The 57,671-nt window shown below is 43.4% G+C and carries 45 protein-coding genes, 1 tRNA gene and 1 rRNA gene (1 of these 47 running past the window's edge); 20 read left to right on the top strand and 27 right to left on the bottom strand.

Annotated elements, in window-relative coordinates; all coding sequences use genetic code 11:
- From secD to queA, 4 genes are all read right to left on the bottom strand, one after another.
- On the bottom strand, positions 1-1,503 hold the 5' portion of the coding sequence (secD, locus tag G511_RS0110595; RefSeq protein ID WP_028469596.1) for a protein translocase subunit SecD. 351 nt of this gene lie to the left of the window's left edge; the window shows 1,503 of its 1,854 coding nt (coding positions 1-1,503); its start codon is at positions 1,501-1,503; its stop codon lies off the left edge, out of view.
- Between the two features lie 68 nt (positions 1,504-1,571).
- Positions 1,572-1,907 (bottom strand): preprotein translocase subunit YajC, encoded by a 336-nt coding sequence (gene yajC, locus G511_RS0110590; RefSeq protein ID WP_028469595.1) that lies wholly within the window; start codon positions 1,905-1,907, stop codon positions 1,572-1,574.
- Between the two features lie 28 nt (positions 1,908-1,935).
- Positions 1,936-3,057, bottom strand: a complete 1,122-nt coding sequence (gene tgt, locus G511_RS0110585) for a tRNA guanosine(34) transglycosylase Tgt (RefSeq protein ID WP_036551889.1) — start codon at positions 3,055-3,057, stop codon at positions 1,936-1,938.
- Positions 3,058-3,071: 14 nt separating this feature from the next.
- Entirely contained in the window at positions 3,072-4,118 is a 1,047-nt protein-coding gene (gene queA / locus G511_RS0110580) for a tRNA preQ1(34) S-adenosylmethionine ribosyltransferase-isomerase QueA (RefSeq protein WP_028469593.1), read from the bottom strand.
- Between the two features lie 199 nt (positions 4,119-4,317).
- Between queA and G511_RS0110575 the strand changes: the two genes are divergently transcribed.
- Both G511_RS0110575 and lnt read left to right on the top strand, forming a co-directional pair.
- Positions 4,318-4,402: transfer RNA gene (locus tag G511_RS0110575), tRNA-Leu, on the top strand.
- A 367-nt stretch (positions 4,403-4,769) separates the two neighbouring features.
- Entirely contained in the window at positions 4,770-6,323 is a 1,554-nt protein-coding gene (gene lnt, locus G511_RS0110570; protein WP_028469592.1) for an apolipoprotein N-acyltransferase, read from the top strand.
- On the opposite strand, the gene G511_RS23845 is transcribed toward lnt, so the two are convergent.
- Complete coding sequence (locus G511_RS23845) at positions 6,291-6,848, bottom strand: type II secretion system protein (protein ID WP_051221880.1); 558 nt, start codon at positions 6,846-6,848, stop codon at positions 6,291-6,293. The genes lnt and G511_RS23845 overlap by 33 nt on opposite strands.
- Positions 6,849-7,067: 219 nt before the next feature.
- The gene (locus G511_RS24370) at positions 7,068-7,250 is read right to left on the bottom strand and encodes a hypothetical protein (protein WP_156905199.1); all 183 of its coding nucleotides are present in this window, start codon (positions 7,248-7,250) and stop codon (positions 7,068-7,070) included.
- A 119-nt stretch (positions 7,251-7,369) separates the two neighbouring features.
- On the opposite strand from G511_RS24370, the gene G511_RS0110555 reads away from it, so the two are divergent.
- On the top strand, positions 7,370-8,527 hold the full coding sequence (locus G511_RS0110555; protein ID WP_169565761.1) for a VanZ family protein: 1,158 nt from the start codon (positions 7,370-7,372) through the stop codon (positions 8,525-8,527).
- 300 nt (positions 8,528-8,827) lie between these two features.
- Here the strand turns inward: G511_RS0110555 and G511_RS0110550 are convergent, their stop codons facing one another.
- Positions 8,828-10,066 carry a serine hydrolase domain-containing protein gene (locus G511_RS0110550; protein WP_028469590.1) on the bottom strand — a complete coding sequence of 413 codons (1,239 nt, stop codon included), beginning with the start codon at positions 10,064-10,066 and terminating at the stop codon, positions 8,828-8,830.
- Positions 10,067-10,829: 763 nt separating this feature from the next.
- Here G511_RS0110550 and G511_RS0110545 point away from each other — a divergent pair.
- Together G511_RS0110545 and G511_RS0110540 are read left to right on the top strand one after the other, a co-directional pair.
- Complete coding sequence (locus G511_RS0110545; RefSeq protein WP_028469589.1) at positions 10,830-11,300, top strand: VOC family protein; 471 nt, start codon at positions 10,830-10,832, stop codon at positions 11,298-11,300.
- 232 nt (positions 11,301-11,532) lie between these two features.
- Complete coding sequence (locus G511_RS0110540) at positions 11,533-12,945, top strand: MFS transporter (RefSeq protein ID WP_028469588.1); 1,413 nt, start codon at positions 11,533-11,535, stop codon at positions 12,943-12,945.
- Positions 12,946-13,125: 180 nt separating this feature from the next.
- Here the strand turns inward: G511_RS0110540 and G511_RS22565 are convergent, their stop codons facing one another.
- Positions 13,126-14,508: an aminotransferase family protein gene (locus G511_RS22565; protein ID WP_036551868.1), complete on the bottom strand. Its 1,383-nt coding sequence runs from the start codon at positions 14,506-14,508 to the stop codon at positions 13,126-13,128.
- A 255-nt stretch (positions 14,509-14,763) separates the two neighbouring features.
- A complete protein-coding gene (locus tag G511_RS0110525; protein ID WP_169565759.1) occupies positions 14,764-16,191 on the bottom strand; it encodes an APC family permease in 1,428 nt (475 codons plus the stop codon).
- Positions 16,192-16,544: 353 nt separating this feature from the next.
- Between G511_RS0110525 and G511_RS22560 the strand changes: the two genes are divergently transcribed.
- Positions 16,545-17,876 carry a tetratricopeptide repeat protein gene (locus G511_RS22560; RefSeq protein WP_051221878.1) on the top strand — a complete coding sequence of 444 codons (1,332 nt, stop codon included), beginning with the start codon at positions 16,545-16,547 and terminating at the stop codon, positions 17,874-17,876.
- Between the two features lie 423 nt (positions 17,877-18,299).
- Entirely contained in the window at positions 18,300-19,766 is a 1,467-nt protein-coding gene (pdxR, locus tag G511_RS0110510; protein WP_028469585.1) for a MocR-like pyridoxine biosynthesis transcription factor PdxR, read from the top strand.
- A gap of 98 nt (positions 19,767-19,864) precedes the next feature.
- On the opposite strand, the gene G511_RS0110505 is transcribed toward pdxR, so the two are convergent.
- The 5 genes from G511_RS0110505 to G511_RS0110485 all read right to left on the bottom strand — a co-directional run bounded on the left by G511_RS0110505 (position 19,865) and on the right by G511_RS0110485 (position 24,714).
- On the bottom strand, positions 19,865-20,686 hold the full coding sequence (locus G511_RS0110505) for an ABC transporter permease subunit (protein ID WP_028469584.1): 822 nt from the start codon (positions 20,684-20,686) through the stop codon (positions 19,865-19,867).
- Entirely contained in the window at positions 20,686-21,642 is a 957-nt protein-coding gene (locus tag G511_RS0110500) for an ABC transporter permease subunit (RefSeq protein ID WP_028469583.1), read from the bottom strand. Before G511_RS0110500 ends, G511_RS0110505 begins: the two co-directional genes overlap by 1 nt.
- The gene (locus G511_RS0110495; protein WP_028469582.1) at positions 21,639-22,808 is read right to left on the bottom strand and encodes an ABC transporter ATP-binding protein; all 1,170 of its coding nucleotides are present in this window, start codon (positions 22,806-22,808) and stop codon (positions 21,639-21,641) included. Before G511_RS0110495 ends, G511_RS0110500 begins: the two co-directional genes overlap by 4 nt.
- A gap of 149 nt (positions 22,809-22,957) precedes the next feature.
- On the bottom strand, positions 22,958-24,049 hold the full coding sequence (locus tag G511_RS0110490; protein ID WP_028469581.1) for a polyamine ABC transporter substrate-binding protein: 1,092 nt from the start codon (positions 24,047-24,049) through the stop codon (positions 22,958-22,960).
- 164 nt (positions 24,050-24,213) lie between these two features.
- Complete coding sequence (locus tag G511_RS0110485) at positions 24,214-24,714, bottom strand: thioredoxin family protein (RefSeq protein WP_028469580.1); 501 nt, start codon at positions 24,712-24,714, stop codon at positions 24,214-24,216.
- Positions 24,715-25,041: 327 nt separating this feature from the next.
- On the opposite strand from G511_RS0110485, the gene G511_RS0110480 reads away from it, so the two are divergent.
- The 5 genes from G511_RS0110480 (at position 25,042) to G511_RS0110460 (ending at position 31,111) form a co-directional block, all read left to right on the top strand.
- A complete protein-coding gene (locus tag G511_RS0110480; RefSeq protein WP_036551865.1) occupies positions 25,042-26,574 on the top strand; it encodes an aldehyde dehydrogenase family protein in 1,533 nt (510 codons plus the stop codon).
- A 368-nt stretch (positions 26,575-26,942) separates the two neighbouring features.
- Positions 26,943-28,070, top strand: a complete 1,128-nt coding sequence (locus tag G511_RS0110475) for a diguanylate cyclase (protein ID WP_028469578.1) — start codon at positions 26,943-26,945, stop codon at positions 28,068-28,070.
- Positions 28,071-28,199: 129 nt separating this feature from the next.
- Positions 28,200-28,382: a DUF1508 domain-containing protein gene (locus G511_RS22555; RefSeq protein ID WP_036551864.1), complete on the top strand. Its 183-nt coding sequence runs from the start codon at positions 28,200-28,202 to the stop codon at positions 28,380-28,382.
- A 423-nt stretch (positions 28,383-28,805) separates the two neighbouring features.
- Positions 28,806-29,381 (top strand): TVP38/TMEM64 family protein, encoded by a 576-nt coding sequence (locus G511_RS22550; RefSeq protein ID WP_051221876.1) that lies wholly within the window; start codon positions 28,806-28,808, stop codon positions 29,379-29,381.
- An 8-nt stretch (positions 29,382-29,389) separates the two neighbouring features.
- Positions 29,390-31,111, top strand: coding sequence for an amidohydrolase (locus G511_RS0110460; protein ID WP_051221873.1), 1,722 nt, complete (start codon positions 29,390-29,392; stop codon positions 31,109-31,111).
- A gap of 43 nt (positions 31,112-31,154) precedes the next feature.
- On the opposite strand, the gene G511_RS24365 is transcribed toward G511_RS0110460, so the two are convergent.
- Positions 31,155-31,328, bottom strand: coding sequence for a hypothetical protein (locus G511_RS24365; RefSeq protein ID WP_156905198.1), 174 nt, complete (start codon positions 31,326-31,328; stop codon positions 31,155-31,157).
- A 247-nt stretch (positions 31,329-31,575) separates the two neighbouring features.
- On the bottom strand, positions 31,576-34,548 hold the full coding sequence (locus tag G511_RS0110450) for an insulinase family protein (protein WP_028469576.1): 2,973 nt from the start codon (positions 34,546-34,548) through the stop codon (positions 31,576-31,578).
- A gap of 388 nt (positions 34,549-34,936) precedes the next feature.
- Between G511_RS0110450 and ilvC the strand changes: the two genes are divergently transcribed.
- On the top strand, positions 34,937-36,412 hold the full coding sequence (gene ilvC / locus G511_RS0110445; RefSeq protein ID WP_028469575.1) for a ketol-acid reductoisomerase: 1,476 nt from the start codon (positions 34,937-34,939) through the stop codon (positions 36,410-36,412).
- 125 nt (positions 36,413-36,537) lie between these two features.
- Positions 36,538-37,956: a molybdate ABC transporter ATP-binding protein ModF gene (modF, locus tag G511_RS0110440; RefSeq protein ID WP_028469574.1), complete on the top strand. Its 1,419-nt coding sequence runs from the start codon at positions 36,538-36,540 to the stop codon at positions 37,954-37,956.
- Positions 37,957-38,029: 73 nt separating this feature from the next.
- Here modF and G511_RS0110435 read toward each other — a convergent pair whose 3' ends face one another.
- From G511_RS0110435 to G511_RS0110425, 3 genes are read right to left on the bottom strand one after another with little or no spacing between them, the layout of a single operon-like run.
- On the bottom strand, positions 38,030-40,054 hold the full coding sequence (locus G511_RS0110435; RefSeq protein WP_028469573.1) for a putative bifunctional diguanylate cyclase/phosphodiesterase: 2,025 nt from the start codon (positions 40,052-40,054) through the stop codon (positions 38,030-38,032).
- 39 nt (positions 40,055-40,093) lie between these two features.
- Positions 40,094-40,729 carry a hypothetical protein gene (locus G511_RS22545; RefSeq protein WP_051221871.1) on the bottom strand — a complete coding sequence of 212 codons (636 nt, stop codon included), beginning with the start codon at positions 40,727-40,729 and terminating at the stop codon, positions 40,094-40,096.
- Between the two features lie 2 nt (positions 40,730-40,731).
- Positions 40,732-41,790 (bottom strand): hypothetical protein, encoded by a 1,059-nt coding sequence (locus tag G511_RS0110425; protein WP_156905197.1) that lies wholly within the window; start codon positions 41,788-41,790, stop codon positions 40,732-40,734.
- 305 nt (positions 41,791-42,095) lie between these two features.
- On the opposite strand from G511_RS0110425, the gene G511_RS23840 reads away from it, so the two are divergent.
- Positions 42,096-44,591, top strand: a complete 2,496-nt coding sequence (locus tag G511_RS23840; RefSeq protein WP_051221869.1) for a methyl-accepting chemotaxis protein — start codon at positions 42,096-42,098, stop codon at positions 44,589-44,591.
- Between the two features lie 17 nt (positions 44,592-44,608).
- On the opposite strand, the gene G511_RS22535 is transcribed toward G511_RS23840, so the two are convergent.
- Positions 44,609-45,643, bottom strand: a complete 1,035-nt coding sequence (locus G511_RS22535; protein WP_084629072.1) for a LysR family transcriptional regulator — start codon at positions 45,641-45,643, stop codon at positions 44,609-44,611.
- Between the two features lie 22 nt (positions 45,644-45,665).
- On the opposite strand from G511_RS22535, the gene G511_RS0110410 reads away from it, so the two are divergent.
- Entirely contained in the window at positions 45,666-46,676 is a 1,011-nt protein-coding gene (locus tag G511_RS0110410) for an NADP-dependent oxidoreductase (protein ID WP_211224894.1), read from the top strand.
- A gap of 32 nt (positions 46,677-46,708) precedes the next feature.
- The gene (locus G511_RS0110405) at positions 46,709-47,386 is read left to right on the top strand and encodes a type 1 glutamine amidotransferase domain-containing protein (protein ID WP_028469570.1); all 678 of its coding nucleotides are present in this window, start codon (positions 46,709-46,711) and stop codon (positions 47,384-47,386) included.
- A 76-nt stretch (positions 47,387-47,462) separates the two neighbouring features.
- Here the strand turns inward: G511_RS0110405 and G511_RS0110400 are convergent, their stop codons facing one another.
- From G511_RS0110400 to G511_RS23835, 4 genes are all read right to left on the bottom strand, one after another.
- Positions 47,463-48,476, bottom strand: coding sequence for a patatin-like phospholipase family protein (locus G511_RS0110400; RefSeq protein WP_028469569.1), 1,014 nt, complete (start codon positions 48,474-48,476; stop codon positions 47,463-47,465).
- A 68-nt stretch (positions 48,477-48,544) separates the two neighbouring features.
- Positions 48,545-49,330 (bottom strand): 3-hydroxybutyrate dehydrogenase, encoded by a 786-nt coding sequence (locus tag G511_RS0110395; protein WP_036551861.1) that lies wholly within the window; start codon positions 49,328-49,330, stop codon positions 48,545-48,547.
- Positions 49,331-49,555: 225 nt separating this feature from the next.
- Complete coding sequence (locus G511_RS24360; protein WP_156905196.1) at positions 49,556-49,723, bottom strand: magnesium transporter; 168 nt, start codon at positions 49,721-49,723, stop codon at positions 49,556-49,558.
- 166 nt (positions 49,724-49,889) lie between these two features.
- Positions 49,890-50,105, bottom strand: coding sequence for a hypothetical protein (locus G511_RS23835; RefSeq protein WP_028469567.1), 216 nt, complete (start codon positions 50,103-50,105; stop codon positions 49,890-49,892).
- Positions 50,106-50,638: 533 nt separating this feature from the next.
- Here G511_RS23835 and G511_RS0110375 point away from each other — a divergent pair.
- The 3 genes from G511_RS0110375 to G511_RS0110365 all read left to right on the top strand — a co-directional run bounded on the left by G511_RS0110375 (position 50,639) and on the right by G511_RS0110365 (position 56,309).
- Positions 50,639-52,726, top strand: a complete 2,088-nt coding sequence (locus G511_RS0110375; protein WP_028469566.1) for a TonB-dependent receptor plug domain-containing protein — start codon at positions 50,639-50,641, stop codon at positions 52,724-52,726.
- Between the two features lie 27 nt (positions 52,727-52,753).
- Positions 52,754-53,683, top strand: coding sequence for an ABC transporter substrate binding protein (locus tag G511_RS0110370; protein WP_084629071.1), 930 nt, complete (start codon positions 52,754-52,756; stop codon positions 53,681-53,683).
- A gap of 76 nt (positions 53,684-53,759) precedes the next feature.
- On the top strand, positions 53,760-56,309 hold the full coding sequence (locus tag G511_RS0110365) for an ATP-binding protein (protein ID WP_028469564.1): 2,550 nt from the start codon (positions 53,760-53,762) through the stop codon (positions 56,307-56,309).
- Positions 56,310-56,325: 16 nt separating this feature from the next.
- Here G511_RS0110365 and G511_RS0110360 read toward each other — a convergent pair whose 3' ends face one another.
- The 3 genes from G511_RS0110360 to rrf form a co-directional block, all read right to left on the bottom strand.
- Complete coding sequence (locus G511_RS0110360) at positions 56,326-56,700, bottom strand: hypothetical protein (protein ID WP_028469563.1); 375 nt, start codon at positions 56,698-56,700, stop codon at positions 56,326-56,328.
- A gap of 1 nt (position 56,701) precedes the next feature.
- Positions 56,702-57,181, bottom strand: coding sequence for a DUF2489 domain-containing protein (locus G511_RS0110355; RefSeq protein WP_028469562.1), 480 nt, complete (start codon positions 57,179-57,181; stop codon positions 56,702-56,704).
- Between the two features lie 190 nt (positions 57,182-57,371).
- Positions 57,372-57,487: ribosomal RNA gene (gene rrf, locus G511_RS0110350) — 5S ribosomal RNA — on the bottom strand.
- Between the last annotated feature and the right edge of the window lie 184 nt (positions 57,488-57,671).

Raw genomic sequence — 57,671 nt, 5'->3', positions numbered from 1 at the left:
TGATAACAACGACATCACTGCCACCAACAGCATCAAGTTGATACACAGCGCAATATTAGCCAACAGTCCGAAGACGCGATAAATAGCCAGCATGAAGATCAACACAAGTGCAAAACCGATTTGCACAGAAGTAACACCCTGCGCAATGTTCTCAGCACCTAAACTTGGCCCCACGGTACGTTCTTCAACAAAGTAAACCGGAGCTGCCAGCGCACCTGCACGTAACAACAATGCCAATTCAGACGACTCACCACCACCATCAAGGCCCGTTATACGAAAGGAAGAACCCAACACCGACTGGATTGTTGCCAGAGAGATGATTTTCTTCTCTACATAAGGGATACGTCTTTCTACTTGCTCCCCATCCACGGTTTCAATCAAGGTTCGTGCTTTGTGCTCAACAAAAAGAACAGCCATACGACGCTTAATAGCGTTACGCGTGGTCCGCCCCATTAACTGCCCACCCTTGCTATCTAACGTAATAGATACTTGGGGCTGGCCATTTTCATCAAACGTTGACTGTGCATTCGAAACACTTGAACCGGTAATAATAATGTCTTTTTCAAGCACACCTCTACGCCCAGGTTCATTACGGAACTCATACGTATCGGTCAAACCACGACTTGCATCTGGTTTAGCTTCCAATCGAAACTCAAGGTTCGCTGTTTTACCAATAATACGTTTTGCAGCAGCGGCATCTTGTACACCAGGTAATTGAACAACGATACGATTGCGCCCTTGACGCTGTACCAGAGGCTCAGCAACACCTAACTCATTCACACGATTACGCAGAGTTGTTAAGTTTTGCTTGATTGCATAATCTTCGATCGCACGCGTTGTTTGCTCTGTCAGAGTAACAATCAAAAAATTACCCTTGTCAGTATCTTCTGTCTGTAAAAGAAATTCAGTGTAATCTTTACGTACCAAGCTCTGAGCTTTGTCGCGTACTGCTGCATCTGCAAACTTTACTTCTAAACTACCATCTTCACGATGTGTGACTGAGCGATAGCGCAACTTATCTTCGCGCAACTTCACTTTAATCTCAGATACATACACATCAAGACGTTGAGCGACTGCAGTCGCCATGTCCACTTCTAACAAGAAGTGCACACCACCACGCAGATCAAGCCCTAACTTCATAGGGCCCGCGCCAATATTCTCCAGCCATTCAGGCGTAGTCGGCGCTAAGTTCAGCGCAACAACATAGTTATCGCCCAATACGGTGCTAATAACTTGCTTAGCTTTTAACTGGGTTTCGCCATCAGCAAAACGAATCAGTCCACTTTTGCTCGTTAACTCAACTTCTTTATAAATTAAGCCTTCACGTTTCAAGGCAGAGGTAACGGTATCCATCAGCGGTTGATCTACCTGATGAATGTCACGATTACCTGACAGCTGCACAGCATAATCTTCAGGATACAAATTGGGAGATGCGTAAAGCGCGCCAATTAGCAGTACAAAGATAATAAGTAGATTTTTCCACAGAGGGTATCGGTTGAGCATGGTGCCCGTTCCTTGTATACAAACGAAAACGCCACTGAGAAGAGTGGCGTTTCAAACAAACTTAAGTATTAGATGCTTTTCAGAGTGCCTTTAGGCAATACAGCTGAAACGTGTACCTTCTGGAAAGTTAGCTCAGTTCCTTCGCTTACTTCTAGAACTACATAGTCATCATTTAGCTTAACAACTTTACCAAGAATACCACCAGCGGTTAGCACTTCATCACCTTTGGCCAGATCGTTGATCAATGCTTTATGATCTTTGGCACGTTTTGCCTGAGGGCGCCACATGAAGAAATAGAAAATTAAACCAAAGCCCAACAGGAAAATAATGTTGAAAAAACCCGGATCCATTTCTCCTGCAGCACCTGCTGCTTCAGCGTAAGCTGGGGAAATAAAGAAGCTCATTGCTACTCCTAACGTTATGAAATTAAAATTAATTTTCGGCTAACGGCGGCACTTCCATACCCCGATTGCTGTAAAATCCTGTTACAAAGTCGTCCAATTTACCCTGTTCAATCGCCTCACGCAAACCAGCCATCAATGTCTGGTAATAACGCAGGTTATGAATAGTATTTAACTGTGCTCCCAGAATTTCGTGACACTTGTCCAAATGGTGCAGATAAGCGCGACTAAAGTTCTGACACGTATAACAATCACAGGTTTCATCTAACGGACGCGTATCTGTTTTATTGGAGGCGTTTCTTAGTTTTACAACCCCCGTAGACACAAACAGGTGGCCATTTCGAGCATTACGCGTCGGCATAACACAATCAAACATATCCACACCGCGACGCACGCCCTCTACTAAATCTTCAGGCTTACCGACGCCCATTAGATAGCGAGGCTTATCTTCTGGCATCTTATACGCAAGATGGTCCAATACTTTAACCATCTCATCTTTAGGCTCTCCGACAGATAAACCACCGATAGCATAACCATCAAAGTCAATATCCGTTAATCCAGCTAAAGACTCATCCCGTAGGTTTTCATACATACCGCCCTGAATAATACCGAACAGAGCCGATGGGCTATCGCCATGTGCATCTTTAGAACGCTTCGCCCAACGCAATGACAAGCGCATCGACTCAGCAGCTTCCATCTCTGTTGCCGGATAAGGAGTGCACTCATCAAAAATCATGACGACATCTGAACCAAGCTCACGCTGGACCTGCATAGAACGTTCAGGATCGATAAACACCTTTGAGCCATTCACTGGCGACTGAAAGGTAACGCCCTTTTCAGTGATTTTGCGCATCTTGCCAAGACTGAATACCTGAAAACCACCAGAGTCAGTCAGAATAGGTCCCTTCCATTGCATAAAGTCATGTAAATCACCGTGCTGCTGGATAATTTCGGTGCCCGGACGCAACATCAGATGGAAAGTATTTCCCAAAATCATGTGCGCACCGATAGCCTCAATATCTCTAGGTAACATTCCCTTTACAGTACCGTAAGTTCCTACCGGCATAAATGCAGGCGTCTCAACAACACCGCGAGGAAAGGTTAAACGACCACGACGGGCTTTACCCTCTGTCGCAATCTTTTCAAATTTCATAAAGCAGTTACGGCTCACAAAGCCTCCGTTGTATCTGTTTTCCGGCTAATGCACATGGCATCACCGTAACTAAAAAATCGATATTTCTGACTTACCGCTTCTGCGTATGCATGCATCGTATGCTCATACCCAGCAAATGCACTGACTAACATCAACAATGTTGACTCAGACAGATGAAAATTAGTAATCAGCACATCAACACTTTTAAATTCATATCCTGGGGTAATAAAAATAGAACTATCACCAAAGAAAGGCTGAATTTCACCACTTTGACTGGCGCTTTCAAGCGAGCGAACACTGGTTGTGCCTACGGCGACAACTCGACCACCACGGGCACGCGCTGCTCTAACCGCTTCACAAACCGTTTCATCCACCTCGATATATTCGGCGTGCATAATATGATCTTCAATACGCTCAACCTTAACCGGCTGAAACGTACCCGCACCGACATGCAAGGTTACAAATGCTTTTTGAATACCTTTTTCATCTAGTTTGGCTAGCAACGCCTCATCAAAGTGCAAACCTGCAGTAGGTGCTGCCACAGCACCTGGCTGCGAGTTATAAACCGTTTGATAACGTTCACGGTCCTCTAACTGATCTTCACGCTTCATATAAGGTGGCAATGGCATATGCCCATGCTTTTCGAGCAGATCAATGACGGGGGCTTCGCCTGCAAATTCCAACTCGAATAAATTCTCATGGCGAGCCACCATCGTTGCTTGCGCGGCACCTTCAAGCAACAAAACAGCACCCGGCTTAGGTGAACGGCTAGAACGTACGTGTGCTAACACACGATGCTGGTCTAGCACTCGCTCAACCAGCACTTCAACCTTACCGCCAGACGACTTCTCACCGAATAAGCGAGCAGGTATCACACGAGTATTATTAAAAACCACTAAATCATTAGGGGTTAATAGCTCGAGCACATCCGAAAAGTGACGATGTGTTAACTCACCTGAATTACCCTCCAAGCACAGCAAACGGCTTGCCGAGCGCTGTTCTAACGGGTAACTAGCGATAAGTTCTTCGGGAAGTTCAAAACTAAAATCTTTTACCAGCATATCACTACAAAAAGGACGTTAAAGAGGCGAGAGATTGTACAGCAAAATAATTTTTTTTATCATAGTTTAAATATAAGGATTGACGTGCTGCGAAAGCTGCCTATAATACGCCCACACTTTAAGCCAGTATGGTTAAATTGATAGACGGATTACTTAAGTAACTATCTATCAGATACTGAGCAAAAGAAGTTAAAGATGTGCCGGTGTGGTGAAATTGGTATACACGACGGATTCAAAATCCGTTGCCGAAAGGCGTAGCGGTTCAAGTCCGCTCACCGGTACCATTACTTGATCAAGCCATTGATCATAATAAAAAGACCCTTAAATCAAGGCATTAAGAGAAAGCGGAACTTAAATGTTACCGCTTTTTTTGTGCCTGAAATCTGCTTCCGGTCCATATCCGGGCTCCCGTCTGTGCAATACCTGTGCGTCATAACATCTTATTAAGTCCTACTCTGTACAACTATTTACTAAGTAGCCCTGCATCCCGTAGCACGAGTTAACTTGTCACTACTCTTAATCGCACGCTCCCCAGCCTCCTAAAGAGGAAATTCAAATAAGAATTTGAGAAAGTTAAATGACTCCAAATCCTATAGCCGCATCAGAAATTGCTACAATGTTGAAAACCATAACAATTGGAACTTCAATAGATTGACTTTACTGTTTAATAACCCAATAAAAAAATGCTCGCTTCTTAAAAGCATTACAGGAGTTCTGGTTTCATTAGCAGCTGGGGTTATACTTCCACTGGCTTTTGCTCCTTACGAGTTTTATTTTTTTGCGCCGCTAAGCCTAGCAATACTGTTCTTTCTCTGGCGACTCTCGACTCCAAGGATAGCAGCGCTTAGAGGGGGGGTATTCGGAATTGGCGCATTCTCATCTGGCCTGTATTGGTTATTTGAAACCTTCCATAAATTTGCATTGGTTCCTGCGCCAACAGCATTTGTTGCCTTATTGCTTTTTATTCTTTATCTCTCATTATTTCCTGCTTTGTGTGGGTATTTGGTCAATCGTTTTGGCCCTAAAAATGACTTTTCGCGCTTATTACTTATCTATCCGTCAGTGTGGACATTATTGGAATGGGCACGTGGTGAGTGGCCTGTAGATTTCCCTTGGCTCCAGATCGGATACGCAGCGATTAATACACCTGTTTCTTCATTGGCCCCCATAGGAGGTGTTTTTCTGGTCAGCTGGGTTACCGCTTTAGTAGCGGGCATTATTTGTTATGGAGTTGTGGCCAATAAGAATCGTTTTTTTATATCAACTTCTTCTGCTTTTTTAATTTACACCGCCTTAAGCTTGCTTGAAACAGGGTGGGTAAAGCCAGCAGGAAAACCAATCGAGATAGCAATAATACAAGGAAATACTCCACAAAATATTAAATGGAATCCAGAATATCGAAGTATTATTTTGGAGAATTATCAGTCAATAACACTAAAAACCATAAAAGATCATAAATATGATGTTGTCATTTGGCCTGAAACGGCAATTCCTGCTTACCGAGAAGAATTAGAAGATACTTTTCTGAAAGATATTAAAGACCTTATGAAAGTAGCAGATGCAGAACTATTGACGGGCATCTCTGATTTTAATTATGCAAACTATGCTGACTATAACAGCGCAATGGTGATATCGGATAAACCGGCAATCTATCATAAACGTCGTCTTGTTCCGTTTGGGGAATATATCCCGCTTAGACCGATACTTTCACCGGTTCTGGCTTTATTTGGATATAACAAACGAGATTATCAACGAGGGAATACGGTTCCGGTTCTGAAGCTTGCGAACACATTTTCTGGTGTATCTATTTGTTATGAAATACTATTTGGTGAGAGGATAAGAGAATCACTACCGAAATCAACTTGGTTGGTAAATATAACCAATGACGCTTGGTTTGGAAACACTACTGCACCTTATCAGCACTTTCAGATGGCACGTATGCGAGCAAAAGAATCAGGAAGGATGCTGGTTAGAGCAGCAAATACTGGCCTTTCCGGTGTGATAGACTCTGATGGTCAGGTGTTGCAGCAATCAGATTTAAATGAAAAAGTGGTTATAACGAGTAAAGTTTATCCAATGAAGGGGGTAACTCCTTGGATTAAATACGGAGACAAACCAGTATTGGTGTTTCTATTAGTAGTTCTACTGTGCTGCACTGGTTGGTATCAGTGGTTAAAGGTTAGAATCAACGGTAACCGTACCTAGTTCTGCGTCGTAGCGTATTTCAAGAGAAAAACTAGGAGCTCGACGGTAAAAATAAGCGCACTGATCCCTGCCGCCATGTTTTGTAGCCATGAAAAAAGTATCTGAAGATGCCCCGAACTTGGGCTCAGGACTGGATAAGAATGCACGCACTGAAGGAGGGTTCTGCAATAAGGCATTCCAGAGCTCAACACAGCCTTGATGATCAGTCATGACGTTGAGCCCATCGGTAGTGGTCACCGGCCATCCCGCACTATTGGTGTCCAAAACATTTCTACCAAAGTTAATATTGTCGACAGCCCCGGTACCCCCACTCGCTAACAAAGCAGAACGAGCCATGACGACAGCAGTTGACAGTGCAGCTCCAGTAGCGGCTACATTTGCTTCGTGTGATTGATTCTGAATATTAATGAACCTTGGAAGAGCGACTGCTGAAAGTATCGACAATATAGCAATAACAGCGACTAACTCGATAATAGTAAAGCCTGATGTATTTCTATACCTGTTTGACGTAGACGTAAATCTCATCTAGTTACCAGTAATTTGGGAAGAGTTGTAACCTGATAGTTTGCATCGACTTTCTACGAGGGCACATACAAAATATAGTGTGCGTTACCCCATAGTTCCAGTTTGCCGCAAGAAGTATCAATAATTGTTATAGATTCTCACCTCAGCTTTCTCTACTACTCCAATCAGTACCCTGCCCAAAAATTTTCGTAACAACGTAATCCAAGTTCTTCAACGCATCTACCACGCGAGTGCCTGCGGAGAGAGCGTGGTGATAATGTGTGCCCAGGCAGATTTATGTGCCACCAGAGTCACCGCATTATCTGCCGCTTGGTCATTACTGTCGGTTAGTTCCTCGTTGGCTTTATAATGCTGTACCCCTTGGCTGACTTTCATACCGCGCAAATACAGGCGTGGCCACACGACCTCTAGTTTATAATAATTACCGGCTCTGGAAGTGATTGCAACAGGCACTTTTTTTATAGTAGGTTGGACGCAAACGGGCGTGTATTCTGCCTATACTCATGGAAGGTATAACGCTCTTGAAAATATTTCTGTCCCTAGTTACCTTTTTGATTGTGTACGGGTCTTTGTATCCTTTTCATATAGCGCTGTCTTCATATGAACTGAGTCAGTGGCATGCGTTGCTTAACTTCGATATTACTCAAAGTGGTAGAGGAGATACGGTAGCAAATATTCTCCTGTTCGTGCCATTCGGCTTTCTCTGCGTACACAGTTATCCCGTCAGGAATCGAGTCCTAAGATTTGTCCACATCATGCTAGCGGGTCTGATACTTGCCTTTGGTCTTCAAGCAGCTCAACTGGTGATCCCCGGCCGAGTATCCAGCGGCAGTGATGCAGTGTGGAATATGCTGGGATGCCTTATAGGCTTCAATCTGGCGCTGCTACCTCTTATGAACTTATTACCGAAATCGAAAGGCCCTGCCCGCCTTCCACCCATACCCCTGGTGCTAGCCCTATTCTGCATTGCCTATAGTTGGGCTCCTTTCGTGCCGTCATTGGATTTCCAGTTGCTAAAAGATAACGTCAAGTTAATTTTTAGCCCCGACATCAGCCCCTGGTGGTTATTCCAGAAGTTCACCTTATGGCTGGTGATTTTTCGCTTCCTACGGTCATCGGACACCTGGTTGGGCAACGAGAGACTCTATCCTTTGACTCTTGTTATTGTATTGTCGGTAAGTCTGCTCATTGTTGGCCATGCTCCAGGTGCTGAGAATATTTTCGGAGGAGTACTTGCGCTAATGGCCTGGTACTTTTTGCGGCCTCTTCGTCAAGCGTCGATACTGGCTGTCCTGTTTGCCGTGTCACTCTTGATAACAACCTTTATTCCATTTGAGCTGCGCCAGGATCCTAATTCTTTCAGCTGGGTGCCATTTTCTGGCGCTCTCTCCAGCAACATACTACTGAACGCCATGTCTATTTTTAGGAAGCTGGCCTATTATGGTAGTCTGATCTGGTTGCTAACGGAGGCGGGGCTTCATTTGCGCACCTCTACAGTGATTGTAGCTGTAGTACTTTTTTTTAGTGAGCAATTACAGGTGTTTTTTGTTGGTCCATCGCCAGAGATAACAGATGCTGTGATGGCTGTTGCTATCGGAGTTATCCTCAGTCGTTATCAGATAATTCGACGATCTGAGCTTATAGGTAATCGGGTAGTTGATAGTGAGTTAAAAAAGTGAGAATTACCCACCGTGCTGATTTAAAGATGATGATTTTTTACAATCATCTATCGAGCAAGGTCACCAATGCCGGCGGGGTGCTCAGCTGAGACAGTCTCCCAAGCGAAAGAAATCGGATTAGCTAGTAATTTACAACCAATACGAAAGTGTTTAGCGTATTTATTATATTTTTCGGCTCTGGAAGTGATGGGAAAAGGCATTTTTCATGTAGAAAATCGGACTTATTCGTATCTTCCCTAAGTTTATATACAGCTATTCTATACCTTACTCAGCATTCGAATAGCTATTTAAGGCGCGACCCTACCGGCTTTTTAGTGTCTGGGCTATCGCGTCAAAGGCACGGTAGGTATTGACCGACCATTCGGGGTTGATAAATTCTGGCCAGGTAGAAAGCTTTACGATCGCCAATTCAGACTGTGGATCAACATAAATAAACTGGCCGAACACCCCTCGGGCCGAATAAACCCCCTTGTCAGTATCGATAACCCAGCACTGGTTACTGTAAGCTGCCTTAGGGTAATGCTCGGCAAAAACGCTATAGAGCACCTTGAAATGTTCACTTGAGCCCTGTCGACACGCCTTTATGAACGCTTCGGGAACGATCTGCTGACCATTAAATATACCGCCTTGTAAGTGCATCTGGGCAAACCGGGCCAGATCACGCAAGCTGGCACTGACTCCTCCGTCGGCTAGCGAGGTGCCGACTCGATCCAAGGTAATGTTGGCATCCTGCTCCGCGCCTAACTTAGCCCAGATCTCCCGGCTCAACAACACAGGCAGACGTTCGTTACAGACCTGTTCACAGATCCAGCCAAGCACATCAGTCTCGACCGAACGGTACTCAAAATGACCTCCATGCTCACGTCCCTTTTTAAGTGTCTTTAACAGTCCGTAGATCGTATCGGGTGAGGTGCGACCACCACGCTCACGCCAGCCGGAGGCGATATCAAGCTGGATATACTCCGCGTCAGGGTTGGTGTAATCCTCGCTAAACTGGATGCCGGTACGCATATTCAGCGCATCCTTCACCCGCGCATCGCCATAACCACAACCGGACAGGTCGGTTACGTAGTCACTGACTTTGGCGTCGGGATCAATCTTACCCTGGCCTATTAAAATGCCGACTAGGCTGCCAACCAACGTCTTCGACACCGACTGCAACAGATGCAGCGTGTGCGGCTGCATGCCGTTGAAGTACCGCTCCGTCACCACCTCGCCTCGATGCAGCACAATAAAACCATCGGTATAGCTATCGGTCAGAAAGGTCGCCAGATCAGTTTGCTGACTATCAACCCGCTCAAAACACACTTCATCGAGCGAGTGCGTTGCCTGTGGTAGCTCACTAACTGGCGCCATACCCCGCCGAATCGAAGCCACCGGAAACAGCTCGGACATATGCTGGAACGACCAACGGTTGTAAGGCGGGCTGTCCCAGTTATGCAGACCGATTTGCTTACCCTGAGGCGGCGGATAGCCCTGCATCAACTTCAGCTCTTGGTAACCCACCCCCGGCGCGGCCACATCTTTTTTATCGTACATAATCAACTCTCAACGCTTAATGAATGACGGCAGGCGAATCGATGCCTCTGCCCTGAAATTTCAGCTAGCCTGACACCGAACCAACTCCCATATGAAAAATAGCCTTCCTCTAGGCAGAAGGCGGCATGAACACCTTTCTGAATACTATTAAACAAATAGATGAGGGCAGCCACCCTCTACTTGTCTAATGACTATACTTTTGAAGCTTGCTATAAAATTCGTACTTTTTGCTTTGGTAACCAGAAGGTTTTAGCACCAATGGATACCACTCCTCAACAGCTTCTAGATCTTGCGTACTCGCACTTTTATAGTGTGATGGTGAGTTTAGTTAATCGCCTACAAGACGATAGTTTCGTCATGTACTTTAGCGTGATTAGATAAAGGCCGTTCCACACCAAAGATGAACGTGTACCTATAAGGTGCTTATCAATAGTTGTGGGCTCACTTAATGAAGAGTCAATATGAACCACATATGCCCTTCTTATGGACCTTGCAGAGTAAGTAAAAGTACTTATTCGCAACTTTCACATAAGTACCGTTTATTCCGAACGATAATGTCCGTAAGATGCCCATATTAAAAGCTAAAGCTGAATTTAATTTCCAAGACTAAACAGCCCTCACTCAATTGGACATAGCTGTCGGTTCAACACTAAAAAGGGTTGGAGCTTCTTAATCCGGGCGTCCAGAGTAATCTTTTTTACATGAATAGAGTCATTCAGCTTGGTAGTAATTATCGTTTTCAAAGGTCTTCAAGGAATATGCAATGAGTAAAAAAGTATCACCGATACCCAAAGGGTATCGCACCGTGACACCCGTCATTGTGGTTAGAGGGATTCAGGACGCCATCGAATTCTATCAGGGTTGCTTTGACGCGGAGCCGAGCCAACAGATTCTCAGCCCGGACGGGTTAACGGTCGCTGCCGCAACCCTTAAGATAGGCAATTCATTCGTACGTGTGATGGAGGAGTCATTGGAAAATAAGATATTGAGCCCTTCTGCACTTGGAGGTGCTGCTGCCAGTCTTCATCTTTACATCAATGATATTGATACGTTCTGGAAACAGGCACTTGATTGTGGTGCACGCCCTATTACAGCGCTGCAAGATGCTTACTGGGGTGAACGGCACGGGATTGTAGTAGATCCGTTTGGCCATCATTGGTCCATGGCTTCCAAGATCGAAAACCTATCTAAAGATGAACTGGTAGCCCGTGCGAAGGAAGCCTTTGCTTGCTGAAAAAGACATTCCATCCTGCATAAAAACACAGCGCTAGGGGGCTGTGATTTTATGCGCAATTAGGAATTAACGCTTCCTTTGAATACAAATCAAAGAGGGAGACTGACAGCCCTTTTAGTTTACTATCTTGCTTACCGACAGCTTCGAGTCTAGGCTAGGTCTATCCTGACTCTTGATACGCTCCATACAATTTTGTATGTCTTCTTACACCACTTGCTTTCCAGGTTAATAGATGAGTTCATCATCGACGAAAAACCATCAGAAAACACCTTGGCTGGCACTTTATAGTATTTGCCTAGCAGCATTTCTGGTGCCTATGGCGATGTCTGCAGTCAATCTTGCTTTGCCTTCAATAGCTGAGGACTTGCAGGTGGATGCAATCTTACTCAGTTGGATTCCCAGTGCGCCGCTCTGGGGGAGCGTTGTCCTGATGCTGCCAATTGCGCGGTTAGCCGATATCTGGGGGCGCAAGCGTGTTCATTTGTTAGGATTGTGTTTGTATGCCCTGTCTTCGCTAGCGGTTGTGTGGATAGATAGTATTGAATGGCTTTTAGTTTTTAGGGTGATACAAGGTTTAGCCAGCTCATTTATTTTTGCTACCGCGATGGCTATGGTGGCGGTCTTGGCGGGCAGCAAACGAAGAGGCATGTTTCTCGGTATCGTTTCCACGTCTGTATATCTAGGGTTGACGATTGGACCAGCTGCAGGAGGGTTGCTAACGGAGTGGTTAGGTTGGCGTAGTGTATTTTGGCTGCCTGTTCCCGGCATATTCATAGCGTTAGCTCTGATTGCCTGGTTACTGCCTAATGAGCAAAAATCAGCCGGGTCAGAGCCCCAGCAGTATTCTATGCGACAACGGTTCGACGTAACGGGCAGCTTACTGTTTTCTTTGAGCGTAAGCTGTTTGTTCTTTGGTGTAACAGGTTTACCGGATACAAGTTATATTGTTTTACTGAGCCTGGGGCTTGGTTTAAGTGGTGGGTTTATTTATCAACAACGTCACGCTAGTGTACCGTTGGTAAGAATAGATGCATTAAGCCAGAATCGGATTTTCAGCCGCTCTATGTTGGCTAGTCTTTGCATGTATGGGGCGAGCTTTCCCGTCCTTTTTATCGTCAGTTTGTATCTGCAGTACATTCAAGGACTCTCTCCGGGTGATGCCGGCAAAGTGATACTTTTACAGGCGTTGTTGACAGCCTGCATTGCCCCTATCGCTGGCCGATTGTCGGATAAATATGAACCCCGAATAATTGCTACCGCAGGCTGCGGTCTATTTATAATGGGGTTTGTACTGCTATTTTTTGTGAGTATGCAAACATCACTGTGGCAGGTTAAAGCCGGTTTATGCTTATTAGGTATCGGCTTTGGTTTATTTTCATCACCCAATACTAATGCAGCGATGAGCTCAGTAGATCCAGCACGCTTAGGTATTGCTTCAGCATTACTTAATCTGGCACGTACTGGCGGCAATATGTTTAGCACAGCGATTATGGTGGTTATCTTTAATTTTTATTTTGCCGACCAGATATTACAGCCCGAGCATTATCCACAACTATTAACGGTGGTAAAAATCACTCTGCTACTGGGCGGTTTATATGCATTATTGGGGGGGTACTTCTCACTGACTCGGGGGCGAATACGCTAGATAGACTCGTCATCATCTTATTAGGCCTTATGGCTCTCGAATTAATATCCGAGTGACCCAGATTAATGAGAATCACTCGATATTATTTATTGCACCGATATATAAGCGCGCTTTACATAAAACGGAGTATTCCAAGCATCCTTAGTCTTCTCCAACCTCAATTTGAGGCTGGAGAATACCTCAAGTCAAATCCTGTAGTGCATTATCCAACGCCTGAACAATCACATCTATATCATCCCGAGTAACAATCAAGGGAGGGCTAAGACAGATATTGTTATTCAGCGTTGCAAAGGAGCGGTTGGTACGCCCGATGATTACTCCATTGGCCATACAATGAGCAGCGATAGCCATACAAAAATTTTCATCGATAGGCTCTTTAGTAATACGATTTTTTACTAATTCAAAGCCTGCAAATAAGCCTTTACCTCGCACATCACCAATCACCTCATATTTATCCATGAGCTGATTCAAACAGCCTCGCAGGTACTCACCCTGCTCGGTAACATTTTCTAGTAGCTTTTCATCTTCGATGATTTGCATATTAACTAACGCAGCAGCAGGCCCTGCCGTGCAACCCGCAAAGGTAGAGATATCGCGAAAGTACCCCATACGCGGATCATCATCTTCCTTAAACGCATCAAAGACCTCTTCGGTGGTAACGGTACAGGAGATAGCGGCATAACCTGATGCGACACCTTTCGCCATAGTGACAATATCCGGTTGAATACCATAATGCTGATAGCCAAACCATTTGCCGGTGCGGCCTAGGCCACACACCACTTCATCGATATGCAGTAGGATGTCGTATTTTTTACAGATTTGCTGCACTCGCTCCCAGTAGCCGTTCGGTGCCTCAATAATGCCACCACCAGCGGTGATAGGCTCTAAGCATAAGGCTCCAACGGTATCAGGCTCTTCTGCAATAATGACCCGTTCAATTTGATCAGCGGCCCAAACACCGTAATTATCTATGTCTGCCCCTTCCTGAGCGCGATACTCACAGCAATGAGGAACTTCGACAAAACCCGGAGTAAAAGGCCCATATTGATTACGGCGTTCACTCTGACCGGTAGCGCTTAGCGTTGTAATAGTCGTGCCGTGATAATCCCGTTCCCTGTAGAGAATTTTACGCTTTTTACCACCGAACTTTTTATCTGCAATCTGGCGTACTATTTTGAATGCTTTTTCGTTGGCCTCAGAACCTGAATTTGAATAATACACCCGGCTTAAACCTGGCATTTTACTGATCAAACGTTCAGCAAACTGAGCCGCTGGAACATTACCTGCAGTCTGAGCAAAGTAGTTCATAGTGACCAGCTGGTCCCGAACGGCATCCGCGATCTCAGTACGGCCGTAGCCAACATTAACAGTCCATACAGCGCCAGATACTGCATCAAGATACTCATTACCTTTGGCATCCCAAACCCGTACGCCCTTACCTTTGACAATCATTAACGGGTCGCTGTTTTCATAGGCCTTATGTTGGGATAAGTGATGCCACACATGACTACGATCACTCTCTAGCACTGTTTCGGAAATTAGATTCTCTGTAACACTATTCATTTATCTAACCTATTCATAATTACTTCTAAATAGAAGAGCACTTTTATATGCGCTATATATTTATATTTACTCAGATATAAGAAAGGCCTTAGACCCAGCACCACAGAGGTTTTAATACCAACTAGCAATATGCTGATATCGAATATATTGAGTTGGAATCAGAGTAAATACTAACGAGATAACCTTTAAGTAATGAACTGCAGTAAATATAAAAATATTACAGCAGGTGTCACCTGCCGTAATTTTTATCCACTATCAATTAACTACATTTTCCTGCAACGCTTCTTCAACTTCAGGTTTACGACGCTCCGCCATCACCACGGATATAACAGCAATAGCAAAGGATACACAGGCCATAATCAGCGCCTTAACACCATAAATTGAATGACCTCCTAGGAAAGCGTAATAGATTGCAACGATGGTAGATATTGCGCCGATAACAGCAAACCCTTTGTACCAATCACCAAAGGCCGGAACAGAACCGTCATTACGGTAACGTGCGAGCAACGAATAGACATGGAAAATCACATAGGAAATAACCCAAACATAGGCACCACTAAATACCAACTCAATAACACTAGAACTTGTCATAGAAGGTACTGTTAGGAACACCGCCGTTAGCAAAATACCGGCAGTCGGTGTATGAGATTTAGGATTAAGATAAGCAAATGATGTGGAAATTGTTTCACCAAACAATAGTCCATCACGAGCGATAGAGAACAACAGACGAGAAAGAGCTGCAATAGCAACCGTTGCAGTACCCAACGTTGCAGCAGCAGAGGCAATTGCCATTAAAGTAAAACCAGTAGCGCCAAAAGCGTGTTGGCCAATCGCCAATTGCGGACAATCACCTGAACAAGCTGCTTCTGATGCAGCCAAGGTTTGCCAGAACTCTAAAGGCGCAGTGCCGGTTACCCCGACGCCCATCATAATGGATGTAGCTAAGATAATCAGAATACCTAACATCAAGCCCATAGGCATCGATTTTGCTGGATTCTTGACCTCTTCCGCTAGAGCACAGCCAAACTCAATACCTACAAAACTCCAAATCGCCAACCCTAAACCAACAATGATAATACCGCCATCACCAAACAACCCTGGAACGCCGCCTTCAGGAACCATATTTGCAGATGACCATTCACCAAATTCACCCCAGCCAAGAAAACCGGCTAGACCAAAGAACCAACGTATTCCCAACATAAAAATCAGCAGCAATGCGCTCACCCAAGCGGCTTCCTTCACGCCTAAGAGGTTTGGAACCACTGCCAGCACAACGATAATGCCAACAAAGTAGTGCACCCCGATATCCGAATGAAACAGCGCTTTCAGAGCATGGCCCCCAGCGGCGATCTCTCCAGAGATGCCGAAGCTGATCATAATAAAGAAACACAACGCCACAAATACACTGATTAATGCACCTAGGCGCCCAGAAAACAGATCTTTAGAATATTCATATAAAGCACCCGCTTTGGGATAGCGAACGCTTAAATCTGCCGCCGACATTGCCAACAGCATATTAATTGCACCAGCTATAACCAAGGCGACAACAAAGCCCCAACCCAAGGTGAAAAAGCCTGCAAAATCGGTAACCATAGTACTAGCAGCGACGACCAACGCTATACCAGCGACCATCACATCCCACGTACCTAACGTACGTGAAAGGTGAATCTTTTTATTATCCATAATGTCCTCACAATATTTATTTTTATTAATTTTCTCTGCTAAAAACCTTGTCTGATTTTTATTAAAAAATAACCTGCTAGTTTTTAGCCTTTTAAATAAATACGTGTGAAGAACAAATAACCTTAGACCCAACAGCATCTTTAAAACCGACATCGTTGGTTCCATCCGCATTATTTAGCATTTTAGAAAGCCGTGCGGTGGCCTCTGTCACAAAAACACAATGATGCTGGACCTATTAAACTTCGATTCCAGTGATACCTTGGCTACAAGAAGAAATTTGTTGACCGACAGCATGAGATCGCTGCCGGGTATTACCTCGACAAGGCTATTCAAATAAAAAAGGAAACCGAGTAATGAAAGACCTGACAAATTTGGACGTTACCGTCCACAACCAGCAAGCACTCGATCTTTACAATATTGCTGTAGCGGAGCTATGTCACTTTAAAAACCCAGTACCTACCACCGTCAAAATGCTGGAGGTAGAATCCAGTTTTGTGATGGGTCAGGTATTCAACGGTCATATCAACCTCTGGGCTACCGACAAAGATGACCTGCAATGGACAGAACAAAGCCTGCAAGCTATCGCTCATGTTAACTCGTCTCAACTAAATCGCCGAGAGCGGATGCATATCGCCGCCCTAACCACGTGGGCTAAAGGTGATCTACGTTCAGCGTCACAGCAATTAGACCAGATACTGGTCGAATATCCCCTAGATATTATGGCACTTCTTAGCGGCCACCAGCTGGACTTCTTTCTAGGCGATGCCTTAAATCTACTCGATCGAGTTTGCCGAGTACTCCCTGAGTGGGATAAAGAGCACCCACTCTATGGCTTCCTACTAGGAATGCTAAGCTTCGGCCAAGAAGAAACGGGGCGTTATGAGCTGGCTGAACAAACAGCTTTGGAAGCCGTCACGATCAACCCTAAGGACATCTGGGGTATACACGCCGTTGCTCACTCCCGCGAGATGCAGAGTAAGTTCAACGAAGGTGCCAACTTTATGCGTGAATACGAAAAGCATTGGTCTCAAGATAATGTGATGATTTCACACAATGCGATTCATCAGGGCCTGTACTTATTGGAAACTGGCGAGTTAGCCGAAGCGGTAGACCTCTATGACAAATATGTACACTGGACGGGTATTGAGCCTATCCCGATGGCTTTAGTAGATGCATCCTCAGTATTATGGAGGCTTCACTTAGAGGGCGTAGACTTGGGTAATAGAGCATATGAGCTAAGCGATTCTTGGCAGAAAAAAGATGATCAGCTCTTCTATGCGTTCAATGACGCCCATGCCATGCTCGCCTATGCTGCCAGTGGGAACGACAATGCGGCACAAACACTACTCAACAAGATGAAAGACTATGCAATTCATGGCGATAGTAGCGTTACCAACCATGCCATGGTTATACAAACGGGGTTGCCAACCTGCGAAGCCTTCTATGCCTTTGGTAAGGGTGACTATCAGACCGCGGCCAATAAACTCTGGGCTATAAAGAACACCAATGCCCAATTTGGCGGAAGTCACGCCCAGCGTGATGTGCTGGCTCGTACTCTTCTGGAAGCGGCGATCCGTTCAGACAACAGGACACTGGCTCAGGCAGTCGTGAATGAGCGTCTGATGGCGCGCCCTCAGAGCCCATACAACCTAAGCAAGCTAGAGCAGATCAGGGCAATGAACTAAGTTCCGACACTCATAAATCGGATGGAAGTAGCCACTGAAGTCCGATTTAATAGGTAATGATAACTGTAAAATCAGAACAACAAACGCCTGAGGCGATAACAAAGCTCACTTATTCTTATTAACATAGCCAATCAATAACTAAAAAAACACTCCCAAAAAAACTGTAAAGATCGGTAAGATGGTGCCTCTGCTATTACTAGACAACAGATATAGCGATAATTACGCTAATCTCAAAAAGTATTTTTTACTCAATAACAGCACAAATAAGAAACCTTTTTTACATCAACTTTTACATCAACGAACGTTATTCAGAATAAATAATTAACCCGTTCGTTTCAGACAGGCTTGATAGCTTCACCACCCGCTTTTGGCATGGTGGTTTTTTGCTTTAAGAATATCTGGAAACAATGAGGCTGGCCCGCCATGTTTAAACAACTTTTTCACCTTTCTCCCGACAGTACTGCCACATTGCAGCAACAGGTACGTGCACAAATCAGCAAAGCAATTCTTGAAGGTCATATCCCTGCAGATGTTCAGCTACCCTCCACTCGAGAACTGGCTAAAATGCTGAAGATCTCTCGTAATACAGTCATTATTGCTTACCAAGACCTGATTGCCGATGGCTACCTTATCTCCAAAGAACGAGCAGGGTTTTACGTTGACCCTACTATTCTAAAAGGTAATATTTGCGGAAAAACAGAGAAAACAATCAGCACTAACGGCACACCGGACTGGGGGCATTTTCTTAAATTTCGTCCGACAACCAAGAGACTGAATAAACAACGCCTCTGGCAGGAGTCACCTTACCCCTTCATCTACGGCCAGCTGGATCCAGAAATGTTTCCCTTCAACCATTGGCGTGAATGTTGTCTCGACTCGGTACGGATTCAGGCAGCAAAAACTTGGTCATCAGATCATTATGACGCCGACGACCCTCTTCTAATAGAACAGATTCACTCTAGAGTTTTGCCACGCAGGGGCATCTGGGCTGAGCCTGAAGAGATCCTCATCACAGTAGGAGCACAACACGCACTCTATATGACGCTGAATGTATTGCTTAATAAAGATACGCTATTCGGTTTAGAGGAGCCTGGCTACCCAGACCTGAATCGCATGGCAGAATTTACTGGGTCAGAAACCCGCTGCCTAGATATTGATGCGAACGGTCTGATCGTCAATGACGAGCTTGATGAGTGCGATCTAATTTTTACCACCCCCAGCCATCAATTCCCTTCTACGGTCACTATGCCGTTAGAAAATCGTAAAGCACTTCTTGAACGCGCAGTAGAAGATAATTTTCTTATTATTGAGGATGATTATGAGTGCGAAACCAACTTTTCATCCTATCCGACTCCTGCCCTGAAAAGTCTAGATACTAATGAACGTGTAATCTATATCGGCAGCCTCTCGAAAACGCTATCTCCGGGATTACGAATGGGCTATATCGTCGCGCCAAAAGAGCTGATCACAGAAATGCGTGAGTTTCGCCGTATGATGCTGCGCCATCCACCCATGAATAACCAACGTGCCGTCGGGCTATTCTTAGAGCGGGGTTACCATGACTCACTCATCCGAAACTTGCTTGAAGTCTACGAAAACCGTTGGAACATCATGAAAGATAGTATCAACGATCTGCTACCTAATACGACAATACCGCCGGCATTCGGAGGCTCTGCATATTGGATCGAATGTGATGAGCAACTCAACAGCCACCGGCTGAAACAGGAAGCGATGGATCAAGGGATTATTATAGAAACCGGTGATATTTATTACTACTGTAATACCCCGCCGTTGAATTGTTTCCGGCTAGGTTATTCATCTATCGCAACTGAACGTATTCGACCAGGGCTAGAACGTTTAGCTAAATTGGTTGAAAACCAGCTCGGCTAATACCCCCATAATTAAGCCCTCGTTTCTGAGGGCTTAATTAAGCCGAACGTTAGCCTGACAGCTATATCTGTATGACCAACAGCTATTAACACTTTCAATCAAGCTTGATTTGCAGCCACAGTTAACCGTATCTGCCTACGCATTTGCAGTATTGCGGCAAAGACGCCAAGTGCCACAACAGCAATCATAATCGTAGCCAAAGCATTAACTTCTGGCGATACACCCAGACGGACCTTAGAGAAAATCAACATGGGTAGCGTACTGTTGCCTGGTCCAGACACGAAACTCGCAATTACCAGGTCATCCAATGATAGGGTAAAAGACAGTAGCCAACCGGAAATTAACGCTGGTTTTATTAATGGCAGAGTAACCAGAAAAAACAATGAAGCAGGCTTAGCGCCAAGATCCATTGCGGCTTCTTCCAGCGTGTCATCTAGCTGCGAAAGCCGCGACTGCACGACCACTGCTACATAGGCCATACAAAAAGTTGTGTGGGCAATAATAATGGTGCCAATACCACGACCTGCGGGCCAACCAAATGCCCCTTCCATCGCAACAAACAATAATAACAATGACAAGCCGGTAATTACCTCCGGCATTACTAACGGGGCGGTAATCCAACCAGACAAAATCAACTTGCCACGAAAATTCCCAAAGCGACTCAGCACCAACCCCGCTATCGTACCCAGCACAACTGCCAATGAAGCACTAATAAAAGCGATCTTAAGACTTAATAAGGCCGCATCAATAATCTGTTCATTGCGAAACAGCTCTCCATACCATTTCAGCGACCAGCCACCCCATACGGTTACCAGCTTCGACTTATTAAAGCTGTATACAATCAGCGCAATCAGCGGAGCATAAAGAAAGATAAACCCGAGTGTCGCCGTCATTTTTAAAAACAAAGATTGGCGTTGCATTACACCCCCTCCTCTTTGCCCTGACTATTACGGATCAACATGATGGGTAGCACCAACACAACCAGCATCACGATGGCAACAGTAGAGGCCATCGGCCAATCTCTGTTGAGAAAAAATTCGTCCCACAGTACCCGACCGATCATCAGTGTATCTGAGCCCCCCAGAAGGGCCGGAATAACGAACTCACCTACTGCAGGTATAAATACCAATAGGCAGCCAGCAATAATGCCCGGCACCGCCATCGGAACTGTAATCAGAAAAAAACTGATCGAAGGCCGAGCCCCCAAATCTTCCGCGGCTTCCAGCAACGTCATATCCATTTTTTCCAGCGCGGTATAAAGAGGCAATATCATAAATGGCAGGTAGGTATAAACAATACCGATGTAAACCGCAAAATCAGTCTGCAACATCGTCAAAGGCTGCTCGATAATACCAATATTAAGTAAGAACTCATTAACGATGCCGTTCTTCTTCAATAATCCCATCCAGGCATAAACCCGTAGTAAGAATGACGTCCAAAATGGCAAAATCACCAACGATAGCAACAGTGTGCGTGTTGAAGGCTTACTACGAGCGATCAGATAAGCTATTGGAAAGCCTATTAGCAGAGTGAAAAAGGTAGAGATAACGGCGATCTTTACTGAGCTAAGGTAGGCTTCTAGGTAAAAAGTATCTTCAAACAGATAAAGATAGTTACCCAGGTTCAGCTTAATGTTGATGTAGGCCTCCTCCAGATCCCAATCCAATAGTGACGTGTAAGGGGGGATAGCGATGGCGCTCTCTGACAGGGATATCTTAAACACCACCAGAAAAGGCACAAAGAAGAATATTCCCAACCAAAGCGTAGGAACAGAAATAACAGCAAAACGCCCCCAATTTACGCCGTTGAAAAGTTTATATCGCGCCAACCGAGATGAAGCAAAATCCACCCACGCCGCACCAGTTTGAATACTCATGAAGTTAGTACCACGCTGCTACCAACTTCCCAAAATAGATAAACCTGATCTTGCCAAGTAAACCGCTCATCCATATCTCTGGCAAAGTTTGGCTGAGTTACCCGTACTTCCATACCACTGGCCAAGCGAACGCGATAAACCGACTGGCTACCCATATAAGCAATCTCTTCAATCACACCATGGATACAGTTTTCATTTTGAGGCGGCTGTTTGCTACTAATACGAATTTTTTCTGGGCGCAATGCTACATGCACCTTCTGGTTAGGCGCACAGCTAATACCGTGACTTACATACAACATTCCCCCCGCTTCTTTAGACTGCACCCGAACGCGGTCCGGTTCATCTTCAATCACTCGCCCCTCAAACAGATTTACCGAGCCAACAAACTCTGCAACAAAACGACTGTTCGGATATTCATAAACATCATGGGGCTCAGCTATCTGAACAATCTCACCATGGTTCATTACACCGATTCGAGTCGATAAGGTCATTGCCTCTTCTTGATCGTGAGTCACCACTACAAAGGTAACCCCCAGCTCATCCTGAATATTAATCAGTTCAAACTGAGTCTCTTCTCGAAGCTTTTTATCCAATGCCCCTAGCGGTTCATCTAAAAGCAGTAACTTCGGTTGTTTAATTAGAGAACGCGCCAGAGCAATACGCTGTCGCTGACCACCAGACAGCTGATGGGGTTTACGTTTTCCTAGATGCGACATCTGCACCAGTTCAAGCATTTCCCCCACTCTTTGTTTAACTTCACTACGAGCAATACCTTCTCGCTTTAACCCGAAGGCAACATTTTCCTCTACCGATAGATGAGGAAATAGGGCGTAGGACTGGAACATCATATTTACCGGCCGCTTCCAGGGCTGAATACCGGACATATCAACACCATCGATCAAAATGCGCCCGCTAGTAGGCGTTTCAAAGCCGGCTAACATCCGTAACAAAGTACTCTTGCCTGAACCAGAACCACCCAGTAGGCAAAATAATTCATTTTTATAAATATCCAACGAGATATTATCGACTGCAGAAAACTCGCCGAATTTCTTAGTTATATTCTCAATCCTTAAGAAGGGTTCCGCACCTTCCTGCTTCCATAATGGCAGGTTGGTACTGGTCAGTGCAGCGGGCACTAACTGACTATTATTCTGGGATAAATTCATAAGGCCCCTTGGCAGTTCTTCTGTGGATAAGCATTTAAATGAACCTTTGCCTAATTAAGTCTGCGACTGCACAAAGGTTTATTTAGTAACTGTAGGATCAGAGAAAGAGAATTTAGCGTGCTAACACTCACACCTAAATTAAAAACCACTCAGCGGCCAGTTTTTATATTGCTCCAAGCGCGGGTTAGTAGACGATCGTACTTAGCACTATGAGCATTCATAGGAAATAGTTTCTGCGTCACTTCAGCAGTGGGATATATTCCGGGATTAGTACTCACTTCTTCGAGTAAGTAAGGCATTGCCGCTTTATTAGCAACTGCTGTTAAAGCATAATTTGAAATACTGGCGTGATTCTCGCCACGTAGAATGTAATTTAAGAACTGATGAGCAGCCTGTGGATGCGGAGCATCTGCAGGTATTGCCAGCAGGTCAAACCAGACCAAAGAACCTTCCTTAGGAATAACATAATCGATTTCCACACCTTGACCCGCTTCTTGTGCGCGGCTTTGCGCCATTAGCACATCTGAGCCATAGCCCAATACCACACAGATATCGCCATTAGCCAAATCGGACAAGTATTTACTAGAGTGAAAATATTTATAGTTGGAACGTACACCGCTAATAAGGTGACTGGCTGCTTTCAAATCAGTCTTTTTTTCTGAGTTAGGAGCAATACCCAGATAGTTAAGCGCAATACCTACAATCTCAGATGGCGAGTCTAATACGGCTATACCACAGTCAGCCAATTTGGCAGCAACCTCCGGTTTAAAAATTAGATCTAAGCTATCAACAGGTAGATCTCCCAGCCGCTCTTCTATCATCTGCTTATTGTAACCCAGCCCAATCGTACCCCAAGCATAAGGAACGTTATGCTTATTGTCCGGATCATGGGAAGCGATTTTATTCATGATATTCTGGTCGAGGTTGCCATAGTTACTTAATTGTTGGCGATCAATTTCTGCATAGATTCCAGCCTTAACCTGACGCTCTAGAAAAAAACCGGTGGGCACTACCACATCATAACCAGAACTACCCGACATCAGCTTTGCTTCGAGCATCTCATTGGAGTCATAAACATCATAGTTAACCTTAATACCGGTCTCTTTCTGAAATTCCTCCACCACTTGTGGGTCAAGGTATTCAGCCCAGTTGTATACATTGACAACTTTACCTTCTGCTACTGCAACAGCCGACAATAACGCGGATAACATCACAGAATAGCCAACGTGTTTAATTTTCATATTATTCTCCATTACACATATCTATCACTTTTAAAAAGTGAATATCTAAGATGACCTTTGTTTTTATTAACAAAGAACATTTATTATTATTTTCTTATCAATCTTATTAATATCTGATACATAAAGAATTAAAGAACAAGAATAATTAGTAAGCCTCCCAGTATTTACTTAATTTGTTCTAGAACTTCACATAATGTTTCACTAAGGTATTTTCCTTCTCTATACGCTTTTTTTATTTTTTCCTCAGGGTCCGACACCGCCACTGGTGCAGGCCCCTCAACAAATCTGCCAACTACCTGAAAAGAGCTGTCGAGAATTGCCACCACAGGAATCAGGATTTTATCCATCCCAAGATTCTCCATAATTTCATCTTCAGCCCTGCCTTTAGATATAACAGCCATCTGGATGTTGGGTTGTAACTCACACATCTTATTCAGCGCTGTAACATTGATTTGGCAATCCGGACACCACATCTCTGCGGCTACTAATAAATAGTAATTCCCCGTTACCCCAGACAGAGCATCCAACGTAGCCTGTGGCAATGTTTGCGGCGCTTCCAATAGAGCAGATATTTTTGCAACAGCCTGCCTTTCCTGCGAAGTACCACGCCCGACATAGGTATGAAAATTATCACCGAGTTCAAATAACGTTTTATATAACTTCATCTTTACTGCCTTTCCCCCACTACAGATGCCCTAGGTAAGAATCCTAATGTTAGATCCATCAATAAACCCAGCATCCATTGTTACCTCGTCAGATATTAAGACGTAGAACCAACAGCTCGGTAAATTGTGATACCGGTTGGATCCACCTTGTTTCAATTAAATAAAATTAAAAACCATGTACAGAGTAATGGTTCTTTATATTGTCAGACGTTGGGTCTATCAGCTTTATAAACAGCCCCGATACCATCGCCTTAATAAACGAAGACCAAAAAAGTTTAACTACAATAAAAATAATTTCACACGTGGAATTATGAAATTGAGGCGCTTATGAATACGGAATATATCAAGATAAAAAATCATATTGACGGAGAGTGGCTCGACGAAACCAACGGCCAGTATGAGCCTCTGAAAAATCCATCAACAGGTGCTGTAATCGGCGAGGTGCCATTATCTGCTGTGCAAACCTCCCGTGCTTCTGTCCTTGCTGCAGCCGAAGCTTTTCCAGCTTGGAGCGCTACCCCGCTGCCAAAGCGTATGAACTATATCTTCGATATGCAGCAGGCAATGAAGGATAACCTCGAAATGCTAGCCCAAGCGATTGCTATCGATCAGGCTAAGCACATTGCAGAAGCTCGTGGTGAAGTGGGCCGAGTCATTGAAATCCTACAGATGGCCTGCTCTATCCCTGCCATGATTCAGGGCGAAACCGTACAAGGCATCGCTAACAACATCAACGGCCGTATTATCAAAGCTCCTTTGGGCGTTTTTTGTGGCGTAGCACCTTTCAACTTTCCTGCATTGGTATTTGGCTGGTTTATCCCGTTTGCCATCGGCAGCGGCAACACCTTTGTATACAAGCCATCCACTGAATCACCTCTATTTATGCAGAAGATGATGCAGCTACTGGTAGATATTGGCCTACCGGACGGTGTGGTTAACATCGTTCATGGTGACCGTGAAACAGTAGAAGCCTGGTACGAAGATGATAATGTTGCCGGTGTCTGCCTAGTAGGCTCGACACCAACCGCTAAAGCGATCGCTGAAGGTTGTGGCCGTGGCGGTAAAAAGACCATGCTGCTAGGGGGTGCCAAGAACTTTCTGGTAGCAATGGAAGATGCACCTATGGACCTGATGATCGAAAATATTTTGATGTCAGGATACGGATCTGCTGGCCAGCGCTGCCTGGCCGTTTCCAATATTGCGGTGGTGCCTGAGATCTACGACGAGTTTGTTGAGCGTCTGCTCGCAGCTTCTCAAAACATTACTATCGGCGATGCGATGGACCCGGATGTATTTATGGGCCCAGTAATCTCTGCCAAAGCTAAAGAGCGAATCGAGAACTATATCGAGATCGGCCAGAATGAAGGAGCCACGCTAGCGCTGGACGGACGCAACCCTCATGTAGCTGAAGGAAATAAGAATGGTTACTTTGTTGGCCCGACCGTATTCACTGATGTTACCCCATGCATGCAGATCGCTCGCGAAGAGATCTTTGGCCCTGTACTCAATGTGATGAAAGTAGGCTGCATCAATGGCGCCCTGCGCATGATTAAAAACCATGAGATGGGCAATGGCGCTGTCATCTTTACTCAGAACAGTTACTACACCGAAAAATTCATCAATGAGGCCGACGTAGGGATGGTTGGCGTTAACGTAGGTATCTGTGCTCCGCATCCGTACCTACCGTTCGGCGGTATTAAAGGATCGTTAGTAGGTAACAATAAAGTCCAGGGCAAAAGTGCGGTTGATTTCTTCACTCAGAACAAAGTAGCCACTGTTCGTGTTGTTAACCCAAAAGCAGGCAGTGCGGCTCCTGCCGCAAATAGCGATTCGGCTGTACGTAGTTGTGTTGCCAGTTAGTTCCGTGTTGCCAGACTATTCGTAGCGGTTCAATAGATACCGCTTCATCAATAGCTGGATTTAGCGCGCCGAAAGGCGCGTTTTTTTGCTTATAACTAATATGGACGCTACCGGTAGTTTGAATTCCCGCCTCTTTGAAGCCTCCGCCACGTAGAAGTACTCCACTAATCCCACCCTCGCTACGTAGAACCAGCAAACTTTTAGCAGGTAATTTGCTCAGGTATAGTGAAATTAACATTAGCGAAATCAAATTAAGCTATCCATAATACATGTCATGTTAGCAATGGTTTACCATTAGGGCTGTTCTGAAGAGCTCCGCTATACACGCGTTAAAGCATTACAGAAACCCAACCTTCTGAGAAAAATAAATGACGACTGAACAGGCCTATTTTTTCACCGTCGCATTAATCAATCTAGTGTTAGCTTTCTCAGGTACACGAGTTGCTGACCCTGATGGAAAACAGAAATCTATATTCTTTTTCATCGTCGCTTTTTCTGCAAACTGCCTTAGCTGGTTTCTTTACACATTTGATATAAACGTATTTTTAAAAATCATATCAGCAGTTCTATCTTCAGCATTTATTTGGGGAATGGTGGTATTTAGCTTCAAACGGTGTGAGTGCCGTTTACCACTCGCCTCTATATTAAGCCTGTTTTTGATAAACTGTTTTGCTTTGGCCTTTTTCATATATCACAGTAATTTTAATGACGCTTTGCATGTGAGCGCTCTCTTTGTGCCTTCAGCATTTTGTTGCATTGGTTATTTATTTATAAAAATAAAAAAGAATAGAAACCCGTCCGACATCATCCTGTCTTACGCCTGTTTTTTCATGGCAATCTGTGTTGTTGCTCGTTCTTTTTTACTCGAGTTTGCACCTGAATTGTTTAGCAAAACCATGATTTCATCACAAATAATATGGCCAGCATTTAGTGTCATCAGCGGCGTCTTCTCTTTACTTAGCTTTACCGAAGAGGCCCAATTGAAGCTGAAAGAAGAATCAAATACAGACCAGCTCACCAGCCTTGCCAATCGGCGCGCCATGAACGAAGCCCTAAAGAGAGAGTGGACGATAGCGAGACGACATGAAAGACCATTCACCTTGATTATGCTAGACGTCGATTTTTTCAAGAAATATAACGACCTGTATGGCCACCAAGCAGGAGATGAGTGCCTGAAAAGCGTGGCTAGCACCTTACAAGGTAGCGTACAACGTGCAGGAGACCTCGTCGCACGCTATGGCGGAGAGGAATTCTTACTGATCTTACCTGACACCAATAATACGGCTGCGCAACATTTGGCTGACAGGATATGTACTTCAATAGCACAACTTGAAATACCGCACGACCAATCACCTCTAGGCATCATCACGATCAGTGCAGGCATTGCAGTATTGACGAAAAACTCATACGAGAATATCGATGAATTACTGCGGGCAGCAGACACCGCTCTTTACCAAGCCAAACAGATGGGCCGTAATCAGGCTCAACTCATTTAGCATATCGATAGCTAAAATGGACCCGATAAATTTTCACCTATAGAAAGTAGGTAATTATTAAATTGCATAAGCTTATGTTCAGATGGAGCACACTATCATGGCCGAATATTAAAACAAGGAAGTGTCATCGTGACCACAGAGCTAGAGCTGTATCAAGATAGAAAGGGAGAGTATCGTTTCCGTTTGAAAATTGAAAACGACAAAAATATTGCCAAACCTGAAAGCTCTAAGCCCAAACATCATGCTGTAAGTTGTATAAAGTCTGTAAAGAAAATGCTTCAGAAAGTTCTCGTTACAAACTACAAACACTAAAACACCACGTATAAAAAGAAGCACTAGGATTAACGGTATGTTTGGGTAACTCTAGCTTTAGCATTCATCACAATCTTATAAGTCTCCCCCCTTTCTTCGTTGAAGAGTCGCACATAGAAGCATACAACACTCAGTATTCACCAAACTCTTACTCGACTATTCCCAAGTACATTAGCTACGGGAATGAACACATAGGTTAACCAGCCTAATCTACAATAAGATACATCAATAAAAATAGAGCTAATAAATTGGCCATTAACAGATAGTTGAACTTAATGAGAAAGCCCCTTTCTCATTAAAAACTATCCATCATTAATAAATGGAGTTCTTATTAAGCCCCTGCATTATAAAATAGCATTAGCACTTCTTCTGCTAATCGCGTTAGTCATAGCATGGTTTAGTTATGCCTTTCCTTTATTACCGTTGATTGAGTCATATATTGATCCTAAAGCGCTAGGTGAATGGGTCAATGAACATGGTTTTTTAGGCATATTGACCTTCGTAGTATTAAGCACTATCGCAGCCGCCATAGGGTTACCAAGACAGTTAATTGCACTCATTGCCGGTTACAGTTTTGGGTTATTAGAGGGTACATTATTAGCGATTTTCAGTATTAGTTTGGGAGCACTTTTAACATTTTTCTTTGCTCGTTTTTTTGCACGCCCCTGGGTTCAGCGACGATTTCCTGAAGCTATCAACAAGGTCGACGCCTTTATCTCTGAGCAGCCATTTCTTAAAATTTTAACCATTCGTTTTCTACCCTTTGGAACAAATATGCTGACGAATCTAGCTTCAGGGGCGACAAAGCTATCTGCTATAATATTTTTCAGCGCTTCATTTTTAGGCTTTTTGCCGCAAAGCACACTTTTTGTCATGGCGGGCAACGGGCTCAACATCAATTCAAATAGCCAAATTATATTAAGCATTATTCTACTGCTGCTCTCTGCTTTACTTGCACTGCTGATCTATAAAAAACATAAACATCACCCACTCCGATGACTCAATCAATGACAAGACGTATCACAACATATCTTTTAGGCATCGCATTACTAGCCGCCATAGTTATGGCTTTGCTTGTCAGTTCAGCGACACCTGGGCATAGAGTCTTTATCAATGGGAATATAATCACTGTCGACGAAAACAACCGTATCGTAGAAGCCATATCTATTCGAGATGGAAAAATAGAGGCTATTGGCAGCAACAATAGTATCCGCAAGCTAATCCAGAAAGACACCCAGATCACAGATTTACAAGGTAAAACATTGCTTCCAGGTTTTATCGATGCGCATAGCCATTTCCCTGGCTCTGGGCTTACGGCTATTTCTGCTGACTTGAGCCCACCTCCCACGGGCGGAATATCTAATATCGCTCAATTACTAGAAAGCATGCGCTTGCAGGCTAAAGCAATACCACCAGGAAAGTGGTTGTTAGGCTTTGGCTATGATGACTCGTCTCTTATAGAGAAACGTCATCCTACAAGACAAGAACTAGATAGTATATCTAGCGAACACCCTATCTACCTGTGGCACAGTTCCGGTCATATGGGCGTAGCTAACAGCCTTGCTCTGCAAAAAATAGGCATAACAGAGCATACTCAATCGCCTGCTGGGGGAGTCATTGGACGAGATAAAAACACCGGTAAATTAAATGGACTGCTTCAAGAAAAGTCTGCGTTGTCACTCACTACATTGCTGCAAGATTTTTCATTTACCGATTACTACCAGGTTTTCCAGCATGCTCGCGATGAATATAGTCAAAATGGTATCACTACAGCACAGAGCGGCGGGGTTGGCATTAACCTTACTCGAGCACTTTACTGGGCCAGCCAATTTCGACAAATCCCCTTTCGTATGGTTGTTTTCCCCAACCACCAGGATTTTGGAAAACAGCTATTAGATGGCAACTATAAGCAAACTGATTTTAACTCTGAACGTTTTTACTTGGGGCCGATAAAAATCATTGCCGATGGCAGTGTTCAAGGACGTACTGCTTTTTTAACACAGCCATTTTATAAAAATCCTGAAGAGATACCAAACTACAGGGGCTTTCCTTCCTTTGAGCAAACAGAACTCAGCGCTATTGTAAGCACCTATCATGATGCAGGATTCCAATTAGCTATTCATGGAAATGGTGATGCGGCGATTGACCAGATCATTGATGCCTTTGCTAAAGCGCAAACACGTACCCCTTCAACTGATCCAAGATTGATTCTTGTACATGCGCAAATGGCACGATTCGATCAACTCAAAAGCATGCAGGCATTAGGGATTACTCCCAGTTTTTTCCCTACACACACCTATTACTGGGGCGACCAACATATCGAATTATTTATGGGCCCCCAAAGAGGACCAATGATGAGCCCTACAGGTTCGGCAGCAGCATTAGGGCTTAAGTTCAGTGTACACACAGATGCCCCGGTTACCCCAATTAGCCCATTACAGTTACTCTGGAGCACCGTTAATAGACAGTCGCTCAGTGGAAATATCATTGGGAAAGACCAGAAAATTTCTACGATGCAGGCTATACGATCAATCACTATTGATGCTGCGTGGCAGGTGTTTCAAGAAAACAATAGAGGCTCAATAGAGCGAGGGAAGTTTGCAGATTTGGTGTTGCTATCAAGCAACCCGTTAGAAAACCCACAGAGTATCAGGCAAATAGAAGTGTTAGAAACTATCGTTGCTGGTGTCACTGTTTATGCAGCAGACACGAAAAACCCCAAGAGATAATCTTAGGGTTTCAATATAAAGCACGCGAAAGTAGCTTAGTAAATTAACCAGCTATACCGACAAAACTATAAGCACTTTTCTTAGCCTTATCGCCTGTCATATTTTTATCATCAAGGGATTGATCGCGTACAGAAGAACCTGCTTTCTCTTGACGAGTTTTAGATTTCTGTTCGTCTGAAGACTGCTTGTTGTATGAATGAAAGCCTTTAACGCTCATGTCTGTACCCTCTATTGTTTGTTACTAATCATCTCTTGAGTATTAATATACCAACATCCTCTTAGAAGTAAATGGAATTAAATTTCATACAATTATACCAAAAAAGAATAAGCAATAAAAATAAGATGCTACAACGAAAAAATGACCGATAAGCGGTCAAATTATTTTTATAGTGAACAACTTTAAGAGAATTGAATAGTTTTAGGTAACAGCTCCTAATAACTAATGACTTTTGTTAACAACAACCTTATAGCTTTATCGTTTCAAAAACATGCTCGCCAGCCCAATCAACAAGATCATCAGCACAGTGTGTGATCACCGCTATACTCGCCTTATCAGGAGCTAGATAGGTTTCACGTACGCGTACTAGGTCATCCAATGTGATATTCAATACTCTTTCCCGAAAGCCTTTTCTCTGCTCAAGCGTGCGACCATATAGCGCATTGTGGAAAACCTGCTTTGCCTCGCTGGCTGGTGAAACAGGCTTGTCCATGTAACTAATCATGGCAAAAACGGCACTATCTAAATGCTGCTGAGTAAACTGACAACTTTGCAACCACCCCGTCGCTTCACCAAAATCCTCCAACGTACCTACTGATCGTGGGTCTCTATAAGAACACATCCGAAAAGCACCTATATTGGAGTCCTGACTACAACCACTGCCATATGCACCACCGCGCTCACGCACTATGGGGTGCAAGTACTCATGACGAACCAGTTCTCCTAGCACATGCAAAGCTGCTGCATCCGGATGGTTAATAGCTACGGTCGGGTAAGCAATCGAGCAAAAGTTAACTTGAGTGTCTGTTGTCCAAATCTCTCTTATTTGTCGCGATACAGGCTCCAGAGAAAATGGCTGAAACTCCCTACCCTGAATATGAGTATTCGTGTCTTGCCATCTATCCAGCAATGCCTGGCGTTCACATTCAAAATCGGCACTTTCGCCCACCAGCAAAAACTGCTTAGGTGCTGCAATTAGTCGCTGATGAATACATTCAAACTTAGCAGCCATGGATGCAATAAGATCATCATCGCAAGCGCTACGCATACTATTATCAAAAGCACGAAGTGATTTAATGCCCCTCAACCCACTTAAACGCTGAACTAAAGACGCTGCTGGGCTAAAGCCACTGGAAGCCGTACGTTTAGCCAATATATGGCCGTTATCAGCGACATAGTTGTCAGCAGATAAACGTTGCTGAGCTATAACATTTTTTATTCGCGAGAGCTCATCAAAACGCACTGTTTTCAGAGCATCGTAGAGCATATCGGTCATCGCTTGATGATTTGTCGATAAACCTCGCGTCGCTAACGTGAAGTACCCTTTTGTTTGTTGTACGTCGAGTAACGAACCACGCACATTACTGCTGGCGTGAATGCCCTCTGAATACTGAGATCGCCACGCTTGTGTTTGCTGATGACTCTTTGCCCCACACCCGAGCTCAGCTACACAGGCCGTGTAAAAAGGCAGTGCCTGCAGTAACTCCTCTTCCAAACAAGGCATCTCAATGACTAACTGCTGATGCAGAAGACCATTAGTGCCTTGTTCAAAACAAGTAATAGGCATAGAAGAGTGTGCCGTAAAACGGTTACCTTGAGCTGCTTTCAGGCCAACAGGGATCTCTTGCACTGCAAGCTTTGGCAAAATATCGGGGGCTTCTTCCTCACTTTGTCGCTCCTCAAGTGCAAACTCTTGTTCATAAAGGCCCTGGCGCTGCTGTTCACTCATTTGAGCTAACATTTGCGTTAGCTTTTCCTTGTCATCACTCTGGAGACGCTGTTTTAGCGTGGCATCAGGTAAAAGGGAAAGGCGTACTCTGTGTGTATTTTCAAGGACACGCTCGCGCACCAATGTTTTAATATACTCAGGATCATTGACGGCAATTCTGAGTTCGAGCATCACAGGCTCAAGATCTAACGAGCCTGACAGTCCATCCTCATCAGCATTTATTTGCAAAGCAGTCGGCAAAGCTGAAAGGATAACCTGTAAGCCGTATGGATAAGCATCATCGCTTATATCTCGATGATCAAGCTCCAATTGATGAAGCACGGCATCCAAACGTGCCTTTTCAACACCATTTGTCGCTATATCATCCAACGTTGCCAACACCAGAGACTCGAACGCATCCGCCTCTTGTGGGTCACTTCCCTGAATACCACAGACGAGGCTCAGTTCTGCATTGCTATCTTCCAAACCACATAAATGTGAAGGGCCATGACCCAGCGCCGTCGACTCTAGCGCATCCATCAAAGGTGAGGCACTGTCTTGAAAGAGCAACCGACTCAACAGATGCGCCTCTAACCATTGCTTTAAATCGGTACTCTTGCCTATTAGCCAAGCCAATAGGTGATGTGTTTGCTCTGACAACGGCTCATTATTAGCGCCTCTATCTACATCTTCGTCTAAAGTACCTGCACAAACTGATTCTTGTACTTTTACAGGCGCTGTAAAGCGCTCTTCAAATAACGGGGTATCAGCTAGAGCTTGTTTATCAAAACGAGATAATGCTTGCTGATCAATACGCTCATGCAGCTCATTAACAGGGAGATCACCATAGGTCATAAATACCGCATTGCTTGGGTGATAATGCTCACGGTAGAAAGTTAAAAACTGCTCATAACTAAGGTTTGGAATCTCAGCTGGATCGCCACCGCTCACAAAACGATAGGGAGTCGTTGGAAATAGATACTTACAAAGAATATCCCAATATGTAGACGAAGATGCGTTAAAAGCGCCTTTCATCTCATTATAAACAACGCCACGATGTTCTAAACATCCGTCATCATTAATCGCTAAGCGATGACCTTCTTGTGCAAAATCCAATGGATTCAGCTTGGCAAAGAAAACCGCATCTAGGTAGACATCGAGTAAATTAAAGTAGTCTTTGCTAACTTGGCTAGCAAAAGGATAGGCCGTCCAGTCAGCACTGGTAAATGCATTCATATAAGTGGCTAGGGAGCGTTTTCGCATCATGAAATACGGTGCACGCACTGGGTATTTTTCACTTCCACATAAAACACAATGCTCTAATATATGAGCGACGCCACGAGAATCAGCAAGTGGCGTTCGGAATGCGACCAAAAAGACATTTTCGGGGTTATCAGCAGCTAAATGATAATGTGTCGCGCCTGTTTTAACGTGACGATACTCCTGCACTTCTACTTTTAACGCGGGAACAACCCGGCTACGGAGCTTTTGAAATGCAGAATGGCAAGGCATAGAGAACCCTCAATCTTATATGCGTAACAGTGACTGCTTATACTGTAACTATCTAACCACACCAGTAACAGAACCAGAAGTCAGTCCTACGGAGTGCCAACTCTACATTCGAATTCCATTTTCAAACCTCGCATTCAAACAAAGAGGAATCATCATTGCGATTAGCGCAATACTGTGATGAATATATATCAATATACGCAAAACAAGCTTTTATATAAAATGGCGCTATTAAATTTCGAACGTGGGAAGTATATAATACCCCTCTCTCTGAATTTTAGCCTGTGAACCATTACTGGCAATCGCTAGCTTTTCGTTTATCACGGCAATTAATCTAAATTTTCAGTATCTGCTGGTGTAGCAAATACTTAATTACACGGAACTATCAGACATGCCAAATAATTACTTCAATACTCTGCCTCTGCGTGAGCAGCTAGCGCAACTGGCTAAATGCCGTTTCATGGACATTTCTGAGTTTCCTGACGGTGTGGAAGCGCTAAAAGGTAAAAAAATCGTTGTTATCGGTTGTGGTGCTCAGGGCTTAGCTCAGGGTATGAACCTACGTGATAGCGGCTGCGATGTATCTTACACATTGCGTGCTGCAGCGATTGCTGAAAAACGCCAGTCTTGGAAAAGCGCTACTGAAAACGGTTTCGTTGTTGGTACATACGAAGAGCTAATCCCTACTGCTGATGTTGTTCTTAACCTGACACCTGATAAGCAGCACACGCCTGTTGTTAATGCCATCATGCCTTTGATGAAGCAAGGTGCTTGTCTATCTTACTCTCACGGTTTCAATATCGTTGAAGAAGGCATGAAGATCCGTGAAGACTTAACAGTTATCATGGTTGCTCCTAAGTGCCCAGGTTCTGAAGTACGTAACGAATACGTGCGCGGTTTCGGTGTACCTACACTGATCGCTGTTCATGAAGACAATGACCCTAAAGGCGAAGGTTTGGCTTTGGCTAAAGCTTACGCTGTAGGTACTGGCGGCCATAAAGCCGGCGTATTGATGTCTTCTTTCATCGCTGAAGTTAAATCTGATTTGATGGGCGAACAGACTATTCTATGCGGCATGCTGCAAACCGGTTCGCTACTATGCTTCGACAAAATGATCGAAGAAGGCGTTGACGCTGGTTACGCATCTAAGCTGATTCAGTTTGGCTGGGAAACAGTGACCGAAGCGCTTAAATATGGCGGCGTAACTAACATGCTGGACCGTTTGTCTAATCCAGCTAAAATCAAAGCATTTGACCTGTCAGAAGAACTTAAACTGATCATGCGTCCGCTGTACAACAAGCATCAGGATGACATCATCAACGGTACTTTCTCTCGTACTATGATGGCAGATTGGGCTAACGACGACGTTAACCTACTAGGATGGCGTGCAGAAACAGCAGAGACAGCCTTCGAGAAAACACCTGCTGGCGATGTAGAAATTTCTGAGCAAGAGTACTTCGACCACGGCATTCTAATGGTTGCTATGGTTAAAGCGGGCGTTGAGCTAGCTTTCGAAACAATGACAGCTGCTGGCATTGTTGCTGACTCTGCATACTACGAATCTCTACATGAAACTCCGCTTATTGCTAACACAATTGCACGTAAGAAGTTATATGAGATGAACGCGACTATCTCTGATACAGCTGAATACGGTTGCTACCTATACAACCATGCTTGTCTGCCACTATTGGCTGACTTCATGAAAGACATCAAAACTGATGTCATTGGTAGAGGCCTAGCTGTAGACGACAACGGCGTTGATAATGCTCGTTTGATCGAAGTGAACGCTGCTCTTCGCGCTCACCCAGTTGAAGCGATCGGTACGACTCTACGTGGCCACATGGCTGACATGAAAAAGATCGTTTGATGCAGACTTGCCTGTAACTTGTTACAGGTAAAACAAGGCCAGGATTCATCTCCTGGCCTTTTTTTTAAAAATTTATAAACACCCTCACCCCACACGCTGATACCGAACTCCGGACACTTAAACCTATGAACATTAGCCTGGACAACCTAACCGTTAACTTTGAAGACCGCTTTCAATTGGATGCAATCAACTGGCAGCTAAACGATAGCCAACATTGGGTCGTTACTGGCGCCAACGGTTCAGGTAAATCTGCGCTAGCAGCCGTACTGGCAAGTGCTGGAGAAAATTTATCAGGTAGTATCGATGGACTTCCTGCAAAAGTAGGGCTGGTTTCTTTTGAAGCCCAAGCAGAATTGATCGAGGCCGAGCTAAAAAAAGATGATGCTGACATCATGGATGTTATCAGCGAAGGAACTCCCGTACATGAGATTCTTAACCCCGGCGACAGTAATCAAAAGTTGATTGACGAGCTAGTCGATAAATTTTCTCTGCAGTCATTAGTAGAGCGCGCATTTCGAAAATTATCTACGGGCGAGTCTCGCAAGGTTATGTTGATCCGTGCGCTAGCCAGCGAACCCGACCTATTAATTCTTGATGAGCCATTCGATGGGTTAGATGTGCATACGCTTGAAATGCTGCAAGAGTATTTAGCGTCACTGGTAGAAACCGTACCGATGGTTATGGTTCTAAACCGCTTTGATGAGTTTCCTGACTTTATTACTCACATCGCCTATGTTGATAATGGACGCTTGCAACATAAGATCGATCGCAGTGACAGCAAAGCATACAACGAGCTTTACCAATTATTACATTTAAAAACTACTGACCTACAAGTTCCAGCAGCCGACCCTGAAACTGCCATTCCACAGTTAGATCCAACCCAGCCGCTTGTACGACTCAACGCCATCAATATTACCTATGATGACCACAAGATCATTGATTCACTGGAATGGACTATCGAGCGCAACCAGCACTGGCAACTGAGCGGCCCCAACGGAAGTGGAAAAACAGGCCTGCTATCACTCATTACCGGTGACCATCCACAGTGTTATGTAAATGACATTTTCGTGTTTGGCTTTAAGCGCGGCAGTGGTGAAAGTATTTGGCAAATCAAACAGTTTATCGGTTACGTCTCTACTGCTCTGCAGTGGGAATACAAGGTAGGAACAGGCTTACGTAATGTGATTATTTCGGGCTTCTACGACAGCATAGGTTTGTACACAAAAGCGACCGACAAGCAGAAGCAAATTGCCGATGAGTGGCTAGCGTTATTAGGAATGAGCGGCCGTGCCGATACGCCATTTAATAAGCTTTCATACGGAGACCAGCGTTTATTATTAATTGCACGAGCAATGGTTAAACACCCACCCCTGCTTATTCTGGACGAGCCATGTCTTGGCTTGGATGATATGAACCGCCAACTGGTATTAGCGTTAATAGAAAAAATCTGTGCAGGTAGCGAAACCTCAGTGTTATATGTCAATCATCACCCTGAGGATCAGATTAAAGGCATCAACAACTATTTAGCACTGAAAAAAAATTAATAGATTAGAAACATTCAATGGGGTATTTTCTATCCAGTGTACCCCTTTTCATCTCATGGCGTATCGCCATAAATCAAGGAGCCAAATCCACCAGCAATGAAGGCTTATCGAAGTAGTACCCTTGCGCGAAATCGACCCCAATAGACTCTAACTCACCCGCAATATCTTGGCTTTCTACAAACTCCGCAATGGTTTGTTTACCCAGAGCTCTTGCCACGTCATTGATCGATTTTACCGTGGCCAAATTAACAGCATCCGTCATCATATCTTTAACGAACATACCATCAATCTTGATAATATCTACATCTAGTGTTTTCAAATAAGCAAATGATGATAAACCACTCCCAAAATCATCTAACGCAAACTGGCAACCCAGTGCTTTAAGACTTGCAATGAATTGACGTGCATTTTCAAGGTCAGTAATTGCTGCAGTTTCGGTGATTTCAAAACAAATTTTCTCAGCAGGCAAGCCTGTCTGTTTAAGTTTAGTAATAATAAAACTAAGAGAGTCTTGGCATGCAATAGATTGCCCTGACAAGTTAATAGCGCAAGCGCTTAGTGCTGCTACCTCTTGAGGATGAGTAGCCAACCAGTCAAATGTTGCATTCACTACCTCACGATCCAAACGCGGCCCCAAATGATAGCGTTCAACCAAAGGTAAGAATTTATCTGGATAAATAAGCGCCCCATCTGAAGCTTTTAATCTCAAGAGTATTTCATAATGTTTATCCGCACGGTTATTGTGATGTAGTCCAATAATAGATTGTCGATGCAACACAATACGCTTCTTATCCAGCGCATTATTTATCTGATTTATCCACAGCATTTCATGGCGCTTATCCGCCAAAGTGGCATCCCCAACATCAAAGGTATGCACACGATTTCGACCTGAGTCTTTCGCCACTTTACAGGCCGTATCAGCAGCATTAAGAATATCTTCTATCGACGATTTACTCGCATCAATTAGCGTCAGGCCGATACTCGCACTTATACGGTAAACTTCGCCGTCCCACTGATAACGTACATCGGCAATGGCTTTACGGATATCGTTACAGATGACACGTCCATCAGGAATATCACAAGAGGTCAATAATATCGCAAACTCATCTCCCCCTAGACGCGCCACAACGTCTGTTGTTCTTACGCATATTTGAATCAAACGAGCTACTTGCGCTAATAACTCATCCCCGGCAGCATGCCCGCATGTGTCATTGACGACTTTAAAGTGATCTAAATCTACAAAACACAAAACATGCGTTACTGATTCATCAACCGTATCTGAATAATGAGTCAACACTCGGCCAAACTCTCGGCGGTTGTTTAAGTCTGTCAACGCATCATGGCTTGCTTGATAGGAAAGTGAATTGGTTAATCTTCGGGTATTGTTACTCAGCTCAACAACTTCCTTGGGCCCACTCGTCACACCTACAAACACTTCTCCTGCCTCAGCATCCCTTGCCATCTGGGTCAGTTGCCGTAAAGGGCTCGATATTTGTCGGTTAGCCCAATACCACAGTAGCAGTACCATTAAAGAAAAGCCGCCCCAACTTAGATACTGTATCAAGGTGACATTACTTCTCTCATCCACCTGAAGCTGAAAGTTAGTATTAACCGCTGCTTCAGAAAGGCTGCGTAAGCGACTCAAGCGCTCAACTAACAACTGACTCACTCGGTCTGATTTAGCTAATAGATAGGACAGTTGCTCTTCACGGTTCTCGTCAGGTAGAACCGCAGCCTCTTCTAAATAGTGACTCATGCTTGAGATGGTAGATGCCGTCTCAGACAATTCAGTAGTTAACGGTATTGGAGAATCTTGGGCGCCTAAGTTTTCAAGGCTTTTTACAATAAAACGTCCCTTGCTCACCCCGCCTCTCACCAAATAGGTTTGTCCAGAACCCAGCACCAAGTCAGCTGTAATAAGGTATTGTGATATATCAATCGCGAGTGACTCGACATCTTTATTCCAAAGCACACTTTGCATATGTTTTTCAGATGCGTCATGCGCTAAACGAAACTGATGTGACAAAAGCAACTCGATAAGAAAGCCTCCTGCTAGGCAAGCAAGAATAACGGTCGCAAGATAACCTTTTATTCTCATTGTGGCTGCCCTCTCATCATTACAGCTTTTGCAATAATGCTATTGTGACTGTGCAGAAATGACATCTCCCCATGCAAGCTCAGTGATTGCAAGCGTCTTCAAAGCAGAGCTTAAAATTAGTAAATGCATGGCTGAGCTCTTTGATAAAGCGCTTTTGGCTTGTTCACTTAACTCCTGACCATCAGCGCTGACTAGTAATAGTAGCTCAGCGAAAGATTTTCCTTGGATGACGGCTTCTACTTCATTTTTCAAAGTATCGTTACACTCAAAACTACGGCAACGTTGAAAAGCTAACCCTTCAATTTTCATATCAGGGCTAATAGCCCAAGCAATTTCAACAAGTCCCCATTCCGACAGTTCTGAACGCGCTTGCACAAACCCTATAGAGTCAATACCGTTCAACACTTGATATAAGGTGTGCTTACCTATCTCATTATGGTGAATAGTAAACGGTAAGCGTTTAGCCACTTCACGTCGCATTTGTTGATCTATAGGCCGAATGATCGAACGATGCTTTGTTGCTTCAGGATAAAGGCTATGAATAGCAAAAATAGGATCTCTTAATGAACAAAAGGCAGCAGATACTGGGATCGCAAAACTCACCAAAATAGCTACTATCGCGGTTAGCACTTTTGCATTATTTAATTGTAAGAAACGACTCTCAACACTGCTCACACTTATATCCTCACGCGTAACTGAGCAACGAGCTTCGATGCCGTCTGTTGACCTGCAACGGTATCCAACTCATTAAACCATTCAGTGCTGGCATCAACAAATCGATTAACTTTCCACTGAACGCCTAATGATACGCTACTATGGTCTTGCCAAGTACTAGCATGCTCCTGCTTCATATGCCTTAGCTGCAAATAAGTATGCAGTGACTCCATAGGATTACGCCACGACAGCTCTAATAAAGCATTCCCCTGACCTAAGCCACTGTTCTCGCCGCCTGACAACTCAGCTAATATCTCCCATTGGCGATAATAATGAACAATATCAATACCAATACGTTTACGTGCGACCGTTCCCGGAGCAGTAAGTACTTCCCCATCAAACCATGACAAACCCACCACGGTATTTCCTCTTGACGGAGTTCCTATGCGACCTGCGAACACATAAGGGTTATCACGATCCGATATGTTGTTCCCTGAACCTCGCGTAAGCGCAACTTCATAATCCAATTGTGCTAAAATACCATTTACAGAAACACCCCAGTCAGCCTTAATTCCTCTATCGCTGAATGTGTATTGCCTCAACGTACCATTAGTATCTATGTTTTGTTCCAATCCAAATGGCACTTCAAAGTGTCCAATACGAAAATTTAATGCATTACGGGTTAGCCCTGTAAAATTGATATTCGCTATACGCCAAGTAATTTCTGAATCATCACCATCATCAAAAAAATACGCAGGTTTTTTAACCGCATTTAAACGCATCCAGTAAGGCTGAAAAACTAAAGTAGCAATATCTCCATTTTTTCCTGTGAAAACCTTATGAAAATCAACGCCTATAACATGCTGGCTCGATAAATGATCTGCATTAGTGTCCTGAGTAAAGCGGGTAGAAAGATCCAACGCCCAGCGACTATTATCCAACCAATGAAAGGCAGTGTGTTGCTGGTTAGCTTGATTATCTACATCAGCAGCGCCAGCAAACACAGGAGCATGAGCCATCACAAACATGGTTATTGTCCAGTGAACTAAATAGTGTAGTGTCTTAAATGACAAACAGCTCAAGCGCTTCTCCTACATCATGATTGCTAAGCAAATAAAGAACTAATCTAGAAAATAAAAATTCATATATTAGGAACCATAAGCATAGTTTACATCACGAGCTTGTCATGCCTGAACACAAGGTTTTCTATCTATTTATGCTAAATATTTTCTTCAAAATCATAATAATGCCGATATAAATCCGGCCTTACCCACTTTCAATCAACGCCATAGGCTATAACTAGTAGCTATGGTTATATTTTTTTCTTCTATACTGAGTTCAATACAAAAATAACAACTCTGTTTGCTAAGCTTACTTGGAGATTTGTGTGAAATCTTTTAACAACTCGAACATAAACACAAAGCTACTCCTCAGCTTTTTATTAATTGGTATAGTGCCGTTCGCAATACTAGCCATTGTCTCCATTTATAAGGCAAGTGACTCTCTATCAAAACAAAGCTACCAACAGCTCGACGCTGTTCGTAGTATCAAAGCTCATCAAATAGAGAATTTCATGGCAACCAGCCGCCGAGATGCTATAAGCCTTGCATCAATACTTAGTACTCTTCTGAATACAGGTACGCTTCAACGGGCAATAACAGAGCAAAATTTTGCGGGTAAAAACTTATTCTCTACCTATCTAGGGAATCATGACTACGACGACTTACTTTTAATTGAGCCTAGCGGGCTGATTTCTTATACAGCGGCAAAAAAATCAGATTATCAAACCAATTTAATGAAAGGACCTTATCGTGAATCACATTTAGGGGACCTATTTCGAACCATAATGCAAACCGGGCGTTACTCAGAAGTAGATTTCGCACTTTACGAGGCAAGCTCTGGAGCACCTGAGAGATTTATTGGAGCCCCAGTTTATGACGCACAAGGAGCACTCGCTTTAGTCGTGGTACTAGAAATACCTATCGACCCAATTAACGATATTATGGGAATACGCGAAGGTATGGGAAAAAGCGGTGAGTCATACCTTATCGGCTCTGACTTCCTAATGCGTTCTGACTCTTTTCTCGATCCAATAAACCACTCAGTTGCAGCATCTTTTGCCAACCCTTCAAAAGGAAGCATAACAACAGCTGCCGCTAAAGCCGCCATCGCCGGAGAAACAGGCAGCCAATTAATAATTGATTACAACGGCAACCCTGTACTCTCTTCTTACTCTCCAATTAATGTTGGGGGTAAACGCTGGGGACTATTAGTCGAGATTGATGAAGCCGAAGCATTTTCCGCAGTATCCACCTTAAAGCTTTGGGTGTTTCTTATTGGTTTCTTCGGAATCTTAACCATTATTTTTGCTGCTCTGCGAATTTCACAAAAGATAACGAAACCCATCTCTGGGTTAGCACATACCATACGTCAAGTTGAAGAAAGCGGTGACTTTTCAGCACGTTTGCACGTATCAAGCGAAGATGAGATTGGACAAGCCAGTAAAGCGGTCAATCAATTACTCCAAGGCACTCAGAATGCACTAGCTGACACTAAACTGATGATGAGGAAAATGGCGGCTGGCGACTTCACTGTGCGCGTCACACGTACCTTAAGAGGTGATCTTAACGACTTGAAGCAAGCAATCAACGACAGCGCCGAACAAACCCAAGCAAGCATTGCTGCACTTAAACAGCTCATGGAAAGCTTATCAGCAGGAAATTTTAACGCAGAGATAAAAACAGAACTTCCCGGAGACTATCAACAAATTGTTGATATTACCCAATGTGCTATGTTCGATATAGGGAACGCAATTAGGGAAGTTAACGACATAATGGAAGCAATGGCCAAAGGTGAATTTGATCTACGTATCGAAAGCGACTTACCAGGACAACTACATATTCTCAAAGATAATATCAATGATTCATTAGATGCTGTAAAAACAGCAACATCAGAAGCATTACTTGTTGCAGAACTACAATCGCAAGGAAATTTAGTTGCGCGTATTGATGGACATTACAAAGGGCAATTCAATGACCTAAAGCAGGCCATTAATCATGGTCAGCATTCTATTTCAAAATTAGTCAATGAAGTCCGCATTTCTGCCCGAGATGTTTCCAGCGCCACTCAAGAAATATCTTTGGGCAATAATGACTTATCAGAACGCACTCAAGAGCAAGCCATTTCAATAGAAAAAACCAGTATTCGTATAGAACAGATCAGCACAACCATTCAGACCAATGCAAACAATGCAGCACAAGCAACCAAGGTAGTAAGCCAAGCCAAAGAGATTACTGCGCATGGTGCTCAAGTTATGACCGGTGCCATCGATGCGATGTCTGCTATTCAAGCATCGAGCAAACATATTGCAGAAATCACTGGCCTGATCGATAGCATTGCGTTTCAAACTAATTTACTAGCACTAAATGCTGCCGTAGAAGCTGCACGTGCAGGAGAGCAAGGACGAGGATTTGCAGTGGTTGCTAATGAGGTTCGCGATTTATCTCAAAAATCAGCTAAAGCGGCACGCGATATTAAAGAACTGATAAAAGATACTACAGAGAAGATTAAAGAAGGCACCGAGCAAGTTCAATTATCCTCAGATGCGCTTGAAGACATTACTAACAGTATAGAAGAAGTCACATTACTGACTTTGCAAATCAGCGAAGCCAGCCAAGAACAAGCCGAAGGCATTACTCCAATCAACCGCTCCATCATGTCAATCGATGATATCACTCAACAAAACGCAGCCTTAGTCGAAGAGATTTCTGCCGCCGCAAGCTCCATGCATGATCAGGCCAACGGGTTAAATACATTAATGCAACGCTTTGTAAGTGAGCAGGATCCCATAAAAAGAACTGATAACGCACAGCCTCATGTATAAGCATTGATAGTAAACCGTTAAATGTTAACGGAAAAATCAGCCTTTAATACTTTAAGAGTATTGGTTAACTCCTCAAACACTAGCTGACGTAACCACATATGTCCTGCGTCTTTCATATACCGCTCATGCCAAACAACAGAATAGGTAAAACCATTTTGTTGCATAGGAAAAGGGATAATTTTCAATTGGTAATGCTTAGCGCAGCTTTGCGCTAAGCCAAAAGGAACAGTTAATACCAAGTCACTTTGAGCCACCAGCGCCAGAGCAGCGACAAAATGCGGCACTCTCAATGCAATACGCCGCGTGAGGCCTTTCTCTTCAAGTAAGTAGTCTATAGCGCCTTTACGGGCACCACCCATAGTAATTAACGCATGCGGTTGCTGTGCATAACTTTCAAGACTCAGTCCAACGTCTGCCAAAGGATGCCTTGTGCTCACAACACATACAAATTGATCATCGCCAACACCACGTCCATGTAACGCAGCGGGAGCATCATTCACAGTACAAACAGCCAAGTCAATATTGTCTTGATCAAGTTGGTTCAATAAGCTTTCTTGCCATGGAACAATCTCTAAATTCACTCCGGGTGCTTCACTTCTCAGCCGGTTTACCACTGAGGGAAGTAACACCTGAGTCCCATAATCGGTAGTAGCTAACCGGAAATCGCTCTTCGCCTGCGCTGGGGAAAACTGTGGCGACTCTATCAGTAAACTTATATCTTGTAGCGAATGATGTAATTGTAACGCTAGGGCTTCTGCTCGCGGCGTAGGCGCCAAACCTTTAGGTGTGCGAGTAAACAGAGGGTCATTAAACAGTTCTCTTAGCCGTGCAAGGTTACGGCTAATCGCCGATTGCGTCAGGTTCAAGCGACCTGCCGCACGCGTAACACTGCGCTCTTCTAACAACACATGAAAAACCGGCAATAAATTAAGATCAGCACTAGACACTCGGGATATATTCACAATCACATTACCAATAATCATGTTGGATATTTTTATAATGCATTGGATGCATATCACATTCAAGATTAGAGTAGCCATATTCTCTGACATCTACTCTTTTCAAGGTATGAACATGTATATCGAAGTAAACCGTGAAATACAGCTCGTAAGCCGCCCTTCAGGCATTCCAACCTCGGAAAACTTCGGCGTTGTAACGACACCGGTCGACGTTTTAAAAGACGGTGAAGTTCTCATTAAAAATTCGTGGATGTCTGTAGATCCCTACATGCGTGGTCGCATGCTGGAGCGGAAAAGCTACATTGAACCCTTTGCTCTGAATGAAACTTTATCAGGCGGAGCCGTTGGGCAAGTGATGGAATCCAGTAACCCTCAGTTTCCTGTGGGCAGTAAAGTTGCCAACATGAGCGGATGGCGAGAGTATTTCACAACAGACGGCGCAGATTTACAGCCTTTACCAGAAACAGAAATACCAGACCAAGCCTTTCTAGGCGTGCTTGGTATGCCTGGTATGACAGCCTTTACCGGACTCACTAAAATTGCTCGTATTAAAGAGGGTGACACCGTATTTGTTTCTGCCGCATCAGGTGCAGTCGGCGCCATCGTTTGCCAAATAGCCAAACTGAAAGGTTGTTTTGTTGTCGGTAGTGTTGGCTCAGAGGAAAAAGCTCAATACCTAAAGGCTGAATTGGGTGTCGACGCTGTTGTAAATTATAAAACCACGGAAAACTTACAAGAAAGTATCTCCCAAGCCTGTCCGCAGGGTATTGATGTCTACTTTGAAAATGTTGGTGGTGAGCATTTAGAAGCGGCTCTTAATCTCATGAATGATTACGGCAGAATTGCCGTATGCGGAATGATTGACCAATATAACGCAACATCGCCACAAGCGGGTCCAACAAATTTATCTCAGATAATCATCAAAAAGTTAACCATACAGGGGTTCATTATCTTTGATCACTGGAATGAATATCCAGCCTTTGTTACCCAGATGACACAATGGATACAACAAGGAAAAGTCACTGCAAAAGAAACTGTATATGAGGGAGTTGAACAAGCGCCCGACGCTTTTATCGGCCTATTTACCGGAAAGAACATAGGCAAAATGCTTGTAAAACTGAGTTAGTTTTCGATTAACAGTAAATAGGAACAAACACGATGAATATTCTTTTCGTACTCACTTCACATGACACACTAGGCGACACTGGCGAAAAAACTGGTTTTTGGATTGAAGAGTTTGCCGCCCCCTACTACACCCTCTCTGACTCTAACGCCAATATAACACTGGCGTCACCCGCTGGAGGGCAGCCTCCTATCGACCCGAAAAGTGAGTTAGAGGATTTCCAAACAGACGCCACTCGCCGTTTCGATCAGGATAGTGAACTACAGACTAAGTTAGCTAACACCATCAAACTAGCCGATGTTTTAGCTAATGATTATGATGCTGTTTTTTACCCCGGTGGGCATGGCCCAATGTGGGACCTAACGAACAACACAGCGTCTATCAAACTGATAGAAAGTTTCTTTAAGCAAGGCAAGCCTATTTCTGCCGTCTGCCATGCCCCCAGCGTATTACTTAACACCAAAGACACAACAGGCGAACCTCTCTTCAAAGGGAAAAAAGTCACCGGCTTTAGCAACACTGAAGAAGCTGCCGTTGGCTTAACTGAAATAGTGCCATTCTTACTGGAAGATGAGCTAACTAAACAAGGTGGTCTCTATAGCCAAGGCAGTGACTGGAGCCCTTATGTTGTCGAGGATGGGTTATTGATCACCGGTCAAAATCCTGCTTCCTCTGCCGCAGTGGCCAACGCGGTACTCGCTAAGCTGAGCTAAAGAGAAAACATGCCTTGTGCCAATAAAAAAAGGAGCCATTAGGCTCCTTTTTTTCAATACAGAATAATACACAGCTTTATGAAAATTCCTTCACAAGGTCTAACGTTGAACGCTCACCCAGATCATCATAATTCGCATCAAGAAATACTTTCGCAGATTCACGACCAATATCGCGAAGGTGAGTTAAGAACTCCCACTCAGCATTCATTTTACTAGAAGCAGACAGTGGATTTAACTGCTCGGTCGCATCGATACGATGTACTAAGATATCGGCGTAATGGTCTTTATCAAGCTTATTCTCATGTAATAATCGATGTACAAACTCAACACTACGTAGCTCTCTTAATAAAGAAGTATTAAAGGATATCTCATTCACTCTATTAAGGATTTCACGCGCTGTTTTCGGTGTTTCATTTCGTTCAATAGGATTGACCTGAACAACTAATACATCTCGTGACTTAGTCCCTTGAAAGAGGGGGTATAACGGGGGATTACCCACATAACCACCGTCCCAATACGGAACACCATCAATCTCTACTGCTTGGTATAAGAAAGGCAAACAGGCAGAAGCCAGCACCATATCAGGTGTAAGCTCTTCACGCTCAAAAACTTTTATTTTCCCTGAGTGCACATTAGTTGCAGCGATAAAAAGTTTAACAGCACTACATGCCCTAACTTTTTCAAAATCGATACTCGACTCAACTAACTCTCGCAACGGATTAATATTCAAAGGGTTAGTGTCGTACGGTGATGCAACTCGGCTTAATAAATCATACATTAGGTATGCAGGCGAGCTTTCCATATCCCAGCGCCCAGTCAGCACATCCATCGGTGTCCGCTTAAGTGGACTGTACTTACCCATTTCAGAAACTTTTCGCCAAAATGTCTCTAGCGATTCTCTAGCGCCGTCTGCACCATCGTTCATATAGCCTTGTGCCAGTACGACAGCATTCATTGCTCCGGCACTTGTACCTGAAATACCTTCAACACTGACGCGCCCATCTTCCATAAAGTGATCTAATACACCCCAGGTGAATGCGCCATGAGATCCACCTCCCTGCAGTGCAAGATTTACTGACTTCTTACGCATCAGTGTTGTTTCCCTAGTTAGAGGTTTTCATTCATTTAGTAAAAAAGCAGCCATTGATTGTCGTGCAATTACTGTGCAGTCCAGCCGCCTTCAACTGGTAGCGTGCTACCTGTAATAGACGAAGCACCATCACTGCATAAAAACACAGCTACAGCCGCTATTTCTTCAACTGTCACAAACTTTTTAGTCGGCTGTGCTTTTAACATTACATCCTGCTTCACTTGCTCTTCCGTAATACCACGTGCTTTGGCTGTATCAGCTACCTGCTTTTCAACCAGCGGCGTCCATACATAGCCAGGAGCAATAGCATTTACAGTAGTACCGTACTCAGCCAGCTCCAGTGCTGTTGTTTTAGTAAAACCAGCAACGCCATGTTTAGCGGCAACATACGCAGATTTAAATGGGGAAGCGACTAATGCATGTGCTGATGCCGTATTGATAATACGCCCCCAACCTCGCTTCTTCATACCAGGAATAGCTGCTTTAGTAGAATGGAAAACAGCGGTCAGGTTAATAGCAATAATGGCATCCCATTTAGCTTCTGGGAACTCCTCAACAGGCGATACAAATTGAATGCCAGCATTGTTTACCAATATATCTACTGAACCTAATTCCTTCTCAGCATCCGTAACCATGCCCGCAATTTCTACAGGCTTTAGCATATTCGCTGGTGAAAAAAGTACTTTAACGCCAAAATCAGCTTCGATTGCTGCCCGAACCCCTTCGTTTTCTTCTGGCGTGCCTAAACCATTAATCACGACATTAGCACCTTGTTCCGCTAAACCACGAGCAATTGCCAAACCAATTCCGGAAGTAGAGCCTGTAACAACTGCATTTTTATCTGTCAGCATCATCCATTACCTTATGAAAATAATTATCTTCAGAATCTGGACCTGGTGCTTTGAAATATCACAATTCCAGTTCTATGCAGCCAAGACATTAACATACATTTTGCACTGCACAAAACCTCCTATTAAATATCTTCTGAATAGCAAATAAGCAGTCAGCTGGCATTCAGATTAAGAATAACTTTCCCAGCCCGAGAAAGGCCACAAAGCCGACAACATCAGTCACTGTTGTCAGTATGACTGAGCCTGAAAGCGCGGGTCAATCTTCAGCTTATCTAATAAAACAGGAATGAGTACTCCTGAAAAAGCAGCCGTCATTATGTTGATAGCAATCGCTGATGCAATCACCAACCCAATCATAAAACCTGAGAACCAACTAGCAACAGCACCTATAACCATCGCCCACAAAAAGCCATCGAAGCAACATTGGCATTAATACGGCATGTGCTACCACTTGTTGAAGCGTTGCTTCAAAAAGCCCAACAGCCCAGACGCCAAAATGCAGTTAGTAAGTTAATACAAAACCACATGCACGACATATTGAGCTTTTCCATATGGGAGAAAACTAATCTGCAGATTCGGATAAGCCCGCGCGTGCCATATTTTCTGCCTCATGGCTTTCCCGCATTATTTGAAAACCATCTTTAATCGTCATGCGCCAAATTAACATGCCCTTAGCATCGATACTCGGTAATAAAACGTATTTAAATTTCTCCTGAATATCAGCACTTTCTTCAAGGCTAGTTTCTGCTAACAGAGACTCTGCTTGCTCGTCTAACAACTCTACGAGTGGAATATACCCGGACGAACCAAAAGTGCTTTGAGCGGCACCGTTCCGGCATAACGACCAATTTGGTTTTTATTAAACTGGTTACTGTATTCAACAAACAGACACTGCTAAAGATCATCTGTAGGCAATGTGTCAATAATTCCCTTTGCTCAAACAACTATGCAACTATTACCTAACAAATATCTGAATCTGAGAGCAAATAATGCAAGAACTAAAACACCCTCTGAATTTTGCTCCTTTGTTATAATACTGATCGCAATATCTGGCGGGATTTTTTGGTATTTTTATTCCAGAAAGTGGTTGTAACTGTAATCTAATATTTTTCACATTTTTATTGTATGAAATTTAGGTCTACTCCCCACCTGTTAAATTCGTTATTCTTCCTAGTAATTCTTTAGTGGTTATTCAGCATGCTAGATTGGGTTCTAACAAATAATGGGTTTGTTATTGAAGCAGTTATTATGCTGGCCATCATTATCTATGTTGGCACACGCATTTAAAGCTATCCTACTATCAGGTGTTATATGAGCTATCCGTGTTTGAGTCGTTTCTTGCAGCTTCTATTTGTATCTTCCTTATCTATCACGAGCTCAGTCTCTTATGGGTATAATGAAACTGACCTCTTTAGTGATATTCCAGAAATAGTTTCTGCTACTCGTATTTCACAAAATATTTCTGAAGCGCCTGTATCAACAACGGTCATCACACAAGAGTTGATCCAAGCATCGAGTGCAGTCGACCTTCCTGAGCTATTTAAGTTAGTCCCGGGATTTCAAGTCTATACACCCAATGCAAATAAGTACGCCGTAACTTATCATGGTGCTTCAGGCGAGTTTCCTCGCAATCTCGATATCCGTATTAATGGACGCCCAGTCTATATCCCCCTTCTATCGACAGTTGCTTGGAACACTTTGGGGATATCTATTGACGATATTCAACGTATAGAAGTTGTACGCGGCTCCAACGTTCCTTCCTATGGTTCTAATGCATTAATGGGTGCCATTAATATTGTTACTAAAACGCCCATTGAACAAACGTCACAGCAACTAACAACGACAATTGGAGCACAAGGGAGAAAAGATGTAACAGCATCTTATAGCGGTAAAGCCAACGATCTATATTACCGCGTTAACTTAGGCCATGAAGGCAATAAGGGGTTTGATTTTCAAAAAGGGGGGGAAAATGTAAATTTAGGCAATCTACACTTTGTATTTACACCCTCACTCTATGACAGCATTGATTTCACGGCTGGGTTTAATAATGGAACGATGGGCATAGGAGGTGGAAACGAGCTAAGAGAGTATCAAGATAGAGATCATTTTTCTCATTTCCAATATCTTCAATGGAACCATGTAGTCAACGAAACCCACGAGATCAACACACAGCTTTTTCATAACTACCTAAGACTCAAAACAAAGTCTTTCAATGCATCAGAACTGCTAAATGACCCAGGGCTAGTAAATCTCAACGCTCAACTTGCCTTTTTAGCAGCAACATTAGGCGACAACTACCCGTTCAGCAGTAGTCATGTCAGTGACTTTCCCGTGTTGAGCAGTGCTGAAAATGGCAGCACGCAAACTTACGGCGCAGAACTACAACACACATTCACTCCAACTTCATCTTTTACATTAGCTTCTGGATTAGGTTTTCGTTACGAGAAAGCAAGCAGCCTTGCTCTATTGGGTAGTGATGAAACAATTGATGAAGAAATCTATTTTTTCTTCAGTAATGCTGAGTGGAAGCAAACTGATCATCTAAGTTGGAACGCAGGCTTTATGTCCGAGTTGTCCTCGATTACATCTCCAGCAACGTCTATACGACTCGCTTCAAACTACAAGCTGGGTAATTCTCTTATTCTGCGTGGAGCTATCACCCAAGCTTACAGGACACCATCACTTCTAGAGGAAAATAATAAGTCATCTTATATATTCCCAGAAGGCGTTCCTTTTGATTATGTCTCTTTCCCTAATGATGACTTAGAAGCAGAAAAACTTAACGCTGCTGAGTTAGGAATTTTTTGGACACTCCCCGAGAATAAGGGTTTCGTAGACCTGAAGATTTTTAACGAGCGCATCTCAAATGGAATAGAGAGCTGGTTTTACGAAGGGCCTATTGATCTTCTATCAATTAAGCAAGGCTTTAGAGATGAGGCAAGAGAGTTACGTAATGCTTCTAATAGAAAATCACACGGTTTTGAAATACAAGCCAGCATAAAGCCATCTAATAAAGACCTTATTCATTTTGCCTATAGCATGACCAAAATCAGCGGTATACAACGAAGAGGGGAATTAGCGAGAAAATCTGACCGCACCTATGATGATTCTGCACCCCGCCATACAGCAACGCTATTACTAAATCATCAATTCACAAACACTCTAGATAGTAGTGTAATTTTCAACTACATGTCGGACGTACAATGGCAAGATAGTAGTCTCATTGAAAGTTACAAAACAGCTGACTTTAAAATCACAAAATCTTTTCCCACAAGCCATCGACATAAATTAACCACCAGTTTACTCGTTAAGAACCTGTTTGATCAGAAGTACTCTCAATTCCATACGAATAACCTTTATGATCGCCGCTTATACTTAATAATGAAATTAAACTTTTAAATTGATCGGCAGGGAAAGCCTGAAAATATGACTTATTGGATATGGATAACAAGGAACATAAACAAGGCAGTACTTACTGCCCTCCTCTTATTCGTGCCCGCTCTTTGCCAAGCTAACGACATACCTCGTATAACCCTGCTATTAAGTTCAAAGCAACCTGTATATCAATTAGTAGCCGATAGCATTCACTCTTCGCTTAACACGACTACTAACATTGAAGAGAACACCATAGACTCAATCGACAGTATTTCAGGAGCACCAACAATAGTTCTAACAATAGGCTCTGCTGCGTTTGAGAAGGCTTTAGGAAAATTTAAAACCTCACCCATCATTGCAAGCTTTCTCCCACGTAGGGTTTATGAAGAGTTACTTGCTAGAGCATTCAGAAGTTCTAATAACACAACAGCCATATTTATTGATCAATCAATGCTGCTCCAATTAGCCCTTGCCAGATTGATTACTCCAACAGGAACAACCATTGGAACCGTGTTTGGAGCATCATCAATAAACGAAAGAGAACGCGTCTATCATGCAGCTAAAACAATGGGCTTCAACATAAAATCTGTTGTACTTAATAGTGACAACAATCCAGTGAACACTTTACAACCCATTATCCAAGATACAGATGTTTTTTTAGCTATCCCTGATCAATCAGCTTTTAATCGCGCCAGCGCCAAATGGTCATTGTTTCTTGCACTGCGACTAAAAAAACCACTCATCGGTTTTTCAGAAAAATATGTAGATGCTGGTGCTCTGGCGGCAATCTTTTCATCTCCTCAACAAATAGGCCAACATGCAGCGGAAGCACTCGATGCTTATTTAGAAACAGGGATAATTGTTGAACCTTCACATCCAAAGTATTTCACGGTAAAAACTAACCTAAAATCTAGACAAACCATTAACATACAGATGAATGATGCTGCGGTATTACAACAGCAGTTAGGGGGGGCTCATTAACACCTTACCTAACCCACGCTTTCGGTTTGGTATTAGAAAGCGTATTTTGTTCCTGACACTTCTACCATTATTGTTTATGTCTCTTCTGTTAGGTGGCTACTTCACTTATACGCGCTTACAAGATGCAGAGCACTCCCTCCTTGAACGAGGTCAATTATTAGCTCGCTTAATTGCATCCTCTTCAGAATTTGGCTTTATAACTAATAATAGCGAGCTGCTTAAAGATCTCAGTAAAGGCCCCCTATTAGAGCAAGATGTATCAGACATTCTGTTTCTGGACGGAAAGTACGAATTAATCCTGCGTTCTGCAGAATTCCCTATTAATCTTCAAATAGCTTCTGGGCAAACATACAAACAAAGTGAGTATTGGTATTTTACTCAACCTATTGTAACCACCGGCATCCCGTTCTTAGACAACGCAGAGTTCCAAGAATCAGAACAGATAGTTGAAACCATAGGCTGGGTTGTTGTTGTTATATCTGAATCAAGGAAAGTGCAACAAGAAGAGCAAATATTTATAGCAAACACTCTTTTGTTACTCCTAGGTTCTGTATTTACATTTTTTCTTGCGCAGCGATTTGGCAAACGGATCAGCTTACCTATACTTGAACTCACCCAAATAATGGAAAAAATTCAAGCAGGGCAATATGATGCCCGTATAACCAATACTTATACCGGCGAATTCAACTCGCTCGCCATTGGGCTCAATAACCTTGCTGATACTGTTCATAAGTCAATAAAAAACCAAGAAAGTAAAATTGAACTAGCCACACGTAAATTACAATTCACGCTTCATCACCTAGAACAACAGAATAGCGCTCTAGCCACTGCTAGGAAACGTGCAGATGAAGCGAACAAAGCAAAAGATGACTTTTTAGCAAGAATGAGCCACGAGCTACGTACTCCTTTAACATCAGTTGTTGGTTTTTCGAAGTTACTTAAGCAGAGCCCTTGTACACAAGAACAATTAGAACACATAAGAATTATTAACCAGACATCTCAGATGCTCCTTTCTATCATTGATGACATTCTGGACTTCTCTAAACTCCAGCAAAATGCCATCACGATAGAGCACATCCCTTTTAATTTAGAAAATTTGATTTACGATGTGATGGAAATGCAGGCTCCACAAGCTCATGACAAAGGCTTAGAGCTTATTGCCCATTTACCTGAAACAGAACGCCTTGAAGTTATAGGGGACCCTACTAGACTTCGGCAAATAATATCAAACATTTTATCAAATGCAGTAAAGTTCACAGAGAGGGGGTCTGTTGAAACTTATTTACACATTAAGCATTTAAATAAACAGCAAAGCTTGTTCACACTAAAAGTCATCGACACTGGAATAGGCATTCCCCAAAAGCAGTTAGAACAACTTTTCAAAGCCTTTATGCAAGCAGATACGTCTATCACTAGACGTTTCGGCGGCTCAGGACTTGGCTTAGTTATCGCTAAGAAACTAACTGAGTTAATGGGAGGCAAGTTGTCTATGAGTAGCGAAGAAAGCCAAGGAACAACACTCACATTGGACCTCCCATTAAAAACAAATGCTCATGCGAACACAATTACTAACAGCTCAACAAAAGTACACACAAGCACTATGTACTATGAAGAAAACCCTTCTCTTAGAACAGCCATTAGCAGCATATTAAAAAGACAGACAAGCGAGGTTATAACTCTAAAAAGCATAGAAGAAATTAAGCTCATAGCAGAAAACAACAGTGTGATAATAAGTATCCCTGCTAATCCAGAAAAACAAATTGTGCTATTGAAGGCAATAAGAGAAATAAGTCCTCATTGTGCAAAATTGATACTCCTTTCACCTAACTGCACGAACCTTCCTGTAACAAATAACATCACTATATTAAACAAGCCAGTAAGACCTAGTCGTATCCACCAAGCAATACAACTGACAACCTGTTTAGAAGCCACAAACTCTAAGCCACACTTAACTATGAAGACTATAAAAGTCGTAGTAGCTGAAGATAATGAGTTCAACAGCATTCTTATTAAGAACATACTGAACAGCTTTAATATCCAGTCGTTTACGGCTACGACTGGCCTAGAAGCAATCAAGCTTGTTGAAGAAGAGAAACCTGATATTGTTTTAATGGACGCTCATATGCCTATCATGGATGGGTTTGAGGCAACAAAATATATCAAGGAGAAATGGCCATCCCTCCCAATTATAGCCTTAACTGCCAACATTATTGAAAGTGAGCATATCGCTTTATATAAAGCGGGAGTATCTAAGGTATTACTAAAACCCATTAATGATTCACAGTTATTTGAGACTATTAATGCTCTCACTACAAACGTACTACAAGTAGATCAACACATTACACAAGCAACAGATATTACGAAATATGACATACATCCACAGCAACTAGAGCAAGAGTTACAATCCCTAAGCAAACGACTACAAACAGCTTTTCAAAAACAGCAGATTAATGCCATTAGCGAAATCAATCATCAAATTGCGGGAATCGCTGGACTTTATGAGCTTCCTGAAATTGAATGTTGTGTCACAAGCTTACAAGAACTGATAGTCCAGAGTAGCGCTGACTGGTCTAGTATATGGAAAGTTATTTGGCGCCTTAAGCGTATTTTAGACAGTAAAGATTGATAGTAAGCAGTAATACTCAAAATGATCGATAAGTAGGCTCTTGATCCATCAAGCCCTTTAAAGTAGAACGTATCCCCTCTAGACGCTGCATCCCCACATCGTTATAACGATAGCGCCCTGACCCAAATAAAACCCTTTGGTGGCTTTCTGCTTGCAACTCTAATTCGTAACATTGTAAACGGATTTTTTCTAAATCCGGGTCATGTAAGATAGTTAACCCAACAAACACCACCCACTGTTCGGTATCACCTCCCCCTTCACATAGACTTGAGATTAAGCGATACACATCAACCCGTTTAGGACGATAAATAGGTGGGCGACCAAACAACATAGCTATAGCAAGTAAAAGCAAGAACAACAAACATATCACAAAAACTAAAATAAAATCCACTTTAGTGCAAAGCTCTGTTCAACTCAGAATTAAGCACCCCAGCGGCTTCAATCGCCTCAGCAGCACGTTTTTCTTCTATATCAGCCATAAAGGCTTCGTACTTTCTTTTGGTACGCTTATCTAAATTTTTCCATGCTTTTAATATAGGAATGTGTTCTGTTTCATTAAAAATATCAGAGAAAACTTTATAAGCCTTCTTACTATGAAACTCAGGGTCTAAATGGTCAATTAATACTTTAATTCTGATCGAACCTTCTACGACACCAACCTGGCCGCTCACCAAGGCTTGCGATAAGACTTTGAGGCTATCAAGTACATAAGTATATTTTTCCTGACGCACCTTATTAATTTGCTCAGCTTGCTCTTGCTTGGCCAGTCGATTTTTCTTTAAGAGTAGATATTTTTTATAAATAAACACCAAAAGAAAAACAATAATGAGCGCCCCAAAAGCAATCATCGAAATTATTACTGATTCTGACATCGATTAAACCTGCTGATCTAACATCGTTGATAAAAATAAATAATACAGGAAAAGCTTCGAAGGCCCTAGAGCTTACACATCCAGTACTGAGTACTATCAATCTAGATATATGGTAAGCCCATCCTCCTATTCCTTAACTCCAGGCATAAAAAAACCCTGATCACGAAGTGATCAGGGTTCTCTATTAAAAGCTTGGCGATGACCTACTCTCACATGGGGAGACCCCACACTACCATCGGCGCTAAAACGTTTCACTTCTGAGTTCGGGATGGGATCAGGTGGTTCCATTTCGCTATGGTCGCCAAGCATAAACTGTCACAACATGGATTCGATGAATTTCTGTGTCTTTGTCTGTTTAACAAGCGCTAGTCTGTAATCTTATCTGTTACTACATGCTTCCCACACGCCTTTGGCGTTATATGGTCAAGCCTCACGAGCAATTAGTACTGGTTAGCTCAACGCCTCGCAGCGCTTCCACACCCAGCCTATC

Origin of the sequence: Neptunomonas japonica DSM 18939 (assembly GCF_000422765.1) — a bacterium.
GTDB classification, from domain to species: domain Bacteria; phylum Pseudomonadota; class Gammaproteobacteria; order Pseudomonadales; family Balneatricaceae; genus Neptunomonas; species Neptunomonas japonica.
The sequence above is the reverse complement of the archived record's forward strand: the minus strand, read 5'-3'. Positions and strand labels throughout refer to the sequence as shown.

Excerpts from the sequence above, each read along its gene's own strand:
- G511_RS22565 (WP_036551868.1), bottom strand. The coding sequence starts at position 14,508 with ATGAATAGTGTTACAGAGAATCTAATTTCCGAAACAGTGCTAGAGAGT.
- G511_RS0110545 (WP_028469589.1), top strand. The coding sequence starts at position 10,830 with ATGAGTAAAAAAGTATCACCGATACCCAAAGGGTATCGCACCGTGACA.
- G511_RS0110395 (WP_036551861.1), bottom strand. The coding sequence starts at position 49,330 with ATGATGCTGACAGATAAAAATGCAGTTGTTACAGGCTCTACTTCCGGA.
- G511_RS0110365 (WP_028469564.1), top strand. The coding sequence starts at position 53,760 with ATGTCTCTTCTGTTAGGTGGCTACTTCACTTATACGCGCTTACAAGAT.
- tgt (WP_036551889.1), bottom strand. The coding sequence starts at position 3,057 with ATGAAATTTGAAAAGATTGCGACAGAGGGTAAAGCCCGTCGTGGTCGT.
- pdxR (WP_028469585.1), top strand. The coding sequence starts at position 18,300 with ATGTTTAAACAACTTTTTCACCTTTCTCCCGACAGTACTGCCACATTG.
- ilvC (WP_028469575.1), top strand. The coding sequence starts at position 34,937 with ATGCCAAATAATTACTTCAATACTCTGCCTCTGCGTGAGCAGCTAGCG.
- G511_RS0110375 (WP_028469566.1), top strand. The coding sequence starts at position 50,639 with ATGAGCTATCCGTGTTTGAGTCGTTTCTTGCAGCTTCTATTTGTATCT.
- G511_RS0110450 (WP_028469576.1), bottom strand. The coding sequence starts at position 34,548 with ATGCCTTGCCATTCTGCATTTCAAAAGCTCCGTAGCCGGGTTGTTCCC.
- G511_RS22560 (WP_051221878.1), top strand. The coding sequence starts at position 16,545 with ATGAAAGACCTGACAAATTTGGACGTTACCGTCCACAACCAGCAAGCA.
- G511_RS24360 (WP_156905196.1), bottom strand. The coding sequence starts at position 49,723 with ATGGTTATAGGTGCTGTTGCTAGTTGGTTCTCAGGTTTTATGATTGGG.
- G511_RS22535 (WP_084629072.1), bottom strand. The coding sequence starts at position 45,643 with ATGTCAGAGAATATGGCTACTCTAATCTTGAATGTGATATGCATCCAA.
- G511_RS0110540 (WP_028469588.1), top strand. The coding sequence starts at position 11,533 with ATGAGTTCATCATCGACGAAAAACCATCAGAAAACACCTTGGCTGGCA.
- G511_RS0110460 (WP_051221873.1), top strand. The coding sequence starts at position 29,390 with ATGACAAGACGTATCACAACATATCTTTTAGGCATCGCATTACTAGCC.
- modF (WP_028469574.1), top strand. The coding sequence starts at position 36,538 with ATGAACATTAGCCTGGACAACCTAACCGTTAACTTTGAAGACCGCTTT.
- G511_RS0110495 (WP_028469582.1), bottom strand. The coding sequence starts at position 22,808 with ATGAATTTATCCCAGAATAATAGTCAGTTAGTGCCCGCTGCACTGACC.
- G511_RS0110500 (WP_028469583.1), bottom strand. The coding sequence starts at position 21,642 with ATGAGTATTCAAACTGGTGCGGCGTGGGTGGATTTTGCTTCATCTCGG.
- G511_RS0110480 (WP_036551865.1), top strand. The coding sequence starts at position 25,042 with ATGAATACGGAATATATCAAGATAAAAAATCATATTGACGGAGAGTGG.
- G511_RS0110525 (WP_169565759.1), bottom strand. The coding sequence starts at position 16,191 with ATGGATAATAAAAAGATTCACCTTTCACGTACGTTAGGTACGTGGGAT.
- G511_RS0110475 (WP_028469578.1), top strand. The coding sequence starts at position 26,943 with ATGACGACTGAACAGGCCTATTTTTTCACCGTCGCATTAATCAATCTA.
- G511_RS0110410 (WP_211224894.1), top strand. The coding sequence starts at position 45,666 with ATGTATATCGAAGTAAACCGTGAAATACAGCTCGTAAGCCGCCCTTCA.
- G511_RS0110370 (WP_084629071.1), top strand. The coding sequence starts at position 52,754 with ATGACTTATTGGATATGGATAACAAGGAACATAAACAAGGCAGTACTT.
- G511_RS0110355 (WP_028469562.1), bottom strand. The coding sequence starts at position 57,181 with ATGTCAGAATCAGTAATAATTTCGATGATTGCTTTTGGGGCGCTCATT.
- G511_RS0110505 (WP_028469584.1), bottom strand. The coding sequence starts at position 20,686 with ATGCAACGCCAATCTTTGTTTTTAAAAATGACGGCGACACTCGGGTTT.
- yajC (WP_028469595.1), bottom strand. The coding sequence starts at position 1,907 with ATGAGCTTCTTTATTTCCCCAGCTTACGCTGAAGCAGCAGGTGCTGCA.
- G511_RS0110485 (WP_028469580.1), bottom strand. The coding sequence starts at position 24,714 with ATGAAGTTATATAAAACGTTATTTGAACTCGGTGATAATTTTCATACC.
- G511_RS23845 (WP_051221880.1), bottom strand. The coding sequence starts at position 6,848 with ATGAGATTTACGTCTACGTCAAACAGGTATAGAAATACATCAGGCTTT.
- queA (WP_028469593.1), bottom strand. The coding sequence starts at position 4,118 with ATGCTGGTAAAAGATTTTAGTTTTGAACTTCCCGAAGAACTTATCGCT.
- G511_RS24365 (WP_156905198.1), bottom strand. The coding sequence starts at position 31,328 with ATGAGCGTTAAAGGCTTTCATTCATACAACAAGCAGTCTTCAGACGAA.
- G511_RS0110405 (WP_028469570.1), top strand. The coding sequence starts at position 46,709 with ATGAATATTCTTTTCGTACTCACTTCACATGACACACTAGGCGACACT.
- G511_RS0110400 (WP_028469569.1), bottom strand. The coding sequence starts at position 48,476 with ATGCGTAAGAAGTCAGTAAATCTTGCACTGCAGGGAGGTGGATCTCAT.
- G511_RS0110490 (WP_028469581.1), bottom strand. The coding sequence starts at position 24,049 with ATGAAAATTAAACACGTTGGCTATTCTGTGATGTTATCCGCGTTATTG.
- G511_RS0110435 (WP_028469573.1), bottom strand. The coding sequence starts at position 40,054 with ATGAGAATAAAAGGTTATCTTGCGACCGTTATTCTTGCTTGCCTAGCA.
- G511_RS0110550 (WP_028469590.1), bottom strand. The coding sequence starts at position 10,066 with ATGTACGATAAAAAAGATGTGGCCGCGCCGGGGGTGGGTTACCAAGAG.